Here is a 55,799-nt window from a genome sequence, read left to right as displayed (position 1 = left end):
GACCAGGTAGGAGTCGTCCACCTCGTCGGAGTGCTTGTCCACCTTGCCGATGTGCCCGTCGCAGGCCTCGACGCGCCACCCGGTGAGGTCGGTACCCGCCAGATGGCCGGACTCGGCACTGAAGGACCACAGATGGTCGGTCATCGCTGTCACTCCTCTGTCGCTGTGTTCGTGCAGGGCGCGGCGCCGGACGCGCGGGCCGCCTCAGAGCAGGTCACGGCGTTCGTCGTCGGTGACCGTGGGCGCCACCGGCGGGACCACCATCCGACGGCGGCGCAGCACGCTGGTGTAGACGGCGGTCCCGAGCAGGCCGACGCCCATGAGGATCAGGCCGACCAGATCGAGGTCGACCCCTTCGAGATGCCAGTCGGTCGCGAACGTGAGAATGGCGCCGACGGCGATCATGATGATGAACAGTCCCAGACCCATGGTTGGTTGCTCCTCCCCTGCGGGTTGGACAGCGTCCGCGTACCCGGGTCTCCGGGGATCATTCCGCCGTCCTCGGAGGCGTCCGGACCGGGTCCCTCCCGGACCGTGAGCGTGCCGGACCGTCGATTCGCCGTCCTGCGGGGGATGTTCATGGAGGGACGGGGCACGCGTTCAGCCACGGGCCCGCGACGCACGACCGGCGGGCGACGCACCCGGCTCCCGGCCCGTCGGCGGCGGGCCGGCCACACCCCCAGGGAGCTCCCGATGAAGGTCCGAGCAAGGCCCGCGCATCCGGACGTCATGTGGACGGCCCGTACCGTCGCCGGGCGCTACCGGCTCGACCGTCTTCTGGGCCGGGGCGGAGCGGCGGACGTGTACGAGGCGCTGGACCTACGGCTGCGGCGCCCCGTGGCGGTGAAGGTGTTCCGGCCCTCTGGCGGCCGCCGGACCGACGTCCAGTGCGGTGAGGAGGCCCGGTTGCTGGCCCGGATGCACCATCCCGGACTGGTGACCCTCTACGACACGGGCCGCGACGGGAGCCGGCCGTTCCTGGTGATGGAGCTGGTCCGGGGGACGACCCTGCGGCGGCGGATCGCCCGCGGGGTCCTCACGCCCGCCGAGACCTGCCGGACGGGGGCCGCCCTGGCCTCGGCCCTCGCCCATGTGCACGACCACGGCGTCGTCCACCGCGACGTCAAGCCGTCGAACATCCTGCTGGACCGGACGGAGATCCCACACCTCACGGACTTCGGCATCTCCCGCCGCGTCGAGCCCGCGGACGACGCCCCCGAGGGCGCGGGCACCCTCGTCGGCACCGCCTCGTACATGGCGCCCGAGCAGGCCCTCGGCCGCAGAACGGGGCCTGCGGCCGACGTGTACAGCCTCGGGCTTGTACTGCTCGAAACCCTCAAGGGCGAGGCGGAGTACGGCGGAGCGCCACTGGAGGCGGCGCTGGCGCACCTGCACCGCGCGCCGTCGCTGCCGTCCGGTCTCCCGGCGGAACTCGTCCGCCTGCTCACGGCGATGACCGACCGCTCCCCCGAGGCCCGCCCGGACGCCGCCGCCTGCGCGCGGATCCTCGCCGACCCGCGTACGGCGGGACGCGCCTCCACGCTCTCCGCCGCAGCCGGCTCCCGGGAGGCGGGAGTACACCGTTCGCAGCGGTCGCGGCGGCCCTCCGCCGCCCGGCCGGGGCGGCCCGCCTCCGGGCGGACCGTGGCCGCGACCCTCGTCACGCTCGGGCTCCCCCCGTACGGCCCGGGGTCGCGGGGAAGGTGACTGCCGCCGGTGCCGCACGGTCAGGCGGCTCCTTCCGCGCCCCGCTCAGACCCCCAACCGCCGGGCCAGAGGGCGAGCCACGAGAAGGAGCACCGCGCCCGTCGCCACAGACACGGCGCCCAGGGTCAGGAACAGACCGGCTCCTGGAGTCGACGTGCCCGCGAGCTTCATGGCGTTGCCGCCGAGGCCGGCGCCCAGGGCCGCGGAGAGCCAGAAGACGCCGACGACCTGGCTGAGGAAGGGCGCCGGGGCGATGGCCGTGGCGACGCTCATGCCCACCGGGGCGAGGGCTGCCTCGGCGGCGCCGGTGAGGAGGAAGGTGCCGATGAGCCAGAGAGGGGAGACCCGGCCGACGGAGTGGGCGTGCCAGGCGGCCAGGGACATGAGGAGCATGGAGCCGCCCATGGCGAACATGCCGAGCGCGAACTTCGCCGTGGCGCTGATGCGCGCGCCGAGGCGCACCCAGAGCCACGCGAAGAAGGGCGCGCAGAGCAGGATGGCCAGCGGGGTCGCCGACTGGAACCAGCTCGCCGGGAGGCGCAGGCCGAGGATGTCGCGGTCGGTGGCGTCCCGGGCGAACAGGTTGAGCAGGGAGCCTCCCTGGACGTGCAGGGCCCAGAAGAGGGCGGAGGCGAGGAAGAGCGCGATGTAGGCGCGCAGGCGGGTCCGTTCCGGTGCGGAGATGTCCCGGTGGCGCAGGAGGGTCCAGAAGCAGCCGACGGGTACGGCGAGGCTGAGGACCGCGACCAGGGTGAGGACGTGACGGATGGTGAAGGTGCCGGCCAGCGCGTCCGCGGTGAAGAGCGCGGCCGGTACGGCGATCGCGGCCGTGGAGAGGCGGAGGAAGCGGCGGCGTTCGGCCGGCGGGAGCGGGCGGGTGGCGGCGCGGCCGACCTCGCCGAAGGAGGCCGAGCCGCGGACGTACTGCCAGACTCCGAGCCCCATGCCGACCGCCGCGACGCCGAACCCCGCGTGCCAGTTCAGGCCCTCGCCGATGCCGCCGACGACCAGGGGCGCGATCAGGCCGCTGATCTGGATGGAGGTGTAGAAGACGGCGAAGCCGGCGTCCCGCTCGGCGGTCGCCTCGCGCGGGTAGAAGGCGCTGAGCAGCCCTGCCATGTTGGGCTTCAGCAGACCGGTGCCGACGGCGATCAGGAGCAGCCCGGCGTAGACCGTCGGCGCTGTCGGCAGTGCCATCAGCAGGTGTCCGGAGGCGATGACCACGGCGCCGTACAGGGTCGCCCGGTAGCTGCCGAAGACGCGGTCGCCGAGCCAGCCGCCGGGGAGGGAGGCGAGGAAGATCGCGGCGGTGTAGATGCCGAAGAGCATGCCGGCGTCGGAGTTCGTCAGCCCGAGGCCGCCGTTCGCCGCCGGGGCGGAGGCGAACAGGAAGAGGATGGCCAGCATTCCGTAGAAGCTGAACCGCTCCCACATGTCCGTGGCGAACAGGGTGACGAACCAGCGGGGTCTGCCCAGCAGGGTGGGCGGGGCGGTCCGGGACGGATCGACGGCGGGCCGGACGGTTGCGGACGATGTCGACGATGTCATGGCGCTCTCCGTCAGTAGCGGTAGTGGTCCGGCTTGTACGGGCCGTCGACCGGGACGCCGATGTACGCGGCCTGCTCGGGGCGGAGGGTCGTCAGCTTGACGCCGAGGGCGTCGAGGTGGAGGCGGGCGACCTTCTCGTCGAGGTGCTTGGGCAGGACGTGGACGCCGACCGGATAGGTCTCGGTCTTGGTGAACAGCTCGATCTGGGCGATCGTCTGGTTGGCGAAGGAGTTGGACATCACGAAGGACGGGTGGCCGGTCGCGTTGCCCAGGTTGAGCAGGCGGCCCTCGGAAAGGACGATGACGACCTTGCCGTCGGGGAAGGTCCAGGTGTGGACCTGCGGCTTGACCTCGTCCTTCACGATGCCGGGGATCCGTGCGAGGCCGGCCATGTCGATCTCGTTGTCGAAGTGGCCGATGTTGCCGACGATCGCCTGGTGCTTCATGCGGGCGATGTCGGACGCCATGATGATGTCCTTGTTGCCCGTGGTGGTGATGAAGATGTCGGCGGTCTCGACGACCTCCTCCAGGGTGGTGACCTGGTAGCCGTCCATCGCCGCCTGGAGCGCGCAGATCGGGTCGATCTCGGTGACGATGACCCGGGCGCCCTGGCCTCGCAGCGACTCCGCCGAGCCCTTGCCGACGTCGCCGTAACCGCACACCACGGCGGTCTTGCCGCCGATGAGGACGTCCGTCGCCCGGTTGATGCCGTCGACGAGCGAGTGGCGACAGCCGTACTTGTTGTCGAACTTCGACTTGGTGACGGCGTCGTTCACGTTGATGGCCGGGAAGAGGAGCGCGCCCTCGCGGTGCATCTCGTACAGGCGGTGGACGCCGGTGGTGGTCTCCTCCGTCACGCCGCGGATGCCGGACGCGATCGCCGACCAGTCCAGCGTGGTCCTGCCGAGCAGTTCCAGGACGATCCGGAACTCCTCGTTGTCGGCGGTCGACGGGTCCGGGACCTTGCCCGCCTTCTGGTACTCCACACCCTTGTGGACGAGGAGCGTGGCGTCGCCGCCGTCGTCGAGGATCATGTTCGGGCCGTCGGCGCCCGGCCAGGTCAGCGCCTGTTCGGTGCACCACCAGTACTCCTCCAGCGTCTCGCCCTTCCAGGCGAAGACCGGGATGCCGGCGGCGGCGATCGCGGCGGCGGCGTGGTCCTGGGTGGAGTAGATGTTGCAGGACACCCAGCGCACCTGGGCGCCGAGCGCGACCAGCGTCTCGATGAGGACGGCGGTCTGCACGGTCATGTGCAGGGACCCGGTGATGCGGGCGCCGGCCAGCGGCTGGGCGGCGGCGTACTCGCGGCGGATCGCCATGAGCCCCGGCATCTCGTGCTCGGCCAGGGTGATCTCCTTGCGGCCGAACTCCGCCAGACCGATGTCGGCGACCTTGTAGTCGGAAAACACAGCGGACTCAGACACGTGCGAGGCTCCTTGGGGCTTGGGCTTGGATCGATCTGTGGATTTCGAGGGCCGCGGTGCTCTTGTTGAGCGTGATGTAGTGCAGGCCCGGCGCACCCTCGTCGAGCAGCCGCAGACCCATCGCGGTCGCGTGCTCGACGCCGATGCGGTACGCGGCGGCGGGGTCGTCCTTCGCCGCCTCCAGGCGGTGGGCCAGGTCCTCGGGGAAGGCCGCGTCGGACAGCTCGGCGAAGCGGCGGATCTGCCGGACGTCGGTCGCGGGCATGATCTCCGGGATGACCGGGGTGTCGCAGCCGGCCGCCGCGAGCCGGTCGCGCAGCCGCAGGTAGTCCTCCGGGTCGAAGAACATCTGGGTGATGGCGTAGTCGGCGCCGGCCCGGCACTTGGCGACGAAGTGCGCGAGGTCGCTCTCGGGGCTCGCCGAGCGCGGATGGCCCTCCGGGAAGGCCGCCACGCCGATCCGGAACTCCCCCAACGAGCGTACGAGCTCGACGAGTTCGTAGGCGTAGGTGAAGCCGTCCGGGTGCGGCGTCCAGGCGCCGCGCGGGTCGCCCGGCGGGTCGCCGCGCAGCACCAGGACGTCGCGGACGCCGGCGTCCGCGTAGGCGCCGATGATCGCGCGGAGCTCGGCGACCGAGTGGCCGACGGCCGTCAGATGGGCGACGGGCCGCAGGGTGGTCTCGGTGACGATGCGCTTGGTGACGTCGATGGTGCGGTCCCGGGAGGAGCCGCCCGCGCCGTACGTCACGGAGACGAAGTCCGGCGCGAGCGCCTCCACGCGACGGATCGCGTCCCACAGCGTCTGCTCGCCCTTGTCGGTCTTCGGCGGGAAGAACTCGAACGAGAAGGTCGGATTCACAGGCGTCGGCCTCCCGCGTTGAAGTAGCTGGCCTCGGGGTGGTGGACCACGAAGGCGTCGGTCGACTGCTCGGGGTGCAGCTGGTACTCCTCCGACAGCTCCACGCCGATCCGCTCCGGCCGCAGCAGCTCGGCGATCTTCGCCCGGTCCTCCAGGTCGGGGCAGGCCGGGTAGCCGAGCGAGTAGCGGCAGCCCTGGTACTCGGTGCGCAGCATGCCCTCGATGCCGGCCGGGTCGTTCCCCGCGATGCCCCACTCCCGGCGCACCCGGCCGTGCCAGTACTCGGCCAGCGCCTCGGCCAACTGCACGGACAGGCCGTGCAGTTCGAGGTAGTCGCGGTAGGCGTCGGCGGCGAACAGCTTCGCCGTCTCCTCGCCGATCCGGGAGCCGACGGTGACGACCTGGAGGCCGATGACGTCGATCTCGCCGGACTCCTCGGAGCGGAAGAAGTCGGCCAGGCAGAGGCGGCGGCCCCGCTGCTGGCGGGGGAAGCTGAAGCGGGTCCGCTCGCCTCCGTCCTCGTCCAGGACGATCAGGTCGTCGCCCTTGGACACACAGGGGAAGTAGCCGTACACCACGGCCGCTTCGAGGAGGTGGTCCGTCTGGAGCCGGTCCAGCCAGCCGCGCAGCCGCGGCCGGCCCTCCGACTCGACGGTCTCCTTGTCCTTCAGGCCCCACTGGCCCTTGAACAGGGCGCCCTCGTCCAGCCAGCTCGCGTACTCGGCGAGCTGGATGCCCTTGACGACCCTCGTGCCGAGGAACGGCGGTTCCGGTACGACGTTGTCGGCGGCCACGTCGGAACGGCCGGCCGGCTCGGGCTCCCGCACCTCGTCGAGCAGCGGCGTCTCCCGCTTGGGCACCCGGCGCTGCTTGAGCTCCGGCAGGGCCGCGCCCGGCACGCCCCGCTTGACCGCCATGAGGGCGTCCATCAGGCGCAGGCCCTCGAAGGCGTCACGGGCGTAGCGGACCTCGCCCTGGTAGATCTCGTGCAGGTCCTGCTCGACGTACGCCCTGGTCAGGGCCGCCCCTCCGAGGATCACCGGGTACCTGGCGGCCAGGCCGCGGCCGTTCAGCTCCTCCAGGTTCTCCTTCATGATCACCGTGGACTTCACCAGCAGACCGGACATGCCGATCACGTCGGCGGCGTGCTCCTCGGCGGCCTCCAGGATCGCCGACACCGGTTGCTTGATGCCGATGTTGACCACGTTGTAGCCGTTGTTGGAGAGGATGATGTCGACGAGGTTCTTGCCGATGTCGTGGACGTCACCGCGCACAGTCGCCAGGACGATCGTGCCCTTGCCGTCGGCATCCGACTTCTCCATGTGGGGTTCGAGGTAGGCCACGGCCGTCTTCATGACCTCGGCGGACTGGAGCACGAACGGCAGCTGCATCCGGCCGGAGCCGAACAGCTCGCCGACCGTCTTCATGCCGTCGAGGAGGATCTCGTTCACGATCTCCAGGGCCGGGCGTTCGACGAGCGCCGCGTCGAGGTCGGCCTCCAGGCCGTTCTTCTCGCCGTCGATGATCCGCCGCTTCAGGCGCTCCTCCAGCGGAAGCGCGAGCAGCTCCTCCGCCTTGCCGGCCTTCAGGGACTTCGCCGTCGCGCCCTCGAAGAGTTCGAGCAGGCGCTGCAGCGGGTCGTAGCCCTCGCGGCGCCGGTCGTAGATCAGGTCGAGCGCGACCTCGACCTGCTCCGGCTCCAGGCGCGCGATCGGCAGGATCTTCGACGCGTGCACGATCGCCGAGTCCAGGCCCGCCTTCACGCACTCGTCGAGGAAGACCGAGTTCAGCACGATCCGGGCGGCCGGGTTCAGGCCGAAGGAGATGTTGGACAGGCCCAGGGTCGTCTGGACGTCCGGGTGGCGCCGCTTCAGCTCGCGGATCGCCTCGATGGTGGCGATGCCGTCCTTGCGGGACTCCTCCTGGCCCGTGCAGATGGTGAACGTGAGCGTGTCGATCAGGATGTCCGACTCCCTGATCCCCCAGTTCCCGCTCAGGTCGGCGATCAGGCGCTCGGCGATCGCGACCTTCTTCTCGACGGTACGGGCCTGCCCCTCCTCGTCGATCGTCAGCGCCATCAGCGCCGCGCCGTGCTCCCGCGCCAGGCCCGCGACCTGCGCGAACCGGGACTCGGGGCCGTCGCCGTCCTCGTAGTTGACCGAGTTGACGACCGCGCGGCCGCCCAGCTTCTCCAGGCCGGCCCGGAGCACCGCCACCTCGGTCGAGTCGAGCACGATCGGCAGCGTCGACGCCGTCGCGAAGCGCCCCGCGAGCTCCGCCATGTCGGCGACGCCGTCGCGGCCCACGTAGTCCACGCACAGGTCGAGCATGTGTGCGCCCTCGCGGATCTGGTCGCGCGCCATCTCGACGCAGTCGTCCCAGCGGCCCTCCAGCATCGCCTCGCGGAACTTCTTCGAGCCGTTGGCGTTCGTCCGCTCGCCGATCGCCAGGTACGAGGTGTCCTGGCGGAACGGCACATGGCTGTAGAGCGACGAGGCACCCGGCTCGACGACCGGCGTGCGGACCGGCACGGCCGCGCCGCGCACCCGCTCCACGATCGCGCGCAGGTGCTCGGGCGTCGTACCGCAGCAGCCGCCGACCAGCGCCGGGCCGTAGTCGCGTACGAACGCCTCCTGCGCGTCGGCCAGTTCCTCCGGCGACAGCGGATAGTGCGCGCCGTCCGAGGTCAGCACCGGCAGGCCGGCGTTCGGCATCACCGAGACCGGGATCCGGGCGTGCCGGGACAGATGGCGCAGGTGCTCCGCCATCTCCGCCGGGCCGGTGGCGCAGTTGAGGCCGATCATGTCGATGCCCAGCGGCTCCAGGGCCGTGAGCGCGGCGCCGATCTCGGAGCCGAGCAGCATGGTGCCCGTCGTCTCGACGGTCACCTGCACGATCACCGGCAGGTCGAGGCCGAGGGAGTCAAGGGCCCGGCGGGCGCCGATGACGGCCGCCTTCGTCTGGAGCAGGTCCTGCGAGGTCTCGATGAGCAGCGCGTCCGCCCCGCCGCGCAGCAGGCCCTCCGCGTTCTTCTGGAAGGCGTCGCGCAGCGGCTCGTACGTGACGTGCCCGAGGGTCGGCAGCTTCGTGCCCGGGCCCATCGAGCCGAGCACCCAGCGGGGCCGGCCGTCGACGGCCGTGTGCGCGTCGGCGGCGGAGCGGGCGATGCGCGCTCCGGCCTCCGACAGCTCGTACACGCGGTGCTCGATGCCGTACTCGGCGAGCGCCGCCAGGTTGGCGCCGAACGTGTTGGTCTCCACCGCGTCCACGCCCACCGAGAAGTAGGCGTCGTGCACGGAGGCGACGATGTCGGGACGGGTCAGGTTGAGGATCTCGTTGCAGCCCTCCAGACCCGTGAAGTCGTCCATGGTGGGGTCGGCGGCCTGGAGCATGGTGCCCATCGCCCCGTCGGCCACCACGACCCGGGTGGCGAACTCCTCGCGGAGCGAGCGCCTGGCGTGCTTCGTCACGTCAGCCCCCCTCATGTCAGGTGCCGTCATGTCAGGTGCCTCAGATGCGTCATGAGCGTGGCCGTGCAGCCCACCCCGTACGTCGTGCGGATGCGGTCCAGGAGCGTGTCCCGGTGCAGCCGGTACTCCTGCGTGCCCACGTAGTCGAGGACGGTGGCCGCGACCGCGCAGCCCAGCTGGGCCGCGCACTTCTCCGGCACGCCCCACAGCGTCCCGGCGAGGAAACCGGCCCGGAAGGCGTCACCGACGCCCGTCGGGTCGACCACGCCCGCGACCGGCACCGCCGGCACCGCGAGCGGCGCCCGGCCCTCGCCGCGGATCCGCACCCCGGCCTCGCCGTGGGTGGTGACCCACGTCCCGACGCGGCGCAGCACGTCCGCCTCGGACCAGCCGGTCTTCTCCCGCAGCAGGGCCGTCTCGTACTCGTTGGTGAACAGGAACCGTGCCCCGTCCACCAGCTCCCGCACCTGCCCGCCGTCGAGCCGCGCCAGCTGCTGCGACGGGTCGGCGGCGAAGGGGACCCCGAGCTCGCGGCAGGTGCGGGAGTGCCGCAGCATGGCCTCGGGGTCGTCCGGGGAGACCAGGACCAGCTCCAGACGCCCGGCCCGGGCGACGACGTCCCGCAGGTCGATCTCGCGGGCCTCGCTCATCGCACCGGCGTAGAACGTGGCGATCTGGTTCTGCGCCCGGTCGGTGGTACAGACGAACCGGGCGGTGTGGAGCGACTCGCTGACGCGCACCGAGTCGGTGTCCACACCGTGGTCCTTGAGCCAGATCCGGTACGGCTCGAAGTCGGCGCCGACCGCGCCCACGAGGACGGGGCGCAGGCCGAGCACACCGAGTCCGAAGGCGATGTTCGCTGCCACTCCGCCGCGCCTGACCTCCAGGTTGTCGGCGAGGAACGACAGGGAGACCTTGTCGAGCCGGTCGGCGATCAGCTGCTCGCTGAACCAGCCGGGGAAGGTCATCAGATGGTCGGTCGCGATGGATCCGGTGACAGCGATGCGCATGGATCAGACCCCCGTGACCTCTCGCGCGGCCTTCTTGAGAGCGTCGGCCCGGTCGGTCCTCTCCCAGGTGAACTCCGGCAGCTCCCGGCCGAAGTGCCCGTACGCCGCCGTGGCCGCGTAGATCGGGCGCTTCAGGTCCAGGTCGCGGATGATCGCGGCCGGCCGCAGGTCGAAGACCTGGGACACGGCCTCCTGGATCGCCTCGTCCGGGAGGGTGCCGGTGCCGAAGGTCTCGACGAAGAGACCGACCGGCTCGGCCTTGCCGATCGCGTACGCGACCTGCACCTCGCAGCGCCTGGCGAGCCCGGCCGCGACGACGTTCTTGGCGACCCAGCGCATCGCGTAGGCGGCCGAGCGGTCCACCTTCGACGGGTCCTTGCCGGAGAAGGCGCCACCGCCGTGCCGGGCCATGCCGCCGTACGTGTCGATGATGATCTTCCGGCCGGTGAGGCCGGCGTCGCCCATCGGGCCGCCGATCTCGAAGCGGCCGGTCGGGTTGACCAGGAGCCGGTAGCCGTCGGACTCCAGGGTCACACCCTCCTCGACGAGCTCCTTGAGGACGTGCTCGACGACGTACTCGCGCACGTCCGGGGTCAGCAGGCCCTCGACGGAGATGTCGGCGGCGTGCTGCGAGGAGACGACCACCGTGTCGAGGCGGACCGGCCGGTCGCCGTCGTACTCGATGGTGACCTGGGTCTTGCCGTCGGGCCGCAGGTACGGGACGGTCCCGTTCTTGCGGACCTCCGTCAGCCGGCGCGACAGGCGGTGCGCGAGCGCGATCGGCAGCGGCATCAGCTCGGCCGTGTCGTCACAGGCGTAGCCGAACATCAGGCCCTGGTCGCCGGCGCCCTGCGCCGCCAGCTCGTCCTCCACGCCCTCGACGCGGGCCTCGTGCGCGGTGTCGACGCCCTGCGCGATGTCCGGCGACTGGGCGCCGATGGACACCGACACGCCGCAGGAGGCGCCGTCGAAGCCCTTCGCGGAGGAGTCGTAGCCGATGTCGAGCACGGCGTCGCGCACCAGCTGGGCTATCGGCGCGTACGCGGAGGTGGTGACCTCGCCGGCGATGTGCACCTGACCGGTGGTGATCAGGGTCTCGACGGCGACGCGGGAGTGCGGGTCCTGGGCGAGCAGGGCGTCCAGGACGGTGTCGCTGATCCGGTCGGCGATCTTGTCGGGATGGCCCTCGGTCACCGACTCCGAGGTGAACAGGCGGCGGCTCATGCCTGGACCTCCACCTTGTCGTTCGCGAAGAAGTGCTGCTCGATGGCGCCGAGCGTCCGGATGGAGTCGACCTCCAGGGTCTCCATCTGGATCGAGGTGCCGCTCTCCTGCTCCAGCAGGAAGACGAACTCGACGAAGGACAGCGAGTCGATGAGGCGGTTCTCGATCAGGTCGAGGTCGGCGGCGATGTCGTCGCGCTCGGGGTGACGCTCGAGGATCCAGTTCTTCACCGTCTGCAGGCCGTCGGCCATGATGCTTCTCCTTTGGAGGCTGCTAGATGCTGCTGCTTGCGGAAGGGGTGGGGGCGGGGTGGGCGATGATCGGCGCGGCGACCGCGACCGCGTAGTCCACGTCGTGGCTGATGGACACGGTGATCTCGGAGATGCCGGACTCCTGGGCCATCTCCGCGGCGGGACCGCGCAGCTCCACGAGCGGCCAGCCGCCCTCGGAGCGCCGTACGACGATGTCCGGCCAGGGCAGGAACCTGCCCCTGACCCGTAAGGTCTTGAACGCCGCTTCCTTGGCCGCGATCCGGCCGCACAGGCTCAGCACGTCGAGCCCGCTGGCGGTGCGGCAGTCGTCGAGTTCGCCGGGGGTGAGCATCCGCTCGAAGAACTTCTCGCCGTACTGCGCGAGGAGCCTCCGCACGCGGTTGACGGACACGATGTCCATGCCGAGGTTCGCCCAGCCCAGGCCGCCCGCCGGCGGGGCGACGGGACGGGCCGGCACGTCAGATCACCGGCCCGGCCGCGAGACTCGCATCGGCGCGCATGCGGGCGTTCGCGTCGAGGACCGCCTCGGTGGCGGTCTCCCAGCTGCCGTGACGGCGGGTGAGCGCCGACAGCCAGCGCTCCAGGCCGAAGGCGACACAGCTGGTGAAGGCCGGTCCGCCGGTCGACTCCAGGGTGATGTCGCAGCGGTCGCCGAAGAAGTTCCGGTGCGTGTTGACCGAGGCGATCGCCAGGTCCTCGTACAGGAACTCGTGCTTCACCGGCGTGAGCCGCTGGAGCAGCGCCTTCGAGCCGCCCTTGTCGAAGAACGGGTCGCAGGCGGCCTCCTTGCGCAGCGGCAGGTCGAGTGCCGCGGCGAAGGCGTGGATGCGGGCGGTGAAGTCCGCGAGGTGGTTCTCGGCGTGGCTCTGCGCGCCGATGGCCACGATCTCCCGCATGCGGAAGCCGAGCTGGCGCCGCATGCCCTCGTAGTGCGTCTCCTTGCGGAAGCACCAGGAGCAGATGGTCACCAGGTGGTCGTCGGCGACCTGGGTGCCCTGGTGGGTCAGGTAGACGGCGTAGCAGGACGCCGACGGCAGGCCGAGCTCGGCCGGCTGGAGCGCCTCGGTCGGGAAGCGGCCGGTGTCGGTGGAGAAGGGCGCGGTCGCGCGTCGGTCGAGGTCGAGCGGGGCGGCGACGACGGCCTGGTGGGGGAAGTTGTCGTAGTAGTCGAGCCGGGCCAGGTCGGCGGCCGGGAGCAGCGGGGGCATCGTCATGGCGCGGGCGCCCGCGTTCACCCCCCAGCCCTCGAAGGTGTCGTCGAGGAGCCGCAGCAGGCGGGTCCCCTCCGGGCCGAGCGTGGGCAGGCCCCTGGTCGCCCCGGTCGTCCCGGTGCTCGCCCCGACGGTCGCGTTCGCGGGGGTTGTCACGGTCATGGTCGGTTCACCTCTCAGGGTGGGTTCGCGCGCTCAGGACCGGATCTCAGAGGACGGGGAGGCTGTCGTCGGAGAAGATCCCGGTCTTCAGGAAGAAGGAGAGCGGCTTGCGGATCGCCTTGCGCTCGTGGGCGCGGCGGCGCTCGTCGGCGATCAGCGAGTTGCGCAGCGCGAGCGGGTCGGCGATGCCGGCGTCCTTGTAGACGTGCGGGTTGTAGAGCGAGTTGATGCTGTAGACGACGTAGCGCTTGAGGTACGCCTCGACCTCGCGGACCCGCTCGGCGGGGACGGCCTCGCACATGCGCTGGAAGAGCAGCGAGACCAGCTCGCGGCCGAAGGCGATGTGCCGGGACTCGTCCTGGTGGTGGATGCGGTTGACCTCGCGGATGGTGTGGCAGAGGTCGGCGTCCTTGGCCATCCGGGAGTTGTAGTGGTCGACCAGCTCCTCGAAGAACAGGATGCGGGTGAAGACCAGGAAGTTCTCGACCTCGGGCTCCCAGGCGGCGTCGGCGCGCATGCCGGTGGAGCCGTAGATCTTGTGGCCGTAGCGCCGGCAGAACTCGGAGAAGAACCACATGTGTTCGTTCTCCTCGCCGATGAAGTGGTGGAAGAAGTCCGAGGGGACCTCGAAGCCGGGCATGTGGATGCGGCCGACGACCTCGATGAGGAGCTCGCGGATGCCGTGCACATTGAGGCTGTAGAAGTTGATCGACTCCCACTTCGACAGGCGCTGAAGCGTTTCCTCACCGAGGGTGTCGACGTGCTCGGTGCCGTGGACGGTGAGCAGCTCCGGCGTCATCCAGTACCGGTTCTCCTCCAGGGTCTCGGGCCACTGGAAGGTCTGGTACGGGTTGTAGTAGTCCTCGACGGAGCGCTCGCTGAGGCGCTCCAGGACCTCCATGAACCGGTCGGTGACGGGCAGGGCGGCGGTGGCCATGGGTGATTCCTTCGCTGTGGGTTACGGCCGGACTTCGTAGACCGCGTTGACCGGGGTCTCGGTGGCGCGCCGCCAGCGGGTGAAACCGGCCTCCTCGGCGATGGCGCGGAACGCCTTCTCGCCGGAGTGGTTGCCGAGGGCGTGCGGGCCGCGCTGGGCGACCGCGACCGGCAGGCACATCACGGCGGACAGGGCCATGAACATGCGGGCGGCGGGGGTCTGGGTGTCGATGTCGGCGGGCGAGACGTTCGACTCGACGAGCATCCAGGTGCCGTCCGCGTCGAGCGACTTGTGCACGTGCTGCGCGGCGGCGACCGGGTCGCCCATGTCGTGCAGGGCGTTGAAGAAGCAGACCAGGTCGTAGCCGGAGCCCGGGTAGTCGTCGGCCGAGGCGACCTCGAAGACGACGCGGTCGGACAGGCCGGCCTCCTCGGCGAGCTGGCGCGCGATGGAGATGGCCTCTTCGGAGTAGTCGAAGCCGTGGACGGTGGCGTTGGGGAACGCCTTCGCGATCAGCAGCGTGGTGTGGCCGACGCCGCAGCCGACGTCCGCGACGGTGCCGCCGCCGTTCAGCTTGTCGGTGACCTGCTCCAGGGCCGGCAGCCAGTCCGGGACGAGCTTGTGCTCGTACGTCGGCTGGAAGAAGGAGCCCATGCCGGTGTCGAGCGCCGCGTCGTGCTCGGCCCAGCCGACGCCGTCGCCGCTCCGGTACGCCTCGACGAGCAGGTCCTCGGTGGCGTACAGCGCCTTGAGGGCGGTGAAGAAGCCGGCCGCGAAGGTGACCGCGGTCGGGTCGGCGAGCACCTCGACGTGGTCGGCGGGCAGGGTGTACGTGAGGGAGCTCGGGTGCCGCTCCACGTACCCGGCGGAGAGCTGGGCGTGCAGCCACTCCTCGATGTACCGCTCGTTGGTGCCGGTCTTCTCGGCGAGCTGGCCGGCGGTGAGGGCGCCGTGCTCGGCCAGGGCCTTGTAGAGGCCGAGGCGCTCGCCGAGGGCGACGGTCAGACCGCGCACGGCCGCGCCGGCGTCGGTGATGACCTTCTGGTGGAAGTCGTGGGCGCTCACGCGGCCACCTCCTGCTGGCTGGTCGGAACGTCGCACGTGAAGAGGAAGGAGCGGGGGACGCGCGGGACGGAGCGCGCCGGGACCGGGTACGGCCAGCGGTCGAAGTGGGCGCCGGGCTCGCCGGGCTGCTTGACCTCGCGCACCTCCCAGCCGCAGTCGGCGAGCAGCGCCTCGGGCTCCTCGGTGCCGAAGAGCCACGGGTTGCCGTCCTCCTCCAGCGCCTTCATGAAGGAGCGGGCGAGCGGGTTCTCCAGGGCGGCCTTGGAGATGACGTCGCCGAGCAGCACGGAGCCGGGCGCCGCGTGCGCGGCGAGCAGCGAGATCAGGGTCCGGACGGCCTGCTCGGGCAGGAAGAACAGCAGGCCCTCGACGACCCACAGGACGGGCTCGTCGCTCTTCCAGCCCGCCTCCTTGAGCGGGCCGGTCCAGTCCTGCGTCAGGTCGACCGGGACGGTGATCCGGGTGCGGCCGGCGGGCGCGGGCTCCTGGGCGAGCATCTCGGCCTTGGCCTCCAGGAGGGCCGGGCGGTCGAGCTCGTAGACGGTGACGCCGTCGGGCCAGGGCAGCCGGAAGAAGCGGGTGTCCATGCCGGCGGCGAGGAAGACGACCTGGCGGATGCCGCGCTCCTCCACCGCCTTGACGATGGCGCGGTCCAGGTAGGTGGTGCGGATGGCGAGGAACGGCACGGTGCCGCCCCCGGCGTAGCGCTCGAGCAGTTCGAAGCCGATCTGGTCGGCGACGGTGCGCGCGTAGGGATCGGCGAACAGCCGGTCCTCGCGCTCGGTCTCCAGGGCGCGCGCGGCGGCGGTCCACTGGGCGGTGCGGGATACGGCCTCCACAGGAGGTCCCCCTTCGGTGAGTGGTGGAAAGGTTTCGGACGGCCGTGCTCAGAGGTGTGCCGGCTCAGGCACTCATGGCCACTGCGGGTTCGTTCTCCACGGCGCCGGCCTCGGCGCTGGTGGGGGCGCTCCGCTGGGCGGAGCGGCAGCATCCGGACGGGTCCGCGGCCGCGGGCATCGACGACGGACGACCGGCCTCGGACCCGGCGGGACGGCGCCGGAAGATGCTGTGCAGGATCATGCTGAACACGGCCGTCCCGTCGGCGGCCACCAGCGTGCACCGCGGCTTGACGGTGCCGGTGGTGGGGTTGAACGGCGACGGCGTGACGCCGAGGATCTCCACGCGCGCGGTGAGGACGTCGCCCGGGCGCACGGGTCGCAGATAGCGGACCTCGTCGATGCCGGGCGAGCCCATGCAGGCGCTGTAGGCGAGCAGTCCGTCGACGTAGCGGCGCATGAACATCGACTGGGTGTGGAAGCCGCTGGCGATCAGCCCGCCGAACTGGGAGTCCTTGGCGAGCTCGGGGTCCGTGTGGAAGGGCTGCGGATCGAAGCGCTTGCCGAACTCCAGCACCTCCTCCGCCGTGACGGTGACGGTGCCCAGCTGGTGGACGTCGCCGGGCCGGAAGTCCTCGAAGTAGCGCATCTCGCGCCCCCCTTGACCTAGGAGTGGTCGTTCCCTGGCATCACCCAATCTACGAATCAGTCATTTATTTTGTCAACCCAAAAGAAGCGCGGGAGGGCCGCTTTTTCCGGCTCGAACTCCCGCTAGCCGTGGGCCTGTTCGAGCCCGAGATCGAGGACGCGCTCGATGTCGGCCCAGAGGTCCTCGACCGACTCGATCCCGACCGACATCCGCACCAGCCCCGGCGCGATGCCGGCCGCCGCGAGGGCCTCGGCGCCGAGCTCGCGGTGGGAGGTGGAGGCGGGGTGGGTGACCAGCGATTCCACGCCACCCAGCGACAGCGCGAGCCGCGCGACCCGCACGCCCTCGATGAACGCCCGGCCCGCCTCGCGCCCGCCCGCGAGCTCGAAGGAGAGCAGCCCGCCGCCGCCCGAGAGCACCTTGCGGGCGGTGTCGTACGAGGGGTGGCCGGCCAGCCACGGGTAGTGGACCTTCGCCACGTCCTCCCGGGCGGCGAGCCGCTCGGCGAGGACGGCCGCGTTGGCGCAGTGCTCGCGCATCCGCAGCGGCAGCGTCGGTATCCCGCGCAGGGTCAGCCAGGCGGCGAACGGGTCGGCGCAGGCGCCGAGTTCGACCGTACGGGGCCAGACGGCCCGGCGCAGGGCGTCGTCGGCGAAGACGGCGGCGCCGCCGAGCACGTCGGAGTGGCCGGAGAGGTACTTCGTGGTGGAGTGCACGACGACGTCGGCGCCGAGTTCGAGCGGACGGCACAGGACGGGCGAGGCGAGCGAGTTGTCGACGACGCTGGTCACGCCGGTCCGGCGGGCCGCGGCGAGCAGTCCGGGCAGGTCGGCGACCTGGCCGGTGGGGTTGGCGACGGTCTCCAGGACGAGGAGCCGGGTGGCCGGATGCTGCGCGGCCCGCTCGAACTCGGCCGGGTCGTCGCCGGAGACGTACGTGACGTGGATGCCGTACCGCGCGGCCAGGTCCGACAGCACGCTGAAGGTCCCGCCGTACAGGCACCTCTGCGCCACCACCCGGTCGCCGGGCTTGAGCAGCGCGAGCAGCACCCCGCTGATGGCCCCCATTCCGGACGCGAACGCGATGGCGCCGGCGCCGCCTTCGAGCCCGGCGAGGGTCTGCTCCAGCGCGCGTACGGTCGGGTTGCCGCGCCGGCTGTAGACGTACCGCCCGTCGGGTCCGGCCATGGCCTCGGCGAGCTCGTCGGCGGAGGAGAAGGCGAAGGCGGAGGCCTGGACGAGGGGGACGGAGAGCGGCCAACTGCCGTCGGGGAGGGGAGGATTGGAGACGTGCACGGCGCGGGTGAAAAGGTCCATGAATTCTTTCCTTCCGGAACTCGGCGAATTCGGGGAACGGCCGGGGAATGAGAAAAAAGGGGCCGACCGACGTCCAGGGGAGGAACGTCGGGCGGCCCCTGCGGGGTGCGGCTCAGGCGGCGACCTTGTCGCCCTGCTGCTGCGGGGCGGAGTCGGCGGCGCCGGCGGCGAGCGCCTTGTCGCTCTTCATCACCAGGAGGGTGATGACACCGCCGACGGCGGCGATGATCGCGGCGCCGACGAAGGCGGCCGAGAAGCCGTCGGTCAGCTTCGGCAGGTTGCCGAGCTGGTCGGCGCCCTGCGACATGGCGACCGCGGTGAGGGCGGCGAGGCCGAGCGCGGAGCCGACGTTGTAGGTGGTGTTGACGATGCCGGAGGCGAGACCGGCCTGCTCCTGCGGGGCGCCGGACATCGCGGCGATCATGGTCGGGATGTAGGCGAGGGACATGCCGAGCGCGGCGACCAGCGAGGCGGGCAGGACGTCGACAAGGAAGGTGCCGGTGGGCTCGACGGCGGCCAGCCAGAGCAGGCCGGCGGCGAGGACGAGCAGACCGATGCCGATGAGCGGCTTGGCGCCGACCTTGGCCATGAGGCGGGCGGTGATGGCCGTCATGAAGATCATGAGGAGCACGGTCATCGGGAGCAGCGCGGCGCCGGACTCGAAGGCGCCGTAGTGGAGGACCTGCTGGAGGTACAGGTTGAGGAAGTACCACATCGGGATCCAGGCGGCGCCGAGCAGCGTCATCGCCAGGTTGGCCGAGCCGAGGCGCGGGACCCGCCACACGCTGAGCGGCATGAGCGGCTCGCGGATCGCCTTCTGGATCACGAAGAAGAGACCGATGAGGACGACGGCACCGATGAGTTCGAGCACGGTGGCGGTGGCGCCCCAGCCGACCTCGGGGGCGCGGACGACGGCGAAGACACCGAGGGCGAGGCCGGCGGTCACGGCGACGGCGCCGAGGACGTCGACGGAGCCGCGGCGGGACTCGACGTTCGGGAGGAGCTTGGTCGCGGCGAGGGTCGCGAGACCGATCGGGACGTAGATGACGAAGCACAGCTGCCACCACGCCCACTCGGTGAACACACCGCCGAGGAACACGCCCGCGGTACCGCCGGCCGGGGCCGCGGCGCCGTAGAGGGCCATCGCCTTGCCGAGCTCGCGCGGGTCGTGCATGAAGAGCATCATCAGCAGCGTCATGGCGGAGGGCGCGATGAGCGCACCGCCGACACCCTGCACGGCGCGGCCGACGATCTCGACCCAGGCGCTCTGCGCGGCGGCGGCGACGATCGATCCCGCGATCATGATCGCCCAGCCGGAGACGAAGATCTTGCGGGCCCCGACGAGGTCGGAGAGCCGGCCGCCGAGGAGCAGCAGACCGCCGAAGACGATCACGTAGGCGTTGAAGATCCACTGGAGCTCGCTCTGCGAGAAGCCCAGGGCCTTCTGCATCTCGGGGAGCGCGACCCCAATGATGGAGGTGTCCATGATGACCATGAACTGAGCGGCGGCGAGCACGGCGAGTGCCCACCAGCGCCGGGGGTTGACGGTTGACATCTGCCCTGCCCTTCGACCGCGGTGACATACCCCTGGGGGGTACCTGCGTGGAGCACCGTAGCATACCCATGGGGGGTATGTAAGGGCGAGATGAAGGCGCGCTTCCGTGGACGTCGTACGGGGTCGGAGCCGGCCCGGAGCGGCAGAATGCGCCCATGACCCCTGAGCCGACGACCGAGCTGACCGCGCCACAGGAACAGGAACTCCTGGCTCGCTGGACCTCGACCCTGCTGGCGGCCCGGTCGGGCCGCGAGGGCCCGGACCCCCTCCCGTACGGCCGGAACCTGCTGTCCCGCTGGACCGAGCCACAGCGCCGCTACCACACCGTCGAGCACCTGCGCGCGGTCCTCGACCGCATCGACGAACTGGCCGACCAGGGCGGCGAGGGAGGGGAGTTGGAACTCGTCCGGCTCGCCGCCTGGTTCCACGACGCGGTCTACCGCCCCGACCGCTCCGAGAACGAGGAACGCTCCGCCGCCCTGGCCGAGAAGGCCCTCACCGAGGCCGGCCTCACCCCCCACGAGGTCACCGAGGTCGCCCGCCTCGTCCGCCTCACCACCACCCACGACCCGGCCCCCGGCGACCTCAACGGCGAGACCCTCTGCGACGCGGACCTCGCCATCCTGGCCGCCGCACCCGATACCTACAGGGGGTATACGTCAGCGGTCCGCGAGGAGTACGCCTTCGTCCCGGACGACGCCTTCCGCGAGGGCCGGGCCGCGGTGCTCCGCCAACTACTCGCCCTGCCACGGCTGTTCCGCACGCCGTACGGGGCGGCGGTGTGGGAGGAGCGGGCGCGGACGAACATGGAACGGGAGCTGGGGGAACTGGAGAGCTGACGGGGCCGGGGGCGTAGGGCCACATGACGGACGCACCCTTGGTCGTCGCCGAGGTGCACCAGAACTCCGGCCCCGGATGGAACGTGTACGCGTGCCCGGAGTGCGCGCCGCGCTTCCCGCCGTTGCCCGGCGTGCTCGACCTGTTCCGAGGCGGCGGCCACACGTCGTAGTGCGGGAACACGGCGCGCCAAGGGTCCGGACCCTTGGCGCGCCGTCACCGCCGCTACTGCCCCACGCGCCCGTCCACGCACTCCCGCAGCAGGTCCGCGTGGCCGCAGTGGCGGGCGTACTCGTCGATGCGGTGGACGTGGAGCTCGCGGATTGCGACGCCGTCCTTGCCGACCCGCTCGCCCAGGTCGGGGAAGGCGGCCAGGGCGGCGTCGGTCTCAGCCTGTTCGCGTTCCAGGTCGCGGAACGCGGCCTCGACCACGGCCGGGTCGGCCACGGCGCCGTCGAAGTCGGCGTCGCGCGCGCCGTACAGCTTCGGCGGCCGCTCGCCGTCGGCGCTGATCCAGCCGCGCCAGCCGCGCTCGACCTCGGCGAGGTGGCGTACGAGGCCGAGCAGCGACATCGTCGACGGCGGCACGGAACGGCGGGCGAGCTGCTCCGCGTCGAGGCCCTCGCACTTCATGCGCAGGGTCAGGCGGTAGTTCGTCAGACAGTCGAGCAGCGTGCCGAGCTCGCCGTCCGGGCTGGGGCCGTCACTGTTGCGCGGGTCGTCGTCGGGGTCCGCCCACATGTCGGGGTAGACGGTCGCCTGGGTCCAGCGGGTGGTGTCGTCGGTCGTCATGGGTCGCATGCTCGCGCCAACACCCGCCGCCCGCCACCCAATTGCCGTCAGCGCACGTCGACGTAGTCGCCGGTGGCGCTGACCCACTGGACGTTGCTCGGCGCCGCGTAACGCCAGCGCCAGAAGCCGTCGGCGGAGGCCGTCACGGTGGTGCGGACGTCGCCGGTGGAGCTCGTCCGCACGGTCTTCACCGTGGCGTACGTGCTGGTGCCCGCCTTGCGGAACTGCAGCTGGAGCGCCTGGTCGCCCCATCCGGCGTACCGGTCGGTGTTCCAGGAGGCCACGGTCAGCCGGCCGGTGACGGTGATGGGCGCGCCCTTGCGTACGGGCTCGGGCGAGGCGTCCACGGTCAGGGCGGCGGCGCGGCGGACGGAGACGGAGGGGTAGTACCCGCTGACGAGGTCGTCCCTCGACTCGAGTTGCGCGTAGACCCGCCAGCCGCCGCCGGCGACGGCGTTGTTCACGACGTCCTGGCGCGGGTCGAGGGTGTACGTCACGGAGCAGTTCCGCACCGCCCCCGTACCCGTGCAGGTGGCGGGCTTGGAGACCTGGAAGTCGACGTTGCCGCGCGTCACGTGCTCGAAGTCCAGGTAGAGCGCCTTCAGCGCGGTGTCCTCGCTGATGGTGGCGGTGATGGTCACCGCCTTCGGCGACGTGCCGACGACGATGTCCTTGCCGCCGTTCACGACGACCTTGGTGATCTGTGCGTTGCCGGTCGCCGCTTCGGCGGACGACACGGGCAGCGCGGCGGCGCAGGCCAGGGCCGCGGTGAGCACGGTGCGAGTGAGTGCGGTGCGGGTACGTGCGCGCAGGCGCAAAGGGGTCCCCCCTCGGGACGGTCTTACGGAGAAGACGGAGAAGACGAAGCAGACGAAGCAGACGGGATCCGGCCCCCCTGGGCGGATCCCGTGAGGTGCGAGGAGTTTACGACCGTAGGAGCCGTCCCGGATCGCGAGATGTTCGCCGTGGGAGGAATGACAGGCACAAACCGCAGGTTGCCCGTGTCATGCCGACTTCGCCGCCGACCACCCCGTCTCCCGCCCCCTCCCCCACCCCCACCCGTATGCCGCTGGCCGTCTACATCCTCGGCCTCTCCGTCTTCGCGCTCGGCACGAGCGAGTTCATGCTGTCCGGGCTGTTGCCGCCCATCGCGGAGGACATGAACGTCTCCATCCCCCGCGCCGGACTGCTCATCTCCGCCTTCGCCATCGGCATGGTCGTCGGCGCCCCGCTGCTCGCCGCCGCGACCCTGCGGCTGCCGCGCAAGACCACCCTGGTCGCGCTGATCAGCGTCTTCGGCCTGGGGCAGGTCGCGGGCGCGCTCGCGCCGAACTACGCCGTGCTGTTCGCGTCCCGCGTGGTGAGCGCCCTGGCGTGCGCCGGGTTCTGGGCGGTCGGGGCCGCCGTCGCGATCGCGATGGTGCCGGTCGGGGCACGGGCGCGGGCCATGGCCGTGATGATCGGCGGCCTGTCGATAGCCAACGTCCTCGGCGTGCCGGCCGGTGCCTTCCTCGGCGAGCACCTCGGCTGGCGCTCCGCGTTCTGGGCCGTCGCCGCCGCCTCGGCGATCGCGCTCGTCGGCGTACTCACCCGGATCCCGCACATCCCCCTGCCCGAGCGGCGCCCCCGCCTCAAGGGCGAGCTGGTCATCTACCGCGACCGGCAGGTGCTGCTGTCCGTCCTGACCACCGCGCTCGCCGCGGGCGGCGTCTTCTGCGCCTTCTCCTACCTCGCGCCGCTGCTCACCGACGTCGCCGGCCTCGACGCGGGCTGGGTCTCCGGCGTGCTCGCGCTCTTCGGCATCGGCGCGCTGATCGGTACGTACATCGGCGGCCGGGTCGCCGACGCCCACCTCTTCGGCGTCCTCCTCAGCGGCATCACCGCCTCCACCGTCATCCTGGTGGCGCTCGCCCTGCTGGCCTCCAGCCCCGTCGCCACGGTCGTACTGACCTTCCTGCTCGGCGTCTCGGCCTTCTACACGGCCCCCGCCCTCAACGCCCGCATGTTCAACGTCGCCGGCGCCGCCCCCACCCTCGCCGGCGCCACCACCACCGCCGCCTTCAACCTCGGCAACACCGGCGGCCCCTGGCTCGGCGGCACCGTCATCGACGCGGACCTCGGCTACGCCTCCCCGGCATGGGCGGGCGCGGCGATGACCCTGCTCGGCCTGGCGGCGGTCACGGTGTCGCTGCGGCTGACGAAGTCCCGCTCGCGGGTGGTGGCGCGGAGCGCGCGTGACACCGAGGCGAACGCCCCGCAAGCGTCGCGCCGCTGAGCCGGAGACGTATGCGGACGACCCGCTGAGCCGGAGACGTATGCGGACGACGCGGCCGCCGCCGCCAAGGATGCCGCCGCCGACGCCCTATGCCTCTTGCGCCGGCCGGCCCTTCGGCCGGCGCAGGCCCGCCTCCGTGAGGCGGCGCAGCAGTTCCTTCGAGCCGACCTCGACCGCGCCCGCCGCCACGGCGGAGGCGTAGTGGTCGGACGGGACGTCGTAGTGGTCGCGCTCGAAGGCGCGGGGCGGGCAGCCGATGGCGGCCGCGAAGGCGTGGAGCTCGTCGAAGGAGACGTCGCTGACCAGGTGCGACCACATGCGGCCGTGGCCCGGCCAGGTCGGCGGGTCGATGTAGAGGGTCACGGCCGGGCTCCCGTTCGGTCGGGCCTCGGCCTCGCGGTCCCCGTCCCGTCGGGCCCCGGCCTCGCGGTCCCCGTCCCGTCGGGCCCCGGCCTCGCGGTCCCCGTCGTCCCGTACGCCCGGGTCACGTCAGACCGCCCACCGGGGCGACCACCACTCCCTGTTTGCCGCACACCCAGTGCGGGTCGGGGCCCATCTCCGGTTCGACGTCGAGGGCGTGCGGGTCGCCCGAGGAGCAGACCGGGCAGAGGGGCCAGCGGCCGTACCGTTCGAGCAGGGCGTCCTGGACGTCCTGGGCGATCAGGCCGGCGACGAAGGCCCGCCCTTCGGGCCACTGCTCGACCCACCAGCGGCGGTGCGCGACGGCGTCCTCCACCATCGAGACGACCTCGGCCATGGCGACCTCGCGGGCCACCAGGTCGGCGAGGACCAGGGCGCGGGCGGCATGAAGGGACTGCTCCACGGGGTCGATGTCGTCCATGCTCATATTGTCGCCCTTCTTGACGCCCTCTCCGGCCGAAAATATCTTTCAATTGTGACCCATGACGTGAAGGAAAGTTTCATCGGCGCGGCCACCGGGGCCCCCGGGCCCGGGACCGCCGCGGCCCCGCCCGCGCCCGCCGCCCTCGCGGCCAAGGTGCGGACCCTCGCCCCCTCCATGACCCGCTCCATGCAGCGGGTCGCCGAGGCCGTCGCCGGCGACCCGGCCGGCTGCGCCGCGCTCACGGTCACCGGCCTCGCCGAGCTCACCGGCACCAGCGAGGCGACCGTCGTGCGCACCGCCCGCCTCCTCGGCTACCCCGGCTACCGCGACCTGCGGCTCGCCCTCGCCGGCCTCGCCGCCCAGCAGCAGTCCGGCCGGGCGCCCTCCGTCACCGCCGACATCGCCGTCGACGACCCCGTCGCCGACGTCGTCGCCAAGCTCGCGTACGACGAGCAGCAGACCCTCGCCGACACCGCCGCCGGACTCGACACCGTGCAGCTCGGCGCCGCCGTCGCCGCCCTCGCCACCGCCCGCCGCGTCGACATCTACGGCGTCGGCGCCTCCGGCCTGGTCGCCCAGGACCTCGGCCAGAAGCTGCTCCGCATCGGCCTGATCGCGCACGCCCACAGCGACCCGCACCTCGCCGTCACCAACGCCGTGCAGCTCCGCTCCGGCGACGTCGCCATCGCCATCACCCACTCCGGCTCGACCGGCGACGTCATAGAACCGCTGCGCGTGGCCTTCGACCACGGCGCCACCACCGTCGCCATCACGGGCCGCCCGGACGGACCGGTGACGCAGTACGCCGACCACGTGCTGACCACCTCCACCGCCCGCGAGAGCGAGCTGCGCCCGGCCGCCATGTCGTCCCGGACCAGCCAACTCCTGGTCGTGGACTGCCTGTTCACCTGCGTCACGCAGCGAACGTACGAGACGGCGGCCCCGGCCCTCGCGGCCTCGTACGAGGCCCTGGCCCACCGCCACGCCCCTCGCAGCCGCTGACCCGCGCGCCCCTCGTCCCACCGCTGACCGTTCGCCTCCGAACGCCGAACGCACGCCTCGGACCGCCGACCGCCGACCGACGACCACTCGCCTCCGACCGCCGAACGCTCGTCTCCGACCGCCGACCGCCGAAAAGAGCCACCCGTGTCCGCCACGTACTCCGAACTGCGCGCCCAGCTCGCCACCCTCACCACCGAGGCGTACCGGCCCGAGCTCGCCGAGATCGACCGGCTGCCCACCGCCGAGATCGCCGCGCTCATGAACCAGGAGGACCAGACCGTCCCCGCCGCCGTGGCCGAGCAGCTCCCGGCCATCGCCGCCGCCATCGACGCGACGGCCGAGCGGATGGCCCGCGGCGGCCGGCTCGTGTACATGGGCGCCGGTACGGCCGGCCGGCTCGGCGTCCTGGACGCCAGCGAGTGCCCGCCCACCTTCAACACCGACCCGTCCGAGGTCGTCGGCCTCATCGCCGGCGGCCCCGCCGCCATGGTGGAGGCCGTCGAGGGCGCCGAGGACTCGGCGGAGCTCGCCGCGGCCGATCTGACCGCGCTCGGGCTCACCGCCGCCGACACCGTGGTCGGCATCTCCGCCTCCGGCCGCACCCCGTACGCCGTCGGCGCCGTCGCGCACGCCCGCGCGCTCGGCGCGCTCACCATCGGCCTGTCCTGCAACGCGGGCAGCGCGCTCGCCGCGGCCGCCGAGCACGGCATCGAGGTCGTCACGGGCCCCGAACTCCTCACCGGCTCCACCCGGTTGAAGGCCGGCACGGCCCAGAAGCTCGTCCTCAACATGATCTCGACGATCACCATGATCCGGCTCGGCAAGACCTACGGAAACCTGATGGTCGACGTCCGCGCCTCCAACGACAAGCTCCAGGCCCGCTCGCGCCGGATCGTGGCGCTCGCCACGGGCGCGCCGGACGAGCAGATCGAGACCGCCCTCGCGGCCGCCGGCGGAGAGGCGAAGACCGCGATCCTGATGATCCTCGCCGGCATCGACGCCAAGACCGCCGAGCGGCGGCTGGCGGACTCCCGCGGCCACCTGCGCGCGGCGCAGCACGCGACGGAGCCCACGCCGTGACACTCGGAGAGTGAGCACAGACGACAAGAACCGCGCCATCGCCGCCGCGCTCCTCCCCCTCGTCGGCGGGCCCGCCAACATCCGCTCCGTGGCCCACTGCATGACCCGCCTCCGGCTGGGCCTGCGGGACCGTTCGCTCGTCCAGGACGAGGCCCTGAGGGCGCTGCCGGCCGTGCTCGGGGTGGTGGAGGACGACACGTACCAGATCGTCCTCGGGCCGGGCACGGTCGCCCGCGTGGCTCCCGAGTTCGAGACGCTGGTGGCGGCGGAGGCGGAGAGCCCGAAGACCCTCGCCGAGCGGGGCGCGGCCATCAAGGCGGCCAGGAAGGCGAAGAACGCCACCCCTTTCAAGCAGCTGCTCCGCCGCATCGCGAACATCTTCGTCCCGCTGATCCCCGCCCTCATCGGCTGCGGCATCATCGCCGGCCTGAACGGCCTGCTGGTCAACCTCGGATGGCTGCCCGGCGTCACCCCGGCGCTCGCCGCCGTCGCGAGCGGCTTCATGGCCCTGATCGCGGTCTTCGTCGGCCACAACACGGCCAAGGAGTTCGGCGGCACGCCCGTCCTGGGCGGCGCGGTCGGCTCCGTCATCGTCTTCGCGGGCGTCGCCAAGATCGAGGTCTTCGGCCGGGCCCTCTCCCCCGGCCAGGGCGGTGTGCTCGGCGCGCTGGGCGCGGCGGCCCTCGCCGTGTACGTGGAGAAGTGGTGCCGCCGCACGGTGCCGGAGTCCCTGGACGTGCTGGTCACACCGACCCTCACCGTGCTCGTCTCCGGCCTGGTCACCGTCTTCGGCCTGATGTTCGTGGCCGGCGAGGTCTCCCGGGCCATCGGCGACTTCGCGAACTGGCTGCTCGCGCACGCGGGCGCCGGCGCCGGCTTCGTACTCGGCGGCCTCTTCCTCCCGCTCGTGATGCTCGGCCTGCACCAGGCCCTCATCCCCATCCACACGACCCTCATCGAGCAGCAGGGCTACACCGTCCTCCTCCCGGTCCTCGCGATGGCGGGCGCGGGCCAGGTCGGCGCGGCCATGGCCGTCCACCTCCGGCTTCCCCGCAACGGCTCGCTGCGCCGCACCATCAGGTCCGCCCTCCCGGCAGGTCTCCTCGGCGTCGGCGAGCCCCTCATCTACGGCGTCTCGCTCCCCCTCGGCCGCCCCTTCGTCACCGCCTGCGTCGGCGGCGCCTTCGGCGGCGGTTTCGTCGGCCTCTTCGGCATGCTCGGCGACAAGGTCGGCTCCACCGCCATCGGCCCCTCGGGCTGGGCCCTCTTCCCGCTCCTCGACGGCGACAAGGGCCTCGGCACGACGGTCGCGATCTACGCGGGCGGGCTGTTCGTCGGATACGTGGTGGGCTTCCTGGCCACGTACTTCTTCGGGCTGAGCAAGGAGCTGATCGAGGAGTTCAACGTGGACACGGAGACGGACACGGAGACGGACACGGAGACGGACACGGAGACGGACACGGAGACGGACACGGAGACGGACACGGACACGGACACGAAGACGGACACGGAGACGAATACGGGTACGGAGGCCCCGGCGCCGGTCGCGGCTCCGGTCGCGGCTCCGGTCGCGGCAAGCGGCCCGTCCCCGGAGCCCCGGCCCGCGCCCGCCGAGGTCTGGCGCCCCGAGCTCTAGCGGCAGGTCACATCGGCGGCCGGCCGCTCCCCCGTCAGCAGGAAGCGGGTGACCGTCGCGTCGCCGCACGCGTTGCCGTTGCTCAGGTACATGCCGTGGCCGCCGTGGTCGACGGAGACGAGGCGCGCGCGGGCGCCGAGGGCCTCGCGCATCTTCAGGCCGGCGAAGTGCGGGGTGGCGGGGTCGCGCAGGCCCTGGATCATGAGGATGTCGGAGGGTCCGGCGTCGGTGATGCGGGTGGGCTTCTCGACGGGGCCGCCCTTCCAGAAGGCACAGGGCGTGACGTTGACGGGCATGCCGGCGGTCAACGGGTGGGCGACGCGGTCGGCTGCGACGGCACGCCCGTACGCCGGGACGGACCGGGGCCACTTCACGTCGTTGCAGATGACGCCGACGGTGACGGTCGCGTCCGCGTCGGGCATCGGGCCGGCCAGCGCGCCCGGCAGGACGGGCGTCTCGCCGTCGGTGCGGGCCTGCGCGATCAGCCGGGCGAGGGACGGGAACTGGGAGTCGGAGTAGAGCGCCATCTGCAGGGCCTGCCGCAGCACGTTGCCGGTGAGCGGCACCCCGGGCGTGGTCGTCGGCCTGGGCGCGCGGTCGAGGCGGGCGGCGAGGTCGAGGAAGAGCGGGCGGACGTCCTCGGGGCGGTCGGCGAGGCGCAGGCCGTCGGCCGCGCGGTCCGGGTGGGACGCCCAGGCCGCGAAGTCGGGGAAGCGGATGTCGGCGGCGGCCGCCATGTCGCGCAGCCAGCCGCGGGCGACGTACTTCGGGTTCGGGTCGGCGCTGCTGTCGAGGACGATCCGGTCGGTGCGGCGCGGGAACTTCTGGGCGTACTGCGCGGTGACGTACGTGCCGTACGAGGTACCCCACGCCGAGATCTTCTCCTCGCCGAGCACCTCCCGCAGCCGGTCCATGTCGCGGACCTCGTTGGCGGTGGTGAGGCCGCGCAGCTCCGGGCCGCCGCTCCGGGCGCAGGCTTCGGCGATGCGACGGGAGCGGGCGACGTTCTCCTCGATCGAGCCGTCGGCGGTGGGCCAGGCGCGCAGGGTCGTGATGTGCCGGTCCGCCTCGTCGAGCCCGCAGTCCGCCTTCGAGCTGCCGCCGACGCCCCGCGGATCGAAGGCCACCAGGTCGTACGCCTCTCCCAGCGCGCCCTTGAGCCGCTTGCCCCTCGATCCGAGCAGCTGCACGCCGGAGCTGCCGGGGCCGCCGGGCACGACGAGCAGGGTGCCGCGGCGGGCGGCGGGGTCGGCGCTGCGGATGCGGGAGACGGCGAGGGAGACCTGGCGGCCGTCGGGATCGGCGTAGTCGAGCGGGACGGAGAGCGTGGCGCACTCCTGGTGCAGGTCGGCGACGCCGCAGGGGGTCCAGGCGAGGGGAGAGGTCCCGGCCGCGGCCTCGGCGGCCTCGGCGGCCTCAGTCGCGGCGGCCTCGGCGGCCTCGGTCGCGGCGGCTGCCGGGGTCGCGGGGACGATCAGGGTGGCGGAGGTCAGGGCGGCAGCGGCGAGGGCGATTCCTGCGTAAGTCTTCATGTCCACAGCCTTGTTGATCGGGCGTCAGCTCCCCATCCGGCAGGCACGCGGGTACGGGGTGGGGCTAACCCCCGTTGCCGCAGCCACGCCTCCGGGAGATCATCCCGGGATGACGACCACCACCCACCCCTCTCCCCACCCCCGCGTCCACGCCTCCGCCGCCGGCACCTGGACCCTCGGCGACCTCACCGTCAACCGCGTCGGCTTCGGCGCTATGCGCCTGCCGCAGACCGGCGAGGCGCTCGTCGAGCACGCCGTGCCGAGGGACCGCGACCAGGCGATCGCCGTGCTGCGCAGGGCGGTCGAGCTGGGCGTCAACCACATCGACACCGCGGCCTTCTACTTCTCCTCCCTCCGCTCCGCCAACGAGCTCATCAACAGCGCCCTCGCCTCCCCCGCCGGCCGCTACCCCGACGACCTCGTCATCACCACCAAGGTCGGCCCCGCCCGTGACGCCTCCGGCGCCTGGGCCGAGCACGCCCGCACCCCGCGGGCGCTGCGCGCCCAGGTCGAGGAGAACCTGCGCCAGCTCGGCCGCGACCACCTGGACGTCGTCAACCTCCGGGTCCTCGGCACCGATTCGATCGCCGAGCGCTTCGGCGCACTCGCCGAACTCCGCGAGGCCGGCCTCATCCGCCACCTCGGCCTCTCCAACATCACCCCCGAGCACCTGGCGGAGGCGCGGCGGATCGCCCCCGTCGTCTGCGTGCAGAACATGTACGGGATCGGGGTCCGCCCGGAGTACGCCGACTTCGTGCGCGACTGCGGCGAGCAGGGCATCGCGTTCGTCCCCTTCTACGCGATCGCCGCGGCCGGGAGGGAGAGCGGGGCCACGGCCGCCGAACCCGAGGAGATCCTGGCCGTCTCCCGCGCCCACGACGCGAGCCCGGCGCAGATCCGCCTCGCCTGGACCCTCCACCAGGGCCCCCACCTCCTGGCCATTCCGGGTACGGGCGACCTCGCCCACCTCGCGGCCAACGTGGCGGCGGGCTCGATCGCGCTGACCACCGACGAACTGGCCCTGCTCGACGCCGCGCACCGGCGGACCGCTGCCTAGACTCCCGACCATGACCGACGCCAACGCCACGACCGACACCACGACCGACGCAGCCACGGACGCCACGACCAGCGGCATCGCCGCCGACCTCGCCCCCACCGGCACTCTGCGCGCCTCCATCAACCTGGGCAACCCCGTCCTCGCCCAGGGCACTCCGGACGCCCCGTCCGGCATCACCGTGGACCTCGCGCGCGAGATCGGCGCACGGCTCGGCCTGCCCGTGGAGCTGCTCTGCTTCGACGCGGCGCGCAAGTCGTACGAGGCGATGGCCTCGGGCCGGGCCGACCTGTGCTTCCTCGCGGTCGAGCCGGCGCGCGAGGCGGAGGTGGCGTTCACGGCGCCGTACGTCCTCATCGAGGGCGTGTACGCCGTCCCGCGCGACTCCGTCCTCCGCACTCCGGCGGACGTGGACGCGCCGGGCGTGCGGATCGGGGTGAAGGCGGGTTCGGCGTACGACCTGTTCCTCACCCGCACCCTGGCGCACGCGGAGCTCGTACGGGGCGAGGAGGGCGTCGACACCTTCGCGGAGCGGAAGCTGGAGGCGGGCGCGGGCATCAGGCAGCCGATGACGGCGTACGCGGCGGCCCACCCGGAGGTGCGACTGCTCGACGAGCGGTTCATGGAGATCCGCCAGGCGGTCGGGACGACGGTCGGGCGGTCGCCGGAGACGGTGGCGTTCCTGCGGGCGACGGTGGAGGAACTGAAGGCGAACGGTTTCGTGGCGGCGTCGCTGCGCCGGGCGGGCCAGGACCCGAAGCTGGTGGCGCCGGCCGCCTGAACCGGACCCTACCGATCCTGCCGCAGCGGGCAGCCCGCCCCGATCCTGGCCGCCAATTCGCCGCGCAGTGCGTCCAGTTCTGCCATCCGGGCGTCGACCAGCCGCAGCTTCTCCGCGAACAGCGCGGAGAGCCGCTGCGCGCTGTCGGGCGCGTCCCGCAGCTCCTCACCGATGCGGGCGATCTCGGCGAGTGAGAAGCCGAGGGTCTGGGCGGTGCGCACGTACTGGAGCCAGGGCACGGTCTCGGGCGGGAAGTCGCGGTAGCCGTTGGCACGGCGCTCTCCGGTGACGAGGCCGCGCTTCTCGTAGAAGCGGATGGTGTCGCGGGCCAGGCCGGTGGCGGCGGCGAGTTCGCCGATGAGCATGGGTCTCCTCAAGGGACTTGACCTTGGAGTGCGGTCCACTGTTTAGCGTCGCCGGCATGGTCCTTTCTTCCTCCTACGCACGGATCGTGCGCGCGAGCGCCTGGTACGACCTCGTCGTCACGGCCGGCTTCGCGACCCCCTGGACGTACCGGCTGCTGCACGACGCCCTGGCGCTGGGCGCCCCCGCGGACCGGCTGACGGTCCTGTACGCGAACCTGATGGCCTCCGTGGTGATGGTCTGGTCCCTCCTGCGCATCCTGCGGCCGCTTCCGCTGTACGGCCTCCTCGACGGGGTCGCGCGCGCCCTGTTCGCGAGCTGGCAGGCGTACGCGCTGGCGCACGGCGCGGCCTCGGTGGTGTGGCTGTTCCTGGTCGTCGAGGTGGCGTGGGGCGTCGCCCAACTCGGCCCCTGGGCACGCCGGAACACGTGGAGAAAGGTGCCCGGCCTCCTCCCGGAAAGCTCCTGAGACGCCGCTCCGTGCCGCTTTCCCGGCCCTGCCCCGCACCCCCGGGACCGGGACGGCCGACCCTCCCCCGGAGCCCCGCCACACCCCCGCACAGAGCTGCACCACACCGGCTCTGACCTGGGCTTTTCCGCCCACCTCCCCTAGCGTTTCCCTGACACGGAAGGGGATCCGCAGTGGACCGCACCACCCGTACCTCCGAGGACGTACTCCGGCTTCTGGACGGCCTGTTCGCCGCCGACACCGACAAGTGGCAGGGCTTCTACGGCGACCGCTCCCGCCCGGTGCCGTTCTTCGTCGACAAGCCGGACGAGAACCTCGTCGATCACCTCGACAGCGGCCTGCTCCCCGGCGGCCGCAGCGGCGCCCGCGCCCTCGACCTCGGCTGCGGCCACGGCCGCAACGCCCGCCTCCTCGCCGCCCGCGGCTACGAGGTCGACGCGGTGGACCTGTCCGCCGACGCGCTGCGGTGGGCACGCGAGCGGGGCGGCGACACCGGCATCCGCTACCTGCACGGCGACGCCTTCACCCTCGACGCGATCGGCGACCGCGGCCCGTACGACCTGATCTACGACTCCGGCTGCTTCCACCACCTCCCGCCCCACCGTCGCCCCACCTACCTCGCCTTCCTCACCCGCCACCTCGCCCCAGGCGCCCACTTCGCCCTCACCTGCTTCGCCGCCGGCCCCGGCGGCATGGGCTCCGAACTCCCCGACCCCGCCTTCTACCGCGACCGCTCCCTCCACGGCGGCCTCGCCTACACCGCCGACGCCCTCCGCGCGCTCTTCTCCGACCTGACGGAGGTCGAACTCCGCCGCATGCACGACGAACCGTCCGACTCCCCGCACTTCGGCGAACCCTTCCTCTGGACGGGCCTGTTCGTCAGCCCGTCCGTCGCGGGCTCAGACAGAACGGGTGTCCCGCCGGGTCGATGAGCACCAGGAAACGGTCGGGGTCCGGTTGCGGTTCCGGGCGCGTGGCGCCCAGGGCCAGCAGTCGGGCCTCGGTCTCCGCGAGGTCGTCGACGTCGAAGTCCAGGTGGGCCTGTTGCGGCGCGTCCTGACCTGGCCAGCGCGGCGGGCGGTAGCCCTCGACCCGCTGGAAGCCGAGGAGGAGGCCGCCGGCGCGCTGGAGGCCGGCGAAGTCGGCGTGGTTGGCTGGGTGCGGGGGCAGGCCGGTGGCGCGGTGGTAGAAGTCGGCGAGCGCCAGCGGGTCGGCGCAGTCGAGGGTGATCGCGGAGAGCTCCATGGGCCCCAGCCTAGGAATGCCGCCTGCGCCCCGCCGAGAATTCCGTCGCCGCGCACCCGTCCCCGGACCTAGCCTGCCCCCATGAGCCACGGAAAGACCTCGTACGTGTGTCTGCCGTGCCGGGCCTCGTACAAGCAGCCCTACGACGCCTGGCGCGAGCGGCGCTGTCCGCGGTGCGCGCGCGTGATGATCCACGCGGGGTCGGCGTTCGCGCCGCCGCCGCGGCGGGACCGGAACGGCTGGCGGGCGCTGTCCGTCGTCCTGAACGCGGGGATCGCGTTCCACAAGAGCTGCTGCGGCGGCCCGGGTTGGCGGCCCCGCACACTTCGTGAGGTCAAGGAGCGCACCGCGTACGCCCGCCGCACCGGCGAGCCGGTCGCGCGCGCCCTCCTCCGCTACGACCTGCCCTGACGGGCCGCGCCGCGCCCTCGGCGTCTTGGGGCTCAGCCGCGTGAGGCCGGCGGGCTCCCCTCGCCGGCGCCGTCGCCGTCGCCCTCGCCGTTCCTGCCGGCCGGCCTCAGCCCTGCCCCAGGGGCAGCGGCACGCGTCTCCCGGTTGAGCGCCCGTACGCGCGCCCGCAGCACCTCGCCCGGCGGCGCGGGCGCCAGCGCCTCGGGCGGGCAGTCCCACTCCCGCCCGCCGCCGGGCGGCCTCAGCTGGAGACAGGGCCCTTCCCGCCCCATGACCTGGCCGATCCGCCCGTCGCGCGTGTCGATGACGTAGCCCCCCTCCTTCACCGGCCGCCCTCCCGCGCGCACGCGAGCGCGACGACCAGCCGCTGCGCGGTGTCGAGGTTGCAGCGCCCGAGCTCGACGAGGGGGTGGGTGAAGCCGCCGCCGGACGCGGCGAGGGTGACGGGGTCCACTCCGAGCGAGGGGAGCGTGATGCCGTGGGCGGCGAGCCCCGCCTTGAGCTGGGCGACGACGTCCTGGACGGGCTGGACGGACGAGGGGGTCATTTTAGCGGCCTTTCCACTCTGTGTATCGATTTCCCTTACGGAGAGTGTCGGCCGGAGACATGCTGGGGAACAGTGACTTCGCCCCAACAACCCCAGATGCCCACCCGGGAGTTGATATGGCTGACGCCGGAAAGAACAAGGAACCGTCGATGTCCCCCAGGGCGATAATCGGCGCGGAACTCCGCCACGCGAGGGAGAGCCGGGCCCTGAGCCAGGAGGCCCTGGGCGAACAGGTCTTCGTGAGCGGGTCGTACGTGGGCCAGATGGAGGCGGGCACGCGCCGCATCCGCCCGGAGATGGCGGTCCAACTGGACGAGGTGCTGGGCACGAACGGCTTCTTCGAGCGCAACTGCAAGGCGGCGAACAGGTCGAAGTACCCGGACCACTTCGCGGAGGCGGCGGAGGCGGAAGCCGAAGCGACGGGAATCAAGGAGTTCGCCCCGCTGCTGGTACCGGGCCTGCTCCAGACCCCGGCGTACGCGCGGGAGGTCTTCCGCGCGTATCAGCCGACGGCGGCGGAGGACACGATCGACGAGCTGGTGTCGGCGCGGCTGGAACGCGGCCGGCTGCTCGACGACCCAACAAAGCCGTTGTTGTGGGTGGTGCTGGGCGAGGCGGTGTTACGGCAGGAGGTCGGCGGCCCGGCGGTGATGGCGGAGGCGCTGCGGCACATCGCGGGGCTGGCGAGGCGGCACCGGGTGATCGTGCAGGTGCTGCCGTTCACGGCGGGGGCGTACGGCCCGATGGAAGGCTCGCTGAAGCTGATGTCCTTCGAGGACGCCCCGCCTCTGGTGTACGTCCAGGGCCTGAGCACGGGACGGCTTGAGGACGATCCGGCTACGGTCGGGCAGCACACCCTCACCTACGATCTGCTCGGGGCCACCGCGTTGCCCCCGCGAGATTCCCTGGCCCTGATCGAGTCCGTGGCGGAGGATTACGCACATGAAGATCGACATCTCTGAGTACGACCTGAGCACGGCCGTCTGGGTCAAGTCCAGCTTCAGCGGCGGCAGCGGCGGCGACTGCGTCGAGGTCGCCACCTGGCGCAAGTCCTCCTACAGCGGTGGCGACGGCGGCAACTGCCTCGAAGTCTCCGACGACCACCCCGGCATCGTCCCCGTCCGTGACTCCAAGAACCCCGACGGCCCGAAGCTCGTGTTCCGGGCCGCCGCTTGGACGGACTTCATCGAAGAGGTGAGGACGACTCCTTGAGCAACGAGGAGCCCGTCTTCATACGGAGCAAGTGGGGGACCAACCGGTACGTGTACAACCCCAACAACCCGGTTGGTCTCGCACTCATCGCCATCACGATCGTCGTCGCGCTCGGCGCCCTGATCATCCACCAGTTCGAGTCGACGTGGAGTGAGGGCGAGCTGCGTGACGCCGTGCAAAAGGCGAACCGCACCCTCGACGGCGGCATCCACGACCCGTACCGGCACACCTCCATCAGCGGTCAGATCCAGGACGCGATCGAGAAGAGCGGCACCGGCCCGGGCCGGGGGGTCGAGGTCGACGAGGAGGGGGACGATCTGTACGAGATCAGCACCGCCGACACCGAGACGAAGTTCTGCATGCGCGTCACGGCGACGCTGATCGAGAAAGACCCCATCAGCGAGGTCTACGCACAGCGGCTGCTCCATACCTCCGTCACCGAAGGCCCCTGCTGAGGACCCGAAGCTCAAGTATCGAGATTCGGGCCCTGTTACTTCGGAAGGGAATGAGGCCTGGATGAACCCGCCACCCACCCTGCAAGTTGACGCTTCGCGACATTGCCACCAGGTGGACCGGGCGGGGTGTACCGGCCTTTGGCTCGGGAACGCCTGCCGGGTTCTCGAAGTCCGCTCACCCTGCCCGCGTGATCTCTTCCATGCGGGCCGCGTGGGTCGGTGAGCACGTTGCGTCGGCATTCCGTCGCCGAAACCGTCTGGATGTGAAGAGCTTCACAGTATCGACAGGGTCTGATGGATCGGCGCTGCGGTGTAGGTGGCCGCCGTACGGTGGTCGTTATGCAGCTTCGTTACCAGTTCCGCGCCTTTCCGACGCCAGGCCAGCGCATCAACGCGGCCCGGGTGTTCGGGTGCCGGCGTGTGGTCTGGAACGATGCCCTGGCCCGGATCAGGCCGGTGAAGGCGGCAAACAAGCTGCTGGGGAGTCCGCAGGGGCGGATCGCTCAGGGCCCGTACCAGCGGGTGCCGAAGAACCCGGACCTGGCCAAGGTGCTCATCACCGAGGCGAAGAGGACGGACGAGCGGGCGTTCCTGTCGGACTGTCCGGTCGGGGTGATGCAGCAGACGCTTCGGGATCTGGACGCCGCGTGGAAGGCGCACGAGGACTCAAAGACTGGCGCCCGCAAGGGCCTAAGGGTCGAGCCTCCTCGGTTCAAGTCCCGCAAGGACAGTCGGCAGTCGGCCCGGTTCACCAAGTCGGACCGGTTCTCGATCACCGAGAAGGGGCGGCTGCGCCTGCCGAAGATCGGGGACGTGCGGGTGAAGTGGACCCGCGTTCTCCCGTCGGATCCGTCGAGCGTGACGCTGATCAAGGACAGGTCCGGCCGGTACTTCGTCAGCTTCGTCGTGGAGTCCGACGCAGCCGCCGACATCCTGCCGCCCGTCGACGGGGAGCAGGGCATCGACCTGGGCCTCACCAGGTTCGCGGTCCTCTCCGACGGCTCGCACATCGCCTCACCTCGGTATCTGCGGAAGGCGGAGAAGAAACTCAACAAGCGGCAGCGGGAACTCTCCCGCAAGGCGAAAGGATCGAACAACCGGGACAAGGCCCGTATCAAGGTCGCCCGCGCACACGCCCAGGTCGCTGATGCGCGCCGGAACTTTCACCACCAGTGGTCTCACAAGCTGACGAGCGAGAACCAAGCCGTCTACACCGAGACCCTGAACGTGCGAGGACTGGCACGCACCCGCCTGGCCAGGAGCGTCCACGACGCCGGATGGGGACAGTTCGTAACGTTCCTGGAGTACAAGGCGACCCGGCGCGGACGCACCTTCTCCAAGGTCGACCGGGCCTTCCCGTCCTCGCAGATATGTTCCGCCTGCGGACACCGCGACGGACCCAAGCCACTCCACGTCCGGCAGTGGACCTGCCCGAACTGCGACACCAGGCACGACCGGGACTGGAACGCCGGACTCAACGTCCTCCACGAAGGCCGCCGCGCCATCACGGCCTGAACAGATCAGTACCACCCACCCCCGGACCGGGGGCCCCACGCCGGCAACGGCGCGGGTAAACGCCTGCGGAGCGCACGTAAGACCCGGCCGCAGCCTGGCAGCGCGCACAACCCCCACCCCGCGTGGGGAGGAACCAGGAACCCACCCGAAGCCGTGGGCCCGGAAACAACCGGGACCATAGCAGGCGGAGAATCCCCGTGCCTTCAGCGCGGGGAGGCGGAGGTCAAGCAGCGTCATATGCCTCTACGGTGACGTCCGATAGTCGTGCATACACTACGTGTCCCGACCTCAAGGACTACGTGTCTTGACCCGGCCCCGTCAGGCCCCCATCCCCGTCACATACTCCGCCAGCCTGTCGTACTGCTCCCGCACCCCCGCCTCCATCCCCGCCGTCAGCGCCTGGTCCCGGATCTCCGACGAGGGCCAGAGGGAGGTGCTGGTCAGGGCGGTGCCGCCGGTCGGGGTGGCGTCGAAGGTGAGGGTGACGTGGACCGGGGCGGCGTCCGGCATCTGCTCGAAGAGCTCGGTGTAGACGAGGCGCTCTGCCGGGACGATCTCCTCGTACCTGCCGGAGAAGACGATCTCCTGGCCGTCGGGGGTGCGCTGGCCCCAGCGCCAGGCGCCGCCCGGGCGCAGGTCGATGTCGCAGACCGACATGGTCAGCGCGGCGGAGCCGTACCACCGGCGTACGTGCTCCGGGCGCGTCCACGCCTCCCAGACGCGCCGCACGGGGGCGTCGAAGGTGCGCGTGATGATCAGCTCGCGGTCCGCCGGCGTGCTCAGCACCGTGATCATGTGACCTCTCCCGTCCTCGCGGGGGCCCTCCTCTCCAGGATGACCCTGACGAACTCATGAGGCGAAAGGGACGAACGGGTAATCGAGTGAACACGTTCAACCCGCAAGCGCTATCGTGCCTACACGCGGCCTGCACGACCACGTGCGCCGCCTTCTGACCTGTGGGGGGTCCCTCAGATGCGCTCTACGCGCACGCTGCCGCATGCCTTGGTACGTGCGGCAACCGTATTCACACTCTCGGCAGGCACCATCCTGCCCGTCGCCGTCGCGGCCCCGACCGCGTACGCCGCGACCGTCAGCAGCACCACCACCCAGGACGACGGCCGGCTGACCCTCAAGGGCCTGCCGAGCACCGCGCTCTGGGTGAAGGTGAGCGTCCTCGCCTCCACCGCCCCGGACGCCGCCGTGCTCGCCTCGACCGACGCGCTCACCTCGACCGCATACGACGCCTGGACCACGGACGAGCCGGTCAAGCTCCCCGAGGGCACCGCCCTCGGCGACTACCCGGTCGCCGTCGACTACCGGCTGCCGAACGGCCTCGTGACGCACTGGACCGGCGGCACCTTCGGCTACAAGCTGCACGCCGCTGTCTCCTCGGTCGCCTTCGACCGCAAGACCACCAGCTACGACCAGCGCGACGTCGTCCTGTCCGGCAAGGCCACCACGTGGAACCCGGCCACCGACGAGCGCACCACGGCCGCCGCCGGCACCACGGTGAAGGTCACCTTCAACCTGAAGGACGCCTACGCCCAGTCGACGACCGCCACCGCCGTGGCGACGACCGGTGCGGACGGCACCTTCTCGCTGCCGTACACCCCGGACGCCGAGATCACCGGCGGCCAGGCCGAGGTCCAGGCCACGGCCGACGTCGACCCGGACGACGCCCGCGCGCTGCCCGCCGTGGGCGTCGAGAAGCTGACGTACCGGATCACCTCGGACGCCTCCAAGTACCGCGTCAACGCGGGCACCACCGTCCAGGTCCGCGGACACGTCGACCGCCTGACCCAGGACGGCTGGAAGGCCTTCCCGCAGGCGCCGCTGATCACCACCGGTACCGAGCGCTACCAGTACGGCACCTCGCTGCAGAACGCGATCGGCACCGGCACCACGCTCGCCGACGGCAACTTCGACTACCCGGTGCGGGTGCAGTACTCGACCACCGGCGCCTACACGAGCCTGCGTCCCTCGGTCTACTACGGCAGCGGCAACAACCTGCCGACCTCCAAGGCCGCGCTCGCCGTCCCGCAGCAGTTCACGTTCACGAACACCAGCATGAGGCTGGACCAGTACGGGAAGGTCACCGCCAGCGGCAACCTGAGCACCACCGCCTCGGTGTCCTGCTACGACAAGCCCGACTGGGTCGCGCTCCAGGTCTCCTTCGACGGCGGCTCCAGCTGGTACCAGCTCAGCTCGCAGGCCACCAGCTACTGCTCCAGCTACAACTTCTCGGTCTGGGGCTACGACAACGCCGTCTACCGGATCTACCACCCGGAGACGGACCGCTTCGTCGCCAAGGTGAGCAGCGCGGTCCGCCTCTCCCGCATCCCGACCCGGATCGTCAACGTCACCATCAGCCCCTCGCGGCCGCGCACCGGCGGCAGCATGACCGTCAAGGGCCTGGTGCAGCAGAAGGTCAACGGGGTGTGGAAGGCCATGCCGGGCGCGCGTCTGACGCTGTACTACAAGCCCTACGGCGACCCGAGCTGGTACTGGGCCAAGAAGGACATCCCGACCAACTCCTACGGCAACTTCAGCTTCAGCACCACGAACTACGGTGACGGAACCTGGGCCCTGGGATGGCAGGAGAAGTCCGGTTACTTCTACAGCGAGTCGAGGAAGATCTATGTCGATGCGCTCTGACCTCCGACGGCTGTCCGCCGTCTCGCTCGTCACGGCGCTCACCCTGGGCGTCGCCGCGACCCCCGCGCTCGCCGCGGACGCTCCCGCCCCGAGCCCCGTGGGCATCGGCCGCGCCGTCACCGACGACAACCAGCGCGGCACCTTCCAGGTGACCGCCTGGACCGACGCCGCGCAGGCCACCGTCACCTCCGTCTCCGCGAAGGTCCGGCAGGGCGACACCGTCCTCGCCGACTTCCCGGCCCTGGAGGAGAACCCGTCGAACCGGGGCCACTTCGCCCTGCCGCAGGCGGCCACGCTCAAGCTCACCGAGGACGGCGGCACCATCCCGTCGCTCGGCCGGTACGCGATCGACGTCACCGCCACGGACTCGGCGGGCAACACGGTGACGCGGACGGACGCGGGCACGCTCGACTTCACGCTGAAGCCGCAGCTGCGCGACTTCACCCTCGGCGACCCGAGCTGGACCGACCCGAACCTGCACCCGAAGGGCATTCTGCTCGGCGTCCAGCCCGGCTCGGGCGACGAGGTGCCGCTGCCCGGCCGCACCGTGTCGTACGAGCGCACCGGCGAGGGCACGGTGCTCGGCTCGGCCGTGACCAACGAGACCGGCGGGTTCGCCGGCGAGGCGGTCCCGGTGGAGTCGCGGTACGCGTGGGCCCAGGCCAGCTTCACCGAGAACAGCGCCGAGGTGCACGGCACCGCGACGTACAACGCGTACACCAGCGGCAACGAGAAGCGGGCGACGGTCACCGCCTCGGCCGACAAGGCCCGTGCGGTGTCCGGCGAGACCGTGACGATCAGCGGCCGGGTCACCGACCCGGACGCGGCCGGCGCCCCGCTGGCGAACGCGGCCCTGAACGCCCGACTCGGCAGCGGTGTCCCCACGACCGTGCGCACCGACGCCGACGGCCGGTTCAGCGTGCGGCTCGTCGCCGCCGCGGGATACGACTACCAGTTCGGCGAGTGGTCCGGCTGGTCGGTGTGGTCGGCCGACCCGTTCCTGTACGCCTACGCGAACGGGCCGCTCACGCTGCCGGCGGACTCCCGCACCTCGGTGGTGGGCTACAAGCTCGGCACCGACGCGCGGCTCAGCGTGTACGGCGAGCTCCGCTCCCCGTACACGGACTCGTCCGGCACCTCGTCCCAGCAGACGGTCGTCCTGGAGCAGTCCCCGGACGGCAAGACCGGCTGGAAGCAGATCGGCTCGACGAAGTTCTACAACAACTACGGCGGGCGGACCTACTTCGGCCTCGCCGTCTGGAACAAGGGCGGCTGGTTCCGGCTCCGCCACCTGACGAACGACTACCTCTCGGAGTCCGTCAGCGCCCCGTTCCACGTCACCCGCACCGAGACCCGGGTCACCGGCCTCAAGGCCTCTCCGGACCCGGTGGCGAAGGGCTCGGCGATCACGGTGACGGGCTCGCTGCAGCACTACACCAGCGGCGCCTGGCGCGGTCTGGGCTCGCAGTCGGTGAGCATCTGGTTCAAGCCGTGGGGGTCGAGCACCAGCTGGAAGCAGGTCGCCTCCGGCAAGTCCTCGTCGACGGGCGCGGTCTCGCTGAAGACCACGGCCTCGGCCGACGGCTGGTACCAGATCCGGTACTACGGCGACGCGACGCACTTCCAGACGTTCAGCGGCCAGGACTGGGTCGACGTGCGCTGACCGGCTCACTGACCCGCTCACTGACCCGCTTCGGGAACGACCTGTCGGAAACGGCTGTCGGGAATGACTGAAGGGCGGCACCCTCTCGGGTGCCGCCCTTCGGCGTCCTTATGGAGCTTTCCGATCCCTCAGGATCAGAAGTCCATGTCACCGCCCGGCATGCCGCCGCCGGCCGGCGCGGCGGCCTTCTCCGGCTTGTCGGCGATGACGGCCTCGGTGGTGAGGAACAGGGCCGCGATGGAGGACGCGTTCTGCAGCGCGGAACGGGTCACCTTGGCGGGGTCGATGATGCCCTCGGCGATCATGTCGACGTACTCACCGGTCGCGGCGTTCAGGCCGTGGCCGACGGGCAGGTTGCGCACCTTCTCGACGATGACGCCGCCCTCGAGACCACCGTTGACGGCGATCTGCTTCAGCGGGGCCTCCAGGGCCAGCTTGACGATGTTGGCACCGGTGGCCTCGTCGCCGTCCAGCTCCAGCTTCTCGAAGACCGCGGAGGCCTGCAGCAGGGCCACGCCACCACCGGCGACGATGCCCTCCTCGACGGCCGCCTTCGCGTTGCGGACGGCGTCCTCGATGCGGTGCTTGCGCTCCTTGAGCTCGACCTCGGTCGCGGCACCGGCCTTGATGACGGCGACGCCACCGGCGAGCTTCGCCAGGCGCTCCTGGAGCTTCTCGCGGTCGTAGTCCGAGTCGGAGTTCTCGATCTCGGCGCGGATCTGGTTCACGCGGCCCGCGACCTGCTCGCTGTCACCGGCACCGTCGACGATCGTCGTCTCGTCCTTGGTGATGACGACCTTGCGGGCGCGGCCCAGGAGGTCGAGACCGGCGTTCTCCAGCTTGAGGCCGACCTCCTCGGAGATGACCGTGCCGCCGGTGAGGATGGCGATGTCGTTCAGCATGGCCTTGCGGCGGTCGCCGAAGCCCGGAGCCTTGACGGCGACGGACTTGAAGGTGCCGCGGATCTTGTTGACGACCAGGGTCGACAGGGCCTCGCCCTCGACGTCCTCGGCGATGATCAGCAGCGGCTTGCCCGACTGCATGACCTTCTCCAGGAGCGGGAGGAGGTCCTTCACGGAGGAGATCTTGGAGTTGACGATGAGGATGTACGGGTCCTCGAGCGCGGCCTCCATGCGCTCCATGTCGGTCGCGAAGTACGCCGAGATGTAGCCCTTGTCGAAGCGCATACCCTCGGTGAGCTCCAGCTCCAGACCGAAGGTCTGGGACTCCTCGACGGTGATGACGCCTTCCTTGCCGACCTTGTCCATGGCCTCGGCGATGAGCTCGCCGATCTGGGTGTCGGCGGCGGAGATGGAGGCGGTGGAGGCGATCTGCTCCTTCGTCTCGACCTCCTTCGCCTGGTCGAGCAGCGCGCCGGAGACGGCCTCGACGGCCTTCTCGATGCCGCGCTTGAGGGCCATCGGGTTGGCACCCGCGGCGACGTTGCGCAGGCCCTCGCGGACCAGCGCCTGGGCGAGAACGGTGGCGGTGGTCGTACCGTCGCCGGCGACGTCGTCCGTCTTCTTGGCGACTTCCTTGACCAGCTCGGCGCCGATCTTCTCGTACGGGTCCTCGAGCTCGATCTCCTTGGCGATGGAGACACCATCGTTGGTGATCGTGGGGGCGCCCCACTTCTTCTCGAGGACGACGTTGCGGCCCTTCGGGCCGAGGGTGACCTTGACGGCGTCAGCGAGCTGGTTCATGCCGCGCTCGAGACCGCGCCGGGCCTCCTCGTCGAACGCGATGATCTTGGCCATGTGAAGTGGTCCTCCCGGACATGGGGTGGATAACGCTCCAGGACCGCGCCGACGCCCGCGACGGACGGCCGGCGCGCCCTCGTGGTTCCTTGCCCCACGCGGTCGGCGGCCTCGTCTGCCCGATCCTCGTAAGCACTCTCAGCGTGAGAGTGCTAACGCCAATGATTAGCACTCGCCCCATGCGAGTGCAAGCGACTACGGAGGATCGACCACCTCTCGGGCGCACAACCCGGCGCTTCGGCCCCGTACACGTACCCGCGTGCGCCCGCCCGTACGCGCCCGCGCATGCGCGAGGGGCCCGCATCCCGGTCAGGATGCGGGCCCCTCGACGGAAGTGCGTCGGTGGCCGATCGCGCCGCGCTCAGGCGGTGGCGAGCTTGACCATGTCCGCCTGCGGACCCTTCTGGCCCTGCGAGATCTCGAACTCGACCCGCTGCCCTTCTTCAAGGGTGCGGTAGCCGTCCATCTGGATCGCGCTGTAGTGGACGAAAACATCCGCACCACCGTCGACCGCGATGAAGCCGTAGCCCTTCTCCGCGTTGAACCACTTGACGGTGCCCTGAGCCATGCCTAACTCCCCTATTACTGGCCCTTGCGCGGATCCGCACTTCGCGGACCCGGGTCAGACCCTGCGCCGGAACGCGTCGACCGCGGCTGAATGTATCTGCCCAACTGCCCTCTGCAACAGGTCAATCGGACGAGAATTCTGGGCACGCCGGAAAGGGGAATTGGGGAGATTACGCTGAATTCCGGGGCAAGTCGGGCCCGGCAAAGTGCGCAGAAGGTACACAAGGCACGGGCACTTTGGCTACTTCTTGTCGTGCCGAGGCGCATTCTCATATGCGTCTGGCATGCGCAGCGGAGGGGACTTCCCCAACTCTACCGCGCTCAACCATGCAGAATTGCCCCTTCCGCTTCTTGCTGCGGAAGGGGCAATTCAGGGAACTTCGGTACCCGCGGGTAGTACCGCGGGTAAGGATCGGCGGCGTCCGGTACCGCGCTGGACGGTCAGCCTCCGGCGACGGCCGGAATGATGGAGACGCCGGCACCGTCCGGCGTGGCCGTCTCCAGGCCCTGCTCGAAGCGCACGTCGTCGTCGTTCACGTACACGTTGACGAAGCGGCGCAGCTTGCCCTGGTCGTCGAGGACGCGCGCGGCGATGCCCGCGTGGTTCTTCTCCAGGTCGGCGATGACCTCGGCGAGGGTCGCGCCCTGGGCGGCGACCTCGGCCTGGCCGCCGGTGTAGGTGCGGAGGATGGTGGGGATGCGGACGTTCACGGCCATGTCGGTGCGTGCCTTCCTAAGAGCGGTCAGTGGGCCAGGCCGGCGTCGCGGAACGCGTCGAGGCTCGGGCGGATGGTGGCGGTCGCCTGAGAGGTGTCGGCCACGGCGTCCAGGGTCTTGAGTCCGTCACCCGTGTTGAGGACGACGGTGGTCTTCGACGGGTCGATGACGCCGTTCTCGACGAGCTTCCTCGTCACGCCGACGGTCACACCGCCCGCGGTCTCGGCGAAGATGCCCTCGGTGCGGGCGAGCAGCTTGATGGCGTCGACGATCTGCTCGTCGTCGACGTCCTCGACGGCGCCGCCGGTCCGGCGGGCGATGTCGAGCACGTACGGGCCGTCGGCCGGGTTGCCGATGGCGAGCGACTTGGCGATGGTGTTCGGCTTCTGGGGCCGCACGACGTCGTGGCCGGCCTTGAAGGCGGCGGAGACCGGGGAGCAGCCCTCGGCCTGGGCGCCGAAGATCTTGTACGGCTTGTCCTCGACCAGGCCGAGCTTGATGAGCTCCTGCAGACCCTTGTCGATCTTGGTGAGCTGGGAGCCGGAGGCGATCGGGATGACCAGCTGGTCCGGGATGACCCAGCCGAGCTGCTCGCAGATCTCGTACGCGAGCGTCTTGGAGCCCTCGCCGTAGTACGGGCGGAGGTTGACGTTCACGAAGCCCCAGCCCTCGCCGAGCGGGTCGCCGATGAGCTCCGAGCAGAACCGGTTGACGTCGTCGTAGTTGCCCTCGATGGCGACGAGGTCGCCGCCGTAGACGCCGGCCATGACGACCTTGCCCTGCTCCAGGTCGTGCGGGATGAACACGCAGGAGCGGAAGCCGGCCCGGGCGGCGGCGGCGCCGACGGCGCCGGCCAGGTTGCCGGTGGAGGAGCAGGAGAGGGTGGTGAAGCCGAAGGCGCGGGCGGCCTCGATGGCCTGGGCGACGACCCGGTCCTTGAAGGAGTGGGTCGGGTTGCCGGAGTCGTCCTTGACGAACAGCTTGCCGGGCTCGACACCGAGCTCGCGGGCCAGGTTGTCGGCCTGGACGAGCGGGGTCCAGCCGGGGTTCAGGTTCGGCTTCTCGGCGACGTCGGCCGGGACGGGCAGGAGCGGGGCGTAGCGCCACACGTTGGCCGGGCCGGCCTCGATGCGCTTGCGCAGCTCCTCGGGGTCGCCGGTCGGCAGGTCGTAGGCCACTTCGAGGGGGCCGAAGCACAGCTCGCAGGCGAAGATCGGGCCGAGCGGGAAGGTCTCGCCGCATTCGCGACAGGAGAGCCCGGACGCGGGACCGAGGTCGACGGAGGTGGTCGCGGATGCGACGGTCTGAACAGCCATGGAGGCGAGGCCCTTTCTCCTCATCTTCCTCATGACGCACTTCGCCATGAGACGGATTTGGCACCTTCCCTAGCCGGGGGCCTCGCTGGGCGAGACAAACCGACTGGAGGGTTGCCGGGGCTTCAACGGGCCGTATCCCTCTGCCCCTCTGGATGAGCGGTATTCGATTGTGGATCGCGGTCGGCACCCCGACATGCATCGGGGATCCGCGTTGTTCAAGACTGTAACCGAAGCCTTCGGAGCCTGAGAGGGCCGTCCGATCCGCGAGATGGAGATCACGTTGCTGGAAGAAGTGGAGCGCTGGCTCGCCCGGCGGTCCTGGTCCGTGGCCGACCGTCCGCTGGAGCGGATCCTCGCCGCCAAGCGCGGTACGAAGGTGAGCGTCGTGCTGCCCGCGCTGAACGAGGAGGCGACGGTCGGCACGATCGTCTCGGTGATCCGCCGCGAGCTGATGACGGAGGCGGTGCCGCTGGTGGACGAGCTGGTGGTGGTCGACTCGGGCTCCACCGACCGTACGGCCCGGGTCGCCGCGGCGGCCGGCGCGCGGGTGGTGGCGCGCGACGCGGTCCTGCCCCGGATACCGGCGCTGCCGGGCAAGGGCGAGGTCCTGTGGCGGTCACTGATGGTGACGAGCGGGGACGTGGTCTGCTTCGTGGACGCGGACCTCAGGGACTTCTCGGCGGACTTCGTCTCCGGGATCGTGGGGCCGCTCCTGACCGAACCGGACGTGCACTTCGTGAAGGCGATGTACGACCGCCCGCTCGACACCGGGTCCGACGGGCTCGCCTCCGGCAAGACCCCAGGTCAGGGCGGTCGGGTGACGGAGCTGGTGGCGCGGCCGCTGCTCAATCTGCACTGGCCGCAGCTCGCCGGCTTCGTCCAGCCGCTGGGCGGTGAGTACGCGGCGCGCCGCTCGCTGCTCGAACAGCTGCCCTTCCCCGTCGGTTACGGAGTGGAGCTGGGCCTGCTGGTGGACGCGCTGCACACCGTGGGCCTCGACGCGCTCGCACAGGTGGACGTGGGAGTGCGCAAGCACCGTCACCAGGACGACCAGGCGCTGGGCCGGATGGCGGCGGCGATCTACCGCACGGCGCAGCTGCGGCTGTCGCGCGGGCACCTCGTACGGCCGCGGCTCACGCAGTTCGAGCGGGCCGCGGAGGGGTTCACGCCTCGGACGTACCCGGTGGACACGGAGGAGCGGCCGCCGATGGCGGAGGTGGCGGAGTACGCGGAGCGGCGCCGCGTGGCGTGACGGCGCCGCGTGCCGCCGTGACCCCCGACGCGGCGCCGTGACCCCCGACGCGGCACCGTGACCCCCGACGCCCCGCCCGCCGTCTCGATCCGTGAGCCGGCTGTCTCGAAAACGCTCTGTCTGGAATCCGTACGTTTGAGCGTTTACGGGACGGGCTAGGTTCGCCGTATGGCTTCTGTCCTCGTGGCATCGAACCGCGGCCCGGTCTCGTACACCGTCCGCCCCGACGGCTCACTGGACACCCGGCGGGGCGGCGGCGGCCTCGTCTCGGGGCTCAGCGCGGTGCCCTCGGGGCTGTGGGTGTGCGCGGCGCTCGGCGACGGGGACCGCGAGGCGGTGCGGCGCGGGGTGGCCGAGCCGGGCGTGCGGATGCTCGACATCGACCCGGAGGTGTACGCCGACGCGTACAACGGCATCGCGAACTCGGTGCTGTGGTTCCTCCACCACCACCTCTACGACATCCCGCGCGAGCCCGTCTTCGACGCCGCCTTCCGCCGCCGCTGGGAGTCCTACCGCGCCTACAACCGGGCCTTCGCCGAGGCGCTCGCACAGGCCGCGGACGAGGGCGCGGCGGTCCTGGTGCAGGACTACCACCTGGCGCTCGTGCCGGGGCAGCTGCGGGCGCTCCGCCCCGACCTGCGGATCGGGCACTTCACGCACACCCCGTGGGCGGACCCGTGGTATCTGCGGATGCTGCCGGAGGACGTCCACGAGGAACTGGTCGCGGGCATGCTCGGCGCCGACGAGGTCGGCTTCCACACCCGGGCCTGGGCGGACGCCTTCCTCGCCGATCCGCGCGTGGCGCGCTCGATCGGCGACACCCGGGTCCGTACGCACCCGCTCGGCGTGGACGGCGACGACCTGCGCGCGCTCGCGCACCGGCCCGAGGTCGACGAGCGGCTCGCCCGGCTCCGGGAGGAGGTCGGCCCGGGCCGCAAGACGATCGTCCGCGTCGACCGCACCGAGCTGTCCAAGAACATCCTGCGCGGCCTGCTCGCCTACCGCGAACTGCTCACCACCCGCCCCGAGTGGCGCGGCCGCGTCGTCCACCTCGCCTCCGCCTACCCCTCCCGCCAGGACCTGGAGGTCTACCGCTCCTACACCGCCTCGGTCACGGAACTCGCCGAGGCGGTCAACGCCGAGTTCGGCACGGACGACTGGCAGCCCGTCCTCGTCTCCGTCCAGGACGACTTCACCCGCTCCCTCGCCGCCTACCGCCTCGCCGACGTCGCCCTGGTCAACCCCGTCCGCGACGGCATGAACCTGGTCGCCAAGGAGATCCCGGTCGTCTCCGACGCGGGCTGCGCGCTGGTGCTCTCCCGCGAGGCGGGCGCGTACGAGGAGCTGCGCACCGACGCCCTCACGATCAACCCCCACGACGTGACGGAGACGGCCGAAGCCCTGCACGAGGCCCTCTCCATGCCGGCGCCGGAGCGCGCCGACCGCACGAAGCGGCTCGCCGCCGCGGCGACGGCGCTGCCGCCGCGGCAGTGGTTCCTGAACCAGCTGGACGCGCTGCGGGACCGGTAGGGCGGTCGGGCGATCGACGGGGCCCGAACGGGCGCGCCGACAGCGTGGCTGACGGGATGCGGAGGGGGCGCGTGGTGCCCTGGCCGCCGGGGGACCCCGTCGAAAGGACACAGGACTTCCATGCGCATCGCACCACCGCTGAGACGCGGCCTGGGCGCGGCAGCAGCCGTCGCCCTCACCTGCGCCACCGCGCTGACCGGCATCGGCACGGCCCACGCCGGGACGCCGAAGGACAAGGACCGGCACAAGGCCGTCGACGTCAGGCTCACCGCGCACGGCATCGAGGCACCCGACGCCGCCGAGGGCGGACTCGTCCACTTCCACATCAGCACCGACGTCGCGCCGGGCCGCCAGCTCCAGGTCTTCCGCCCGCACAAGGGCGTGTCGGTGGACAAGGTGCTCGCCGACCTGACCAAGGCGATCGACGAGACCGACCCGGCGAACGCGGCGGCCGGCATCAACGCGTTCAACGCCGACGCGGAGGCGCTGGGCGGCGGTTTCGCCTCGCCGAAGGTCCCGGTCGACGTCACCGAGCCGATCTCGGACGGCACCGTCTACCTGCTCGACTTCAGCGCCTTCCTCGCGGACCCGGCGCACCCCGTCCTGAAGTCCCTCGAACTCTGCGACGGCGACAAGGACAAGGGTCTGGCCCCCTTCCCCAAGGGGATCGTGATCACTGAGGAGCAGGCCGCGGGCCCGCGCTTCCGGACCGAGGACGTGAACGAGGCGGACGCCCCGATCCTGGTGCACAACGCCTCCGACGAGATCCACGAGATGGCGATCCAGCCGGTCAAGCCGGGCACCACGGACGCCGACATCCAGGCGTACTTCGACGCCATCGCCCACGGCCAGCAGCCCCCGCCGTCGCCCTTCACCGGCGCGCCCAGCGGCCTGGGTGCCATCTCCCCCGACCACACCGCCATCGTCCAGGCGAAGGACCTGCCGGCCGGCACCTACGTCCTGCTCTGCTTCATCCCGGACGACGAGGCCGGCATCCCGCACGCCTTCGAGGGCATGCACAAGGTGGTCCAGCTGAGCTGACCCGCCCGACCGGCCGCCATCCGGTCACCATCAGGTGACCGGATGCGCTGGACGGCCGCCCGCCCCACCCGCCCGGCCGGTCCCACGGGACCGGCGGGGGCGGGCGGCGCCCGTCGCGGCCCTGCCCCACCCCTCCCCCCTCCCCTCCCCTCCCCCTGTATCGGGGCCGGACATTCCTCGGGATCGCCCTCTCCTCACGGGCCGTCACTCCGTGCCAGACTCTGCGCCGATCGTTCCCCCAGGCGATCCGTAACCCCCTGAACGGCTTACGGAAGGATCGCGTACGTGAAGAAGATTGTCGTGGGCATGACCCTAGGGTCGGCGCTCACCGCCCTCCTCGCCGCGGGGCTCACCCCCGCCGCCGCGCAGGAGGCCCGGGACCCGGCCACCGGCCCCGCCGCCGCCCCCGCGGCGCGGCCGGACAACCGGCCGGGACCGCTCACGAGGCAGCGCACCCAGCTGCGCGAGAAGGCGATCGACCTGATCGCCAAGGGCAAGGCGAAGGCGAACGCCAAGGGCGTCGTCCAGGTCGCGCCCGGAAAGTACGTCGAGACGACCACCACCACCGCCGTCCGCCAGGAGAAGATCTTCACGGTCCTCTCCGAGTTCGGCGACCAGAGCGCCGGCCGGTACGGCACGGTCCCCGGCCCGCTGCACAACCGGATCCCGCAGCCGGACCGCACCACCGACAACTCCAATGCCTGGGCCGCCGACTTCTCCAAGGCGTACTACGAGAACAAGTTCAACGGCTCCGGCGAGTCGATGAAGACCTACTACGAGAACCTGTCCAACGGGCGCTACTCGGTGGACAACACCGTCGAGGACTGGGTCAAGGTCCCCTACAACGAGTCCTACTACGGCGACAACGCCGTCGAGGACAAGGGCGGTTCCTGGGCCTTCATCCAGGACACCGGCGACGCCTGGTGGAACGCCCAGCTCGCGGCCGGCAAGACGCCCGCCGAGATCGACGCGTACCTCGCCCAGTTCGACGTCTGGGACCGCAACGACTACGACCACGACGGCAACTTCGACGAGCCCGACGGCTACATCGACCACTTCCAGGCCGTCCACGCCGGCATGGGCGAGGACGCCGGCGGCGGCGCGCAGGGCGACGACGCCATCTGGTCGCACCGCTGGTACGTCAACGGCGACGACTACGGCCTGACCGGCCCCGACGTCTCCGGCAGCCAGAACAAGCAGGGCGGCGCCCGCATCGGCCAGTCGAAGTACTGGCTCGGCGACTACACCACCGAGGGCGAGAACGGCGGACTCGGCGTCTTCTGCCACGAGTTCGGCCACGACCTCGGCCTGCCGGACTACTACGACACCGACGGCGGCGAGAACTCCACCGCCTTCTGGACCCTGATGAGCTCCGGCTCCTGGCTCGGCCACGGCGCCGCCGCGAACGAGGGCATCGGCACCCACCCGGGCCTGATGGGCGCCGAGGAGAAGCTGTTCCTCGGCTGGCTGGACTACGCCGACGCGCCGCTCGGCGCCTCCGGCACGTACACCCTCAACCCCGCCCAGCTGCAGGTCACCGGCAAGAAGCAGGCCCTGCGGGTCGCGCTGCCCGACAAGACCAGCAGCACCTCCTACGCGACGCCCGCCTCGGGCACGCACGCCTGGTGGACGGGCTCGGCCGACGGCCTCAACCAGGCCCTCACCCGCTCGGTGCCCGCCGCCCCGCGCGTCACCGTCAAGGCGAGCGCCTGGTACGAGATCGAGGCCGACTTCGACTACCTCTTCGCCGAGTACTCCCTCGACGGCGGCGCCACCTGGCAGCGCGCCGGCGCGTCCGTCTCCGGATCCTCCGGCGGCAAGTGGACCACCCTGCGCTACTCGTACGACGCCCAGGGCAAGCCGTCCCTCTTCCGCTTCCGCTACCAGAGCGACGGCGGCGTGCACTTCGCGGGCGCGTTCCTCGACGACGTCACGCTGTCCTCCGGCGGCACCACGCTGCTGACCGACGACGTCGAGCAGGGCGCGAACGGCTGGACCGCGCAGGGCCTGTGGAAGATCTCCACGGGCACCGAGACGGCCACCTCGCCGCGCTACTACCTGGTGGAGAACCGCGAGTACGTCGGCAGCGACAAGCTGCTCGCCGAGGGCCCGTACCAGTTCAGCAAGGGAATCACCGCCCCGGACTGGGTGGAGTTCTTCCGCTTCCAGAACGGCATGCTGGTCTGGTACGTCGACCGCTCCTACGACGACAACAACGTCAGCGCCCACCCGGGCGGCGGCGCGTCGATGGTCGTGGACGCCCGCCCGGCGCCGTTCCGCTACGACGACGGCACCGCGCCCAGCAACCGCCGCCAGCCCTTCGACGCCACCTTCGGCCTGGAGCCCACCGACGCCACCTGCCTCCACAAGGAGGTCCTGACCGGCAAGGGCGGCAGCCAGACCGTCACGACGAAGGCCGCCTGCGCCCCGTCCGTCCCCGGCATCCACGTCTTCGACGACACCGACCCGAACGCCTACTACGACCCGACGGCCCCCCAGGCCAGCGTGAAGGTCGCGGGCCACGGCGTGAAGGTCACGGTCACCGGCGACGCGGGCGACGACCTGACGGTGAACGTGGTCAACCCGGCCGCGTAGGCCCCGTCGTACCGACCCTGTTCAAAAAAGGGGCGCCCCGACTCTCCGGGGCGCCCCTGCCTGCTGTTACCCTCCGGTCCACCTGCGGTGGGGGGCACGGCAGGTTCGAGTTCGGGGAGGGACCCGGGTGCTTCGACACACCCTGACGCGGGGCGCGTTCGCCGCCGCGACGGTGATCGCACTGACAGTGGGCAGCGGCCTGACGCCGCTGGCCGGCACGGCGACGGCGGAGGAGCCGGTGCCGGGGGAGGTCGTGGTTCCCGCGGCCCCCAAGCGGTATCCGGTCAGCGCCTGGCCGTATCTGACCGCCCAGTCGAGCTACTACCGGGCGGATGCCGCAGGGACCGAGGGCGTCTTCCACTACCAGGGCGCGGACCGGCAGGTCTTCTGGACCCGGTACGCGGACGGCCGCAGCACCCCGGTATCCCTGCCGGCCGAGACCGGGACGACCATCCTCGGCACGGGCGCCGACACCCTGGCGTTCCTCCGCGAGGGCGAGGTCGAACTGCGCCACGCCGACGGCACCTCGCGCCTTCTGAAGGTCCCCGAAGGGCTGAAGGCGTACGCGGTCTTCGACTCGACCGTGACCGCCTACGAGAGGGTCCTCCAGCCGGACGGGACGTACACGGCCGGCCCGTGGCACCTGCTGTCCCTGCGCCCCGACGGAACGGTCCGGGACCTGCCCCTCACCGGCCCCGACAACACCTTCGTGGGCGGATCCCTCGCCGGCGACCGGTCGGGCATCCTCACGGCGACACGGGTCCAGGACGAGACCCGGCGGTACGGCATCGCCTCCACCGAGACAGGACACGTCGACACGCTCACCACGCCCGTCCCCAAGACGTTCGTCCGAGCGAAGCTCTCTCCCGACCACATCGCCCTGTACAGCGCCGACACCAGCAACCACACGGTGCTGGTGGGCTCGCGAAGCGATCTCTCGGCTCCGCTCACCGAAGTCACGATCGACAACTATCAGGCGAACGGCACCTCGAACCACGAGTTCGCCATCGTCGGCGACTGGCTCGTCTACGTGTCGTCCCGCAACTCCCTCGACGCCAAGCCGATCGCCGGCGGAGCCGCCGTCACCCTGCTCCCCAGGGTGTCCTACGGAGTGTCCGCCGGGCCGGACGGCACCGCCGCCGTCGTCGGCGGCTCCGACCCGGTCGACTGGGGAGTCCGGCGCGTCACCGCGGACGCCTCGGGCAAGCCCGTGGTGACCATGGTGAAGCCGCTGCCCAATCCCGCACGGATCCAGGGCATCGCGCTCGCCCAGGGGCGCCTGTCCGTCGTCGACGACAGCGACTCCTCGGCCTACGAGTACGTACGGGACATCAGCCTCTCCGGCACCCCGGCGTACGGCAGCCGGACGAAGCTCACCGGCACCCCCTTCGCGCCCTGCGCGACGAACGACCACGCCTGCGCCGCGTACCACGCGATGGGCGACGGCCGGCACATACGGCTGGCGCAGCACGACGACACCACCGACTGGTTCCGGCTCGACGGGCCCGGCAAGTACGACCTGCGCGACATCCACCTGCCCAAGGGCGGGGAGATCACGGACGTCTCCGCCGAATACCTGATCCACACCGTCCCCGGCGCGAACGGCACGCCCGGCGTGCAGTCCGTCGTCGACGCCGACGACCGCGTCCTGGAGCAGCGCACGCCGACCGCGGCCGCTCTGTGGACCTCCTGGCTCTGGACCCCCGGAACGACCAGGGGTGTCGTCACCGCCAAGGACCTCGCGACCGGCAAGGCCGTGGACTCGGTGGACACCGGCGCCCCGTGTGTGCCCGAGGAACTCCAGGCCGACGGCCGCTGGCTGTACTGGAGCTGCGGCGCGGAGGGCCCGTCCGGCGTGTACGACCGCACGGCGAAGACCTCGCGGTCCGTGCCCGCCGGTGAGGCACTCCTCGGCGACGGCTACGTCGTCACCCACGACAAGGCCGCCGGCACGCTCGTCCTCACCGGCGCCGACAGCGCGCACCCCGTCAGCCGGGTCGTCGGCAGCCTCCCGGACACCGGTGTCTCGCAGCGGCACACCCGCTGGACCGTCGACCGCTTCGGAGGCCATGTCGCGTACGCGGACGCCGAGGAGCGGGTCCATGTCGTCCCGACCGGCATCGCCGCCCAGCCGCTGTCCGTCCTCACCCGGACGGCCGTCGACACTCTGGAAGCGGGCGACAGCGTGCCGACGCGACTGCTGCGGCTCCGGTTCAGCAAGCCGGCCGGCCCCTGGACGCTGACCGTCCGTCATGCGAAGACCGGAGAGGTGAGCGAGATCGCCGCCGGCGCGGACCTGCGCGGACAGCTGGAGTTCTTCTGGTCCGGGCGGGACACGGCAGGCAACCTGCTGCCCAGCGGGCAGTACACCTGGACCCTGAGCGCCCCGCCGGCCGACGGGGTCGGTCCGGTGCTCCAGCAGAGCGGCGACGTCGTCCTGAGCAACGGACTGTCCCCGGCGAGTACGAGGTTCATGAGCGCCTCGGGTGAGCGGGTGATGGACACGCGCGCCGGAACCGGCGTACGGAAGGGCAAGATCGGCGCCGGCGGCACCGTGACGCTCCAGGTGGCCGGACACGGCGGCGTGCCCGCGACCGGTGTCTCCTCGGTCGTGCTGAACGTGACCGCGACCAACGCGACCGCGAACACCTACATCACGGCCTACCCCTACGGCACGACCCGCCCCACCGCCTCTAGTCTCAACCTGGCGGCCGGGAAGACCGTGCCGAACCTGGTCACCGTCCCTGTCAAGGACGGCAAGGTCACCTTCTACAACCACGCCGGAACCGTCGACCTCATCGCCGACGTGGCCGGCTCCTACACGTCGGGGCCCGGGGTGCTCCTCGAACCGGTGCGGCCCTCCCGCATCCTGGACACGCGCAGCGGTCTGGGTGTCCGCAAGGGTCCGGTGCGCGACAGCGAGGCCGTGTGGCTGAAGGTCGCCGGGCGCGGCGGCGTGCCCACGACAGGGGTCGCGGCCGTCGTGCTCAACGTGACCGCCACCAACCCGACGTCCGGCACGTACGTGACGCTGTACGACAGCGGGTGGCCGAGGGGCTCGAACCTGAATACGGCCGCCGGGGAGACCGTGTCGAACCTCGTCGTCGTCCCCGTGTACGAAGGCGGCGTCTACCTGTACAACCGCAACGGCCAGGTCGACCTCGTCGCCGATGTCGCCGGCTACTTCAGGAGCGGCCTCGGCTCCCTGTTCGAGCCGTTGGCCCCGTCCCGGGCCATGGACACCCGCTACGGAACGGGCGTACGGCAGGGCAAGATCGGTGCCGGACAGACGGTGACCCTCCAGGTCGCCGGCCGTAACGGAGTGCCCTCCACCGGGGTGACGGCCGTGGCGATGAACGTGACCGCGACCAACGCGACCGCGGGCACGTACGTCACCGCCTACCCCTACGG

The 55,799-nt window shown here is 71.4% G+C and carries 54 protein-coding genes and 1 riboswitch (2 of these 55 cut by a window edge); of the genes, 23 read left to right on the top strand and 31 right to left on the bottom strand.

Going from position 1 to position 55,799, the window contains the following annotated elements; all coding sequences use genetic code 11:
- Positions 1 to 144, bottom strand: the 5' portion of a protein-coding gene (locus ACWEJX_RS00850) for a PRC-barrel domain-containing protein (RefSeq protein WP_451605399.1). The gene continues 231 nt to the left of window position 1, outside the view; 144 of the gene's 375 nt are visible here — the first part of the coding sequence; it begins with the start codon at positions 142 to 144; its stop codon lies off the left edge, out of view.
- Positions 145 to 204: 60 nt separating this feature from the next.
- The gene (locus ACWEJX_RS00845) at positions 205 to 429 is read right to left on the bottom strand and encodes a DUF6458 family protein (protein ID WP_451605398.1); all 225 of its coding nucleotides are present in this window, start codon (positions 427 to 429) and stop codon (positions 205 to 207) included.
- Between the two features lie 264 nt (positions 430 to 693).
- Here ACWEJX_RS00845 and ACWEJX_RS00840 point away from each other — a divergent pair, with 264 nt between their 5' ends.
- Positions 694 to 1,707: a serine/threonine-protein kinase gene (locus ACWEJX_RS00840; protein ID WP_451605397.1), complete on the top strand. Its 1,014-nt coding sequence runs from the start codon at positions 694 to 696 to the stop codon at positions 1,705 to 1,707.
- A 45-nt stretch (positions 1,708 to 1,752) separates the two neighbouring features.
- On the opposite strand, the gene ACWEJX_RS00835 is transcribed toward ACWEJX_RS00840, so the two are convergent.
- The 15 genes from ACWEJX_RS00835 to ACWEJX_RS00765 all read right to left on the bottom strand — a co-directional run bounded on the left by ACWEJX_RS00835 (position 1,753) and on the right by ACWEJX_RS00765 (position 19,245).
- A complete protein-coding gene (locus ACWEJX_RS00835) occupies positions 1,753 to 3,255 on the bottom strand; it encodes a peptide MFS transporter (RefSeq protein ID WP_451605396.1) in 1,503 nt (500 codons plus the stop codon).
- 11 nt (positions 3,256 to 3,266) lie between these two features.
- The gene (gene ahcY, locus ACWEJX_RS00830; protein ID WP_451605395.1) at positions 3,267 to 4,679 is read right to left on the bottom strand and encodes an adenosylhomocysteinase; all 1,413 of its coding nucleotides are present in this window, start codon (positions 4,677 to 4,679) and stop codon (positions 3,267 to 3,269) included.
- Positions 4,672 to 5,538 (bottom strand): methylenetetrahydrofolate reductase [NAD(P)H], encoded by an 867-nt coding sequence (gene metF, locus ACWEJX_RS00825; RefSeq protein ID WP_451605394.1) that lies wholly within the window; start codon positions 5,536 to 5,538, stop codon positions 4,672 to 4,674. Before metF ends, ahcY begins: the two co-directional genes overlap by 8 nt.
- Positions 5,535 to 9,023: a methionine synthase gene (metH, locus tag ACWEJX_RS00820; RefSeq protein WP_451605393.1), complete on the bottom strand. Its 3,489-nt coding sequence runs from the start codon at positions 9,021 to 9,023 to the stop codon at positions 5,535 to 5,537. Before metH ends, metF begins: the two co-directional genes overlap by 4 nt.
- Positions 9,024 to 9,034: 11 nt before the next feature.
- A complete protein-coding gene (locus tag ACWEJX_RS00815; RefSeq protein ID WP_451605392.1) occupies positions 9,035 to 10,018 on the bottom strand; it encodes a carbohydrate kinase family protein in 984 nt (327 codons plus the stop codon).
- Between the two features lie 3 nt (positions 10,019 to 10,021).
- Positions 10,022 to 11,242: a methionine adenosyltransferase gene (gene metK, locus ACWEJX_RS00810; RefSeq protein ID WP_451605391.1), complete on the bottom strand. Its 1,221-nt coding sequence runs from the start codon at positions 11,240 to 11,242 to the stop codon at positions 10,022 to 10,024.
- On the bottom strand, positions 11,239 to 11,493 hold the full coding sequence (locus ACWEJX_RS00805; protein WP_403799652.1) for a phosphopantetheine-binding protein: 255 nt from the start codon (positions 11,491 to 11,493) through the stop codon (positions 11,239 to 11,241). Before ACWEJX_RS00805 ends, metK begins: the two co-directional genes overlap by 4 nt.
- A gap of 22 nt (positions 11,494 to 11,515) precedes the next feature.
- Positions 11,516 to 11,971: a holo-ACP synthase gene (gene acpS / locus ACWEJX_RS00800; protein WP_451605390.1), complete on the bottom strand. Its 456-nt coding sequence runs from the start codon at positions 11,969 to 11,971 to the stop codon at positions 11,516 to 11,518.
- A 1-nt stretch (position 11,972) separates the two neighbouring features.
- Positions 11,973 to 12,887, bottom strand: coding sequence for a hypothetical protein (locus ACWEJX_RS00795; RefSeq protein ID WP_451605389.1), 915 nt, complete (start codon positions 12,885 to 12,887; stop codon positions 11,973 to 11,975).
- A gap of 46 nt (positions 12,888 to 12,933) precedes the next feature.
- Positions 12,934 to 13,824, bottom strand: coding sequence for a diiron oxygenase (locus tag ACWEJX_RS00790; protein ID WP_451605388.1), 891 nt, complete (start codon positions 13,822 to 13,824; stop codon positions 12,934 to 12,936).
- Between the two features lie 21 nt (positions 13,825 to 13,845).
- On the bottom strand, positions 13,846 to 14,889 hold the full coding sequence (locus ACWEJX_RS00785) for a class I SAM-dependent methyltransferase (protein ID WP_451605387.1): 1,044 nt from the start codon (positions 14,887 to 14,889) through the stop codon (positions 13,846 to 13,848).
- Positions 14,886 to 15,728 (bottom strand): class I SAM-dependent methyltransferase, encoded by an 843-nt coding sequence (locus tag ACWEJX_RS00780; RefSeq protein WP_451605386.1) that lies wholly within the window; start codon positions 15,726 to 15,728, stop codon positions 14,886 to 14,888. Before ACWEJX_RS00780 ends, ACWEJX_RS00785 begins: the two co-directional genes overlap by 4 nt.
- 64 nt (positions 15,729 to 15,792) lie before the next feature.
- On the bottom strand, positions 15,793 to 16,374 hold the full coding sequence (locus tag ACWEJX_RS00775; protein WP_451605385.1) for a MaoC family dehydratase: 582 nt from the start codon (positions 16,372 to 16,374) through the stop codon (positions 15,793 to 15,795).
- Positions 16,375 to 16,496: 122 nt separating this feature from the next.
- Positions 16,497 to 17,690 carry a trans-sulfuration enzyme family protein gene (locus tag ACWEJX_RS00770; RefSeq protein WP_451605384.1) on the bottom strand — a complete coding sequence of 398 codons (1,194 nt, stop codon included), beginning with the start codon at positions 17,688 to 17,690 and terminating at the stop codon, positions 16,497 to 16,499.
- 112 nt (positions 17,691 to 17,802) lie between these two features.
- The gene (locus ACWEJX_RS00765) at positions 17,803 to 19,245 is read right to left on the bottom strand and encodes an MFS transporter (protein WP_451605383.1); all 1,443 of its coding nucleotides are present in this window, start codon (positions 19,243 to 19,245) and stop codon (positions 17,803 to 17,805) included.
- Positions 19,246 to 19,400: 155 nt separating this feature from the next.
- Here ACWEJX_RS00765 and ACWEJX_RS00760 point away from each other — a divergent pair, with 155 nt between their 5' ends.
- Both ACWEJX_RS00760 and ACWEJX_RS00755 read left to right on the top strand, forming a co-directional pair.
- Positions 19,401 to 20,084 (top strand): HD domain-containing protein, encoded by a 684-nt coding sequence (locus tag ACWEJX_RS00760; protein WP_451605382.1) that lies wholly within the window; start codon positions 19,401 to 19,403, stop codon positions 20,082 to 20,084.
- A 23-nt stretch (positions 20,085 to 20,107) separates the two neighbouring features.
- Positions 20,108 to 20,254, top strand: a complete 147-nt coding sequence (locus ACWEJX_RS00755) for a hypothetical protein (protein ID WP_451605381.1) — start codon at positions 20,108 to 20,110, stop codon at positions 20,252 to 20,254.
- Positions 20,255 to 20,307: 53 nt separating this feature from the next.
- Here ACWEJX_RS00755 and ACWEJX_RS00750 read toward each other — a convergent pair whose 3' ends face one another.
- Together ACWEJX_RS00750 and ACWEJX_RS00745 are read right to left on the bottom strand one after the other, a co-directional pair.
- Positions 20,308 to 20,883 carry a DinB family protein gene (locus tag ACWEJX_RS00750; protein ID WP_451605380.1) on the bottom strand — a complete coding sequence of 192 codons (576 nt, stop codon included), beginning with the start codon at positions 20,881 to 20,883 and terminating at the stop codon, positions 20,308 to 20,310.
- 38 nt (positions 20,884 to 20,921) lie between these two features.
- Entirely contained in the window at positions 20,922 to 21,650 is a 729-nt protein-coding gene (locus ACWEJX_RS00745; protein WP_451605379.1) for a calcium-binding protein, read from the bottom strand.
- Between the two features lie 287 nt (positions 21,651 to 21,937).
- On the opposite strand from ACWEJX_RS00745, the gene ACWEJX_RS00740 reads away from it, so the two are divergent.
- Positions 21,938 to 23,149 carry a Cmx/CmrA family chloramphenicol efflux MFS transporter gene (locus ACWEJX_RS00740; RefSeq protein ID WP_451605456.1) on the top strand — a complete coding sequence of 404 codons (1,212 nt, stop codon included), beginning with the start codon at positions 21,938 to 21,940 and terminating at the stop codon, positions 23,147 to 23,149.
- An 87-nt stretch (positions 23,150 to 23,236) separates the two neighbouring features.
- Here the strand turns inward: ACWEJX_RS00740 and ACWEJX_RS00735 are convergent, their stop codons facing one another.
- Together ACWEJX_RS00735 and ACWEJX_RS00730 are read right to left on the bottom strand one after the other, a co-directional pair.
- Positions 23,237 to 23,512 carry a DUF4031 domain-containing protein gene (locus ACWEJX_RS00735; protein ID WP_451605378.1) on the bottom strand — a complete coding sequence of 92 codons (276 nt, stop codon included), beginning with the start codon at positions 23,510 to 23,512 and terminating at the stop codon, positions 23,237 to 23,239.
- A gap of 121 nt (positions 23,513 to 23,633) precedes the next feature.
- Positions 23,634 to 23,990, bottom strand: coding sequence for a hypothetical protein (locus ACWEJX_RS00730; protein ID WP_403799709.1), 357 nt, complete (start codon positions 23,988 to 23,990; stop codon positions 23,634 to 23,636).
- 54 nt (positions 23,991 to 24,044) lie between these two features.
- Between ACWEJX_RS00730 and ACWEJX_RS00725 the strand changes: the two genes are divergently transcribed.
- The 3 genes from ACWEJX_RS00725 to ACWEJX_RS00715 all read left to right on the top strand — a co-directional run bounded on the left by ACWEJX_RS00725 (position 24,045) and on the right by ACWEJX_RS00715 (position 27,711).
- Positions 24,045 to 24,995 (top strand): MurR/RpiR family transcriptional regulator, encoded by a 951-nt coding sequence (locus ACWEJX_RS00725; RefSeq protein ID WP_451605377.1) that lies wholly within the window; start codon positions 24,045 to 24,047, stop codon positions 24,993 to 24,995.
- Positions 24,996 to 25,139: 144 nt separating this feature from the next.
- Positions 25,140 to 26,075, top strand: coding sequence for an N-acetylmuramic acid 6-phosphate etherase (gene murQ / locus ACWEJX_RS00720; RefSeq protein ID WP_451605376.1), 936 nt, complete (start codon positions 25,140 to 25,142; stop codon positions 26,073 to 26,075).
- Positions 26,076 to 26,085: 10 nt separating this feature from the next.
- Positions 26,086 to 27,711, top strand: a complete 1,626-nt coding sequence (locus ACWEJX_RS00715) for a PTS transporter subunit EIIC (protein WP_451605375.1) — start codon at positions 26,086 to 26,088, stop codon at positions 27,709 to 27,711.
- On the opposite strand, the gene ACWEJX_RS00710 is transcribed toward ACWEJX_RS00715, so the two are convergent.
- Positions 27,708 to 29,243 carry an alpha/beta hydrolase gene (locus ACWEJX_RS00710; RefSeq protein ID WP_451605374.1) on the bottom strand — a complete coding sequence of 512 codons (1,536 nt, stop codon included), beginning with the start codon at positions 29,241 to 29,243 and terminating at the stop codon, positions 27,708 to 27,710. The genes ACWEJX_RS00715 and ACWEJX_RS00710 overlap by 4 nt on opposite strands.
- Positions 29,244 to 29,352: 109 nt before the next feature.
- On the opposite strand from ACWEJX_RS00710, the gene ACWEJX_RS00705 reads away from it, so the two are divergent.
- Both ACWEJX_RS00705 and ACWEJX_RS00700 read left to right on the top strand, forming a co-directional pair.
- The gene (locus tag ACWEJX_RS00705; RefSeq protein ID WP_451605373.1) at positions 29,353 to 30,300 is read left to right on the top strand and encodes an aldo/keto reductase; all 948 of its coding nucleotides are present in this window, start codon (positions 29,353 to 29,355) and stop codon (positions 30,298 to 30,300) included.
- A 10-nt stretch (positions 30,301 to 30,310) separates the two neighbouring features.
- Positions 30,311 to 31,078, top strand: a complete 768-nt coding sequence (locus ACWEJX_RS00700; protein WP_451605372.1) for a transporter substrate-binding domain-containing protein — start codon at positions 30,311 to 30,313, stop codon at positions 31,076 to 31,078.
- An 8-nt stretch (positions 31,079 to 31,086) separates the two neighbouring features.
- Here ACWEJX_RS00700 and ACWEJX_RS00695 read toward each other — a convergent pair whose 3' ends face one another.
- Complete coding sequence (locus ACWEJX_RS00695) at positions 31,087 to 31,443, bottom strand: MerR family transcriptional regulator (RefSeq protein WP_451605371.1); 357 nt, start codon at positions 31,441 to 31,443, stop codon at positions 31,087 to 31,089.
- A 56-nt stretch (positions 31,444 to 31,499) separates the two neighbouring features.
- Between ACWEJX_RS00695 and ACWEJX_RS00690 the strand changes: the two genes are divergently transcribed.
- Entirely contained in the window at positions 31,500 to 31,910 is a 411-nt protein-coding gene (locus ACWEJX_RS00690; RefSeq protein ID WP_451605370.1) for a hypothetical protein, read from the top strand.
- Between the two features lie 173 nt (positions 31,911 to 32,083).
- Entirely contained in the window at positions 32,084 to 32,842 is a 759-nt protein-coding gene (locus tag ACWEJX_RS00685; RefSeq protein WP_451605369.1) for a class I SAM-dependent methyltransferase, read from the top strand.
- On the opposite strand, the gene ACWEJX_RS00680 is transcribed toward ACWEJX_RS00685, so the two are convergent.
- Positions 32,790 to 33,155 carry a VOC family protein gene (locus ACWEJX_RS00680; protein ID WP_451605368.1) on the bottom strand — a complete coding sequence of 122 codons (366 nt, stop codon included), beginning with the start codon at positions 33,153 to 33,155 and terminating at the stop codon, positions 32,790 to 32,792. The genes ACWEJX_RS00685 and ACWEJX_RS00680 overlap by 53 nt on opposite strands.
- Positions 33,156 to 33,236: 81 nt before the next feature.
- Between ACWEJX_RS00680 and ACWEJX_RS00675 the strand changes: the two genes are divergently transcribed.
- Positions 33,237 to 33,566 (top strand): deoxyxylulose-5-phosphate synthase, encoded by a 330-nt coding sequence (locus ACWEJX_RS00675; protein WP_451605367.1) that lies wholly within the window; start codon positions 33,237 to 33,239, stop codon positions 33,564 to 33,566.
- A gap of 32 nt (positions 33,567 to 33,598) precedes the next feature.
- Here ACWEJX_RS00675 and ACWEJX_RS00670 read toward each other — a convergent pair whose 3' ends face one another.
- Positions 33,599 to 33,892 carry a hypothetical protein gene (locus tag ACWEJX_RS00670; RefSeq protein ID WP_451605366.1) on the bottom strand — a complete coding sequence of 98 codons (294 nt, stop codon included), beginning with the start codon at positions 33,890 to 33,892 and terminating at the stop codon, positions 33,599 to 33,601.
- The gene (locus ACWEJX_RS00665) at positions 33,889 to 34,113 is read right to left on the bottom strand and encodes a hypothetical protein (protein WP_451605365.1); all 225 of its coding nucleotides are present in this window, start codon (positions 34,111 to 34,113) and stop codon (positions 33,889 to 33,891) included. The genes ACWEJX_RS00670 and ACWEJX_RS00665 overlap by 4 nt, the downstream gene beginning before the upstream one ends.
- 116 nt (positions 34,114 to 34,229) lie before the next feature.
- Here ACWEJX_RS00665 and ACWEJX_RS00660 point away from each other — a divergent pair, with 116 nt between their 5' ends.
- From ACWEJX_RS00660 to ACWEJX_RS00645, 4 genes are all read left to right on the top strand, one after another.
- Positions 34,230 to 35,075 (top strand): helix-turn-helix domain-containing protein, encoded by an 846-nt coding sequence (locus ACWEJX_RS00660; protein ID WP_451605364.1) that lies wholly within the window; start codon positions 34,230 to 34,232, stop codon positions 35,073 to 35,075.
- Positions 35,056 to 35,325: a DUF397 domain-containing protein gene (locus tag ACWEJX_RS00655; RefSeq protein WP_451605363.1), complete on the top strand. Its 270-nt coding sequence runs from the start codon at positions 35,056 to 35,058 to the stop codon at positions 35,323 to 35,325. Before ACWEJX_RS00660 ends, ACWEJX_RS00655 begins: the two co-directional genes overlap by 20 nt.
- Positions 35,322 to 35,780: a hypothetical protein gene (locus tag ACWEJX_RS00650; RefSeq protein ID WP_451605362.1), complete on the top strand. Its 459-nt coding sequence runs from the start codon at positions 35,322 to 35,324 to the stop codon at positions 35,778 to 35,780. Before ACWEJX_RS00655 ends, ACWEJX_RS00650 begins: the two co-directional genes overlap by 4 nt.
- 339 nt (positions 35,781 to 36,119) lie before the next feature.
- The gene (locus ACWEJX_RS00645; protein ID WP_451605361.1) at positions 36,120 to 37,295 is read left to right on the top strand and encodes an RNA-guided endonuclease InsQ/TnpB family protein; all 1,176 of its coding nucleotides are present in this window, start codon (positions 36,120 to 36,122) and stop codon (positions 37,293 to 37,295) included.
- Positions 37,296 to 37,613: 318 nt separating this feature from the next.
- Here the strand turns inward: ACWEJX_RS00645 and ACWEJX_RS00640 are convergent, their stop codons facing one another.
- The gene (locus tag ACWEJX_RS00640) at positions 37,614 to 38,090 is read right to left on the bottom strand and encodes an SRPBCC family protein (protein ID WP_451605360.1); all 477 of its coding nucleotides are present in this window, start codon (positions 38,088 to 38,090) and stop codon (positions 37,614 to 37,616) included.
- Between the two features lie 207 nt (positions 38,091 to 38,297).
- Here ACWEJX_RS00640 and ACWEJX_RS00635 point away from each other — a divergent pair, with 207 nt between their 5' ends.
- Positions 38,298 to 39,950, top strand: coding sequence for a hypothetical protein (locus tag ACWEJX_RS00635; protein WP_451605359.1), 1,653 nt, complete (start codon positions 38,298 to 38,300; stop codon positions 39,948 to 39,950).
- The gene (locus ACWEJX_RS00630) at positions 39,940 to 41,613 is read left to right on the top strand and encodes a carboxypeptidase regulatory-like domain-containing protein (protein ID WP_451605358.1); all 1,674 of its coding nucleotides are present in this window, start codon (positions 39,940 to 39,942) and stop codon (positions 41,611 to 41,613) included. The genes ACWEJX_RS00635 and ACWEJX_RS00630 overlap by 11 nt, the downstream gene beginning before the upstream one ends.
- A gap of 134 nt (positions 41,614 to 41,747) precedes the next feature.
- On the opposite strand, the gene groL is transcribed toward ACWEJX_RS00630, so the two are convergent.
- The 4 genes from groL to thrC all read right to left on the bottom strand — a co-directional run bounded on the left by groL (position 41,748) and on the right by thrC (position 45,994).
- Positions 41,748 to 43,370: a chaperonin GroEL gene (gene groL / locus ACWEJX_RS00625; RefSeq protein ID WP_403799759.1), complete on the bottom strand. Its 1,623-nt coding sequence runs from the start codon at positions 43,368 to 43,370 to the stop codon at positions 41,748 to 41,750.
- A gap of 361 nt (positions 43,371 to 43,731) precedes the next feature.
- Positions 43,732 to 43,938: a cold-shock protein gene (locus ACWEJX_RS00620; protein WP_046911137.1), complete on the bottom strand. Its 207-nt coding sequence runs from the start codon at positions 43,936 to 43,938 to the stop codon at positions 43,732 to 43,734.
- A gap of 440 nt (positions 43,939 to 44,378) precedes the next feature.
- The gene (locus tag ACWEJX_RS00615) at positions 44,379 to 44,654 is read right to left on the bottom strand and encodes a MoaD/ThiS family protein (protein WP_451605357.1); all 276 of its coding nucleotides are present in this window, start codon (positions 44,652 to 44,654) and stop codon (positions 44,379 to 44,381) included.
- Between the two features lie 26 nt (positions 44,655 to 44,680).
- The gene (thrC, locus tag ACWEJX_RS00610; RefSeq protein WP_451605455.1) at positions 44,681 to 45,994 is read right to left on the bottom strand and encodes a threonine synthase; all 1,314 of its coding nucleotides are present in this window, start codon (positions 45,992 to 45,994) and stop codon (positions 44,681 to 44,683) included.
- Positions 45,988 to 46,129, bottom strand: a riboswitch (SAM riboswitch). Its footprint overlaps the gene before it by 7 nt.
- A gap of 121 nt (positions 46,130 to 46,250) precedes the next feature.
- On the opposite strand from thrC, the gene ACWEJX_RS00605 reads away from it, so the two are divergent.
- The 5 genes from ACWEJX_RS00605 to ACWEJX_RS00585 all read left to right on the top strand — a co-directional run.
- On the top strand, positions 46,251 to 47,222 hold the full coding sequence (locus ACWEJX_RS00605) for a glucosyl-3-phosphoglycerate synthase (protein ID WP_451605454.1): 972 nt from the start codon (positions 46,251 to 46,253) through the stop codon (positions 47,220 to 47,222).
- 168 nt (positions 47,223 to 47,390) lie between these two features.
- Positions 47,391 to 48,752: an alpha,alpha-trehalose-phosphate synthase (UDP-forming) gene (locus ACWEJX_RS00600; protein ID WP_451605356.1), complete on the top strand. Its 1,362-nt coding sequence runs from the start codon at positions 47,391 to 47,393 to the stop codon at positions 48,750 to 48,752.
- 120 nt (positions 48,753 to 48,872) lie between these two features.
- Positions 48,873 to 49,793 (top strand): hypothetical protein, encoded by a 921-nt coding sequence (locus ACWEJX_RS00595; RefSeq protein ID WP_451605355.1) that lies wholly within the window; start codon positions 48,873 to 48,875, stop codon positions 49,791 to 49,793.
- Between the two features lie 285 nt (positions 49,794 to 50,078).
- Positions 50,079 to 52,388 carry an immune inhibitor A domain-containing protein gene (locus ACWEJX_RS00590; protein ID WP_451605354.1) on the top strand — a complete coding sequence of 770 codons (2,310 nt, stop codon included), beginning with the start codon at positions 50,079 to 50,081 and terminating at the stop codon, positions 52,386 to 52,388.
- Positions 52,389 to 52,515: 127 nt separating this feature from the next.
- On the top strand, positions 52,516 to 55,799 hold the 5' portion of the coding sequence (locus tag ACWEJX_RS00585) for a FlgD immunoglobulin-like domain containing protein (RefSeq protein ID WP_451605353.1). 157 nt of this gene lie beyond the right edge of the window; 3,284 of the gene's 3,441 nt are visible here — the first part of the coding sequence; its start codon is at positions 52,516 to 52,518; its stop codon lies beyond the right edge, outside the window.

This window comes from Streptomyces sp. NPDC004788, from assembly GCF_053601115.1.
This window is presented reverse-complemented; position numbering and strand designations above follow the sequence as displayed.

Coding starts and splice junctions, on each gene's coding strand:
- ACWEJX_RS00845 (WP_451605398.1), bottom strand. CDS start 429: ATGGGTCTGGGACTGTTCATCATCATGATCGCCGTCGGCGCCATTCTC.
- ACWEJX_RS00840 (WP_451605397.1), top strand. CDS start 694: ATGAAGGTCCGAGCAAGGCCCGCGCATCCGGACGTCATGTGGACGGCC.
- ACWEJX_RS00835 (WP_451605396.1), bottom strand. CDS start 3,255: ATGACATCGTCGACATCGTCCGCAACCGTCCGGCCCGCCGTCGATCCG.
- metH (WP_451605393.1), bottom strand. CDS start 9,023: ATGAGGGGGGCTGACGTGACGAAGCACGCCAGGCGCTCGCTCCGCGAG.
- ACWEJX_RS00815 (WP_451605392.1), bottom strand. CDS start 10,018: ATGCGCATCGCTGTCACCGGATCCATCGCGACCGACCATCTGATGACC.
- metK (WP_451605391.1), bottom strand. CDS start 11,242: ATGAGCCGCCGCCTGTTCACCTCGGAGTCGGTGACCGAGGGCCATCCC.
- ACWEJX_RS00805 (WP_403799652.1), bottom strand. CDS start 11,493: ATGGCCGACGGCCTGCAGACGGTGAAGAACTGGATCCTCGAGCGTCAC.
- ACWEJX_RS00795 (WP_451605389.1), bottom strand. CDS start 12,887: ATGACCGTGACAACCCCCGCGAACGCGACCGTCGGGGCGAGCACCGGG.
- ACWEJX_RS00790 (WP_451605388.1), bottom strand. CDS start 13,824: ATGGCCACCGCCGCCCTGCCCGTCACCGACCGGTTCATGGAGGTCCTG.
- ACWEJX_RS00775 (WP_451605385.1), bottom strand. CDS start 16,374: ATGCGCTACTTCGAGGACTTCCGGCCCGGCGACGTCCACCAGCTGGGC.
- ACWEJX_RS00770 (WP_451605384.1), bottom strand. CDS start 17,690: ATGGACCTTTTCACCCGCGCCGTGCACGTCTCCAATCCTCCCCTCCCC.
- ACWEJX_RS00765 (WP_451605383.1), bottom strand. CDS start 19,245: ATGTCAACCGTCAACCCCCGGCGCTGGTGGGCACTCGCCGTGCTCGCC.
- ACWEJX_RS00760 (WP_451605382.1), top strand. CDS start 19,401: ATGACCCCTGAGCCGACGACCGAGCTGACCGCGCCACAGGAACAGGAA.
- ACWEJX_RS00755 (WP_451605381.1), top strand. CDS start 20,108: ATGACGGACGCACCCTTGGTCGTCGCCGAGGTGCACCAGAACTCCGGC.
- ACWEJX_RS00750 (WP_451605380.1), bottom strand. CDS start 20,883: ATGCGACCCATGACGACCGACGACACCACCCGCTGGACCCAGGCGACC.
- ACWEJX_RS00740 (WP_451605456.1), top strand. CDS start 21,938: ATGCCGCTGGCCGTCTACATCCTCGGCCTCTCCGTCTTCGCGCTCGGC.
- ACWEJX_RS00730 (WP_403799709.1), bottom strand. CDS start 23,990: ATGGACGACATCGACCCCGTGGAGCAGTCCCTTCATGCCGCCCGCGCC.
- ACWEJX_RS00710 (WP_451605374.1), bottom strand. CDS start 29,243: ATGAAGACTTACGCAGGAATCGCCCTCGCCGCTGCCGCCCTGACCTCC.
- ACWEJX_RS00705 (WP_451605373.1), top strand. CDS start 29,353: ATGACGACCACCACCCACCCCTCTCCCCACCCCCGCGTCCACGCCTCC.
- ACWEJX_RS00700 (WP_451605372.1), top strand. CDS start 30,311: ATGACCGACGCCAACGCCACGACCGACACCACGACCGACGCAGCCACG.
- ACWEJX_RS00695 (WP_451605371.1), bottom strand. CDS start 31,443: ATGCTCATCGGCGAACTCGCCGCCGCCACCGGCCTGGCCCGCGACACC.
- ACWEJX_RS00690 (WP_451605370.1), top strand. CDS start 31,500: ATGGTCCTTTCTTCCTCCTACGCACGGATCGTGCGCGCGAGCGCCTGG.
- ACWEJX_RS00680 (WP_451605368.1), bottom strand. CDS start 33,155: ATGGAGCTCTCCGCGATCACCCTCGACTGCGCCGACCCGCTGGCGCTC.
- ACWEJX_RS00675 (WP_451605367.1), top strand. CDS start 33,237: ATGAGCCACGGAAAGACCTCGTACGTGTGTCTGCCGTGCCGGGCCTCG.
- ACWEJX_RS00665 (WP_451605365.1), bottom strand. CDS start 34,113: ATGACCCCCTCGTCCGTCCAGCCCGTCCAGGACGTCGTCGCCCAGCTC.
- ACWEJX_RS00660 (WP_451605364.1), top strand. CDS start 34,230: ATGGCTGACGCCGGAAAGAACAAGGAACCGTCGATGTCCCCCAGGGCG.
- ACWEJX_RS00655 (WP_451605363.1), top strand. CDS start 35,056: ATGAAGATCGACATCTCTGAGTACGACCTGAGCACGGCCGTCTGGGTC.
- ACWEJX_RS00645 (WP_451605361.1), top strand. CDS start 36,120: ATGCAGCTTCGTTACCAGTTCCGCGCCTTTCCGACGCCAGGCCAGCGC.
- ACWEJX_RS00640 (WP_451605360.1), bottom strand. CDS start 38,090: ATGATCACGGTGCTGAGCACGCCGGCGGACCGCGAGCTGATCATCACG.
- ACWEJX_RS00630 (WP_451605358.1), top strand. CDS start 39,940: ATGCGCTCTGACCTCCGACGGCTGTCCGCCGTCTCGCTCGTCACGGCG.
- groL (WP_403799759.1), bottom strand. CDS start 43,370: ATGGCCAAGATCATCGCGTTCGACGAGGAGGCCCGGCGCGGTCTCGAG.
- ACWEJX_RS00620 (WP_046911137.1), bottom strand. CDS start 43,938: ATGGCTCAGGGCACCGTCAAGTGGTTCAACGCGGAGAAGGGCTACGGC.
- ACWEJX_RS00615 (WP_451605357.1), bottom strand. CDS start 44,654: ATGGCCGTGAACGTCCGCATCCCCACCATCCTCCGCACCTACACCGGC.
- thrC (WP_451605455.1), bottom strand. CDS start 45,994: ATGAGGAGAAAGGGCCTCGCCTCCATGGCTGTTCAGACCGTCGCATCC.
- ACWEJX_RS00600 (WP_451605356.1), top strand. CDS start 47,391: ATGGCTTCTGTCCTCGTGGCATCGAACCGCGGCCCGGTCTCGTACACC.
- ACWEJX_RS00595 (WP_451605355.1), top strand. CDS start 48,873: ATGCGCATCGCACCACCGCTGAGACGCGGCCTGGGCGCGGCAGCAGCC.